The sequence below is a fragment of the Yeosuana marina genome (assembly GCF_011762485.1).
Taxonomy (GTDB): domain Bacteria; phylum Bacteroidota; class Bacteroidia; order Flavobacteriales; family Flavobacteriaceae; genus Yeosuana; species Yeosuana marina.
Genome location: NZ_JAAKGI010000015.1, coordinates 1 through 47431 on the forward strand (window position 1 = coordinate 1; position 47431 = coordinate 47431).

Consider the following 47431-nt stretch of genomic DNA (forward strand, 5'->3'; position numbering starts at 1 on the left):
TCCGTCATCGCTTGGCTCTGAAGCGGACGCATCTGTGGCTGTAATACTTACTTCTGAGGCGTCGTCATCGGTGATGGTGACTGTGGCTTCGTCGTTGTTTGTGTCGATTGTAATATCGGCATCCCCGGAAGTAATCGCATTTAATGTAAGTATAACGGTTTCTGAATCTTCAAGAATATTATCGTTAACGACTAATACATTTATGGTGGCCGATAAACTTCCCGCAGGAATGGTTACAGTGCCTGTTAGTGGCGTATAATCGCTCGTAGCTGTTGCTGTTCCTGAAATAACATAACTTACTTCGGTATCGGTTGAAGAAACTAGGCCTAAACTTACAGTAAACTGACCGTTGTTATCTGGCTCGGCTGCGGCATCATCGTTAGCGGCAATTGTTAATACTGTTGCATCGTTGTCCGTGATGGTTCCTAGTCCGCTATCATCAGTAATCGTAATATATCTTCCGCCAAAATCGTTTTCAGCTAAATCGACTGTAAACGTTTCTGTTGGCTCTAAAATATCATCACCATTCACAGTAACTGTAATGGTTTGTGTTTCTCCTGCTGCTCCGCTAAAGGTTAATGTTCCCGATTGAGCCACATAATCTAATCCAGCTTCTGCTTCGGCGTTTGTAGTTGTGAAGTTTACGGTAAATGGTCCATCGGTGGTTTGACCATTATGTGTTACTGTAAATGTATAATCTACGGTTGAACCGCCATCAACTTCAACTTGAGAAATATTATTAATTGCTAAGGTTGCAGCATCGTTATCTGTTATGGTTCCTATGGCCGATGTTATGGCACCATCACTTAAAGTAACTAACTGACCATTATTCACTAAGGCGCTTAAAACCCCTGTAAATAACTCAGTAGGTTCGGCAATAACATCATCTGTTATAGATACTGAAACTGTTTGAGTATTAGAATTTGAACCTCCAAACGTTAAAGTTGTAGATGCGATTGCGGTATAATCTGAACCTGAAACAGCTGAGCCATTTGACGTTGAAAATATAACGGTCACTTCATTTTGAATAACAGCGCTCGAGGTAATCGTATATTCAGCAGTTCCTACGCCTTCATCTTCTGTAAATCCTGCGATTGAAATCACTGCAACATCATCGTCGTTTATTACGCCAATAGCTGTCGCCGTTCCTATTGTAACTTGTTGATCGTTATCTTCAACCAATGCAATAGTTCCTGTAAATGATTCTTGTGGTTCTAAAACTAAATCACCTAAAACCTCAATTGGAATATTTACAAATAAGGTGTTTGAAGGAATGGTATATTCAACGGTTGTTTGTGCTGTAAAGTCTGTTGCAACAGCAGTTCCGTTGGTTGTTGTAAATGAAATTATAATTGGTTCTTGAGCAATATAATCTAAGGTGGCTACAAAATTATGCAGCACATTACCATTGGTTTCGGTAACGTTAAATCCGGTTAAGGTAATCGCATTTAAAGGATCGTCGTCTACAATAGTTCCAAGACCTTGAGCATCATCTATGGTTGCGGTTCCTGTTGAAATGATATTGCTTAAATCGACGGTATAAAATTCATTTAAAGGTTCGGTAATTAAATTATCAATTATCGGAACCGTTATAGTTTGTGTATTGGTTGTACTTGTATTCGAATTTGAACCTGCTGGGAACGTTATGATTCCGGTAGTTAAGGTATAATCCGAAGGCTGAACTGCTGGATTAGTCGCTGCGCCGTCGTTGGTTGTAAAGTCTACGGTTAACGCATCTTGGATATGACCAGTTAGGGTTACGGTAAATACGGCTGTTCCGATTGCTACATCTTCGGCTACAGTAATATCATCAATAACAACGCTGGCGGCATCGTTATCATTTATAGTCGCGGTTGCCGTTGGCGTAGGTATGGTTACTGCCTGATTATTAGCTACTAAATTACTAAGTGTTCCAATAAAATTTTCGGTAGGCTCTACTAAATCATCATCATTAATGGAGATTGTTATGGTTTGAACCAACGGATTAGCAGCGCCAAAGTTTAAGGTCGTTGTTGGAATAGCCGTATAATCTGAACCTGCAAATGCATTCCCGATTGCTGTTCCAATATCCGACGTTGCAAAATCGACTGTAAAGGCATTTTGAACAGTTCTACTTAGCGTAATCGTGAAATCGGCTGTTCCTGCATCTTCATTTACAGTAAATGCTGAAACCGCTAAGGTTGCCGGATCGTTATCGTTTATAGTTGCTGTTGCAGATGAAGTTCCTATAGAAACTTGTTGTGCATTGGCATTTGTTAACGTAATATCTGAAGTGAACGCTTCTTGAGGTTCGGTAATTAAATCGCCAAGAATATCAACTGGAATGTTTACGCTTGTGCTTCCTGCCAAAATAGTAACGACTGTTGCGGTTTGTGCGGTGTAATCATTTCCGTCAAGCGCAGTACCATCCGATGTTGTGAAACTTAATACAATGTCGTATTGTGCTGAAATGTTTGTACTTGCAACAAAATTCTGACTTTGAGTACCATCGGTTTCGGTTACGGTAAAGCCAGCCAAATTAATTTCTAAGGCATCATTATCTAAAATGGTTGATGTTGCCGTTGCTGTTGTAATGGTAACTTGCTGTCCGTTTATATTACTTAAAGCAATCGTTCCGGTAAATGTTTCGGTTGGTTCTGCAACTAGGTCTCCTAAAATGCTCACAGGAATATTCCAAGACGTTGCACCTGCCGTTAATGTGTATGATTGTGTTGTTTGTGAGGTTAAATCACTTCCCGATGTTGTGGAAACATTTGATGTTGTAAACGTTACGATAATATCTTCTTGAGCTTCAATATCGCTAGTCACCACAAAATTAGCTGTTTGAGTGGCCTCGGTTTCTGTTATGGTAAATCCTGCTATTTCTAAGGTTAACGGATCGTTATCGGTAATGGTTCCTAATCCTTGGTTATCTGAAATAGAAGCAATTCCTGTGCTCACCAAATTACTTAAATTAACGTTGTAAGTTTCCGTAGGTTCGGCAATAGCATCGTTTAAAATAGGAACTGTAATTGTTAATGTCGAGCCACTTAAAGAACCGCCAACAAAAGTTAGTGTTCCCGATGTTACAGTATAATCGCTTCCTGCCAGTGCATCGACATTTGCAGTGGTATAATCGACCGTTAAATCATCTTGAATATCGCCGGTTAATGTTACTGTGAATGTGGCATTTCCATCAGCTTCATTAACGCTTACATCATTAATAGCGATACTTGCTGAATCATTATCGGTAATGGTTCCAGTAGCTTGAGTTGAAGCACCGCCTCCAAAGAATGTGATACTTTGATTGGCTGCATCAACGATATTGCTTAGGGTTCCTATTAAATCTTCTGAAGGTTCAACAAACGTATCATTTGTAATAGGAATGGAAACCGTTTGTATTAAAGCATTTGCGCCACCAAAGTTTAGGGTTGAAGTAATGCCTGTGTAATCTGAACCTGAAAGCGCGGAATCATCAAACGTTGCGAAATCTATGGTAAATGCCGATTGGACGGATTTATCCATTGTAATTGTGAAATTGGCTGTTGCTGTTGCTTCATTAACTGTAAATCCAGCGATTGAAATGACTGCAGAATCATCATTTGTTATCGTTCCTACGGCAGAATCATCTGCAAAAGAAATGGCTACTCCCGGAGCACTTACGGGCACAATATTACTTAGGTTTACTAAGAAGGTTTCGTCTAATTCTACAATCTCGTCGCCATTAATTGTGACTGCAATAGTTTTGGTTTCATCTTCAGTTCCTATAAAGACTAATGTTCCCGAAGTGGCTACATAATCTGAATTTGCTGTGGTTGCTGTAGCATCTGCAGTTGTGTAGTCGATAGATAAACCGTCTTCAACCTCTCTATCTAAAGTTACCGTAAAAGTAAGTGTTTTTGTACCACTATCGCCTTCAACAATCGATTCGTCGGCTATTGATAATGTGGCATTATCATCGTTTGTAATGGTACCTATTCCTGTTTTTCCGCCAGGAATTATTGTAATATTTTTTCCTGGAGCAATAACCGTATTTAAGACAACGCTAAAAGTTTCGTTTCGCTCTACCGCTGTGTCTCCGTTTACGGCAATTGTAATAGTTTGTGTTTCACCAATGGTGCCGGTTGTGAAATTTCTGGTTCCACCACTACCAGTAAAATCTGTTGGTGCTTTTGCAGTGCCATTTGAGGTATAGAATGAAACGCCATAACCACCTGCAACCTCATCTCCCGAATGTGTAATTGTAAATACAAAATTAGTTGTTCCAGTATTTGTTTCAACTTGAGTGACACTGTCTATTGAGACAAAAGCCGCATCATTATCTGTATTATTTACAGCAACATCTGCTGGGTTTAATGGGTCGTAATTAGGGTCGGTTGTTGATGCTGCGTTTACCGTATTCTCTATAGTATAAGCTATTGTTCCGTCTACAATACTTTCGTCTACACCTGTTACGGTAATAGTTTGAGGAGTATCCCAATTTGCAGAAGTAAACGTTAATTGTGATAAATCTACCGTTCCTTCGTTGGTGTTGCTACTCGCCACATCTACAACGACTTCCTGTGTTAGGTCTAAATCTGTACCTGGTTTGCTGGTAAGCATAATGGTGAAGGTGGCACTAGTTCCGGCTTCACTGGTGGTTAAGGTTGTTGGCGTTACAATAAATCCTGCGGCATCGTTATCATTATTTACGATACTTACATCGTCAACCACTAAACCGTCATATTTAGGATCGGTTGAAGAGGCGTTACTTGTTACAATATTGTAGGTTACATTTCCGTCAACAATATCATCGTCCTTACCTGTTACGGTAACGGTTTGCGGTGTATTCCAGTTTGCCGCCGTAAAGGTTAATGTTGTTGGGCCGAATGTATCACTTTCGGTTGTATCGTCGCTTGAAAGTGTTATGGTTACATCTTCAGTTGGTTCGGTATCTAATACAACTGTAAAGGTGGCTGTTCCGCCGGCTTCAGTTGTTGGACTGCTTATTGAAGATACTGTAACTCCTGCTGTATCATTATCTTGGTTTATGGCGTTAACATCGGCTGGATCTACATTTTCGTAACCCGATAAATCATCTGTAAGTCCTTGATTTGTAGTTAATTCAACAATGTAACTAATATCGTCATCATCAACATCGTCATTTACACCTGTAACGGTTACCACTTGCGGTGTATCCCAGTTGCTTGCATTAAATGTTAATTGAGATTTATCAACAGTTCCTTCGGTAGTATCGCTACTTACAACATCAAATACCACGGTTCCTGTTGGTGCAAAAGGAAGTACTACGGTAAATGTATCGCTAGTTAAGTCTTCAGAGGTTGTAATATCTGTTTTAGAAACAATAATCGTATTATTTGCCAGAGCATTAACGGTAATGGTAAAATTACAAGTCTCGGTATTTCCGGCTTCATCGTAAGCAATATAAGTTACAGTTGTAGTTCCTAAGTTGAATGTGTCACTACTTAATTCGTTAATTCCTGAAGCTTGAGCTGCCGCAGTTGTAGCGCCAGAAAGCTCGTAAGTTACTTGGGTAACGGCACAATTATCTGCATATGTTGGCGCTGTAATTCCTGAAACCACGACAGAAAGATCTCCAGCAGAAGCAACATCTTGAACAATGTTAGCAGGACAAGAAATTGTTGGGTTTTGCGTATCTGTAACGATGACATTAAAAGTTACTGTACCCGAATTTACTGGTGATGAATGATCTGCTACCGTCCATGTAACGGTAGTTGTTCCTTTTTCAAATACTTGTCTGTTTAAGGTTGTATTTGGCGCAGTTACAACCGTAGTAGCTCCACTTAATGTATAGGTAATGGTTGGTGCAGTATCGCAATTATCTGTTGGATCCCAAGACGCATCAGCATGCGTGTAAGTACAAACGTCTGCATCAACTATTTCATTTCTATCTGATAAATCGTCTAATGTTGGTGCCTGAGTATCATCTACTGTAACTGCGGTTGATACAACATTTGTATTACCAGCTTCATCGGTGACTCTTAAATAAACGGTATTACTTCCAATATCGTCACAAGTAAAAAGAGCTGTAGGACCAAAATTAATATTGTCTCTAGAAATTTCATAAGTAACAATACCACAATTATCTGTAGAAGCATTGTTAATTTCTGATGGTAGTACGATGACTGTACCATCTCTCAGTAATTCAGCATTTACAGTTTGAGCAATTGCAACTGGTGGCTCGATATCGGTTACTGTTATGGTATATTCTGGGGTTGTTAAAGAATTACCTGAAGCATCTGTCGCGGTCCAAGTAAGCGTTGTAACACCTTTATTAAAAGCTACACCATCTAGACTACTTCCCGTACCTGTAGTCGCACCAGTTAAGGTATATTGAACTAATGGGATATCACAATTATCGGTCGCCGCTTGATCCCAATTGGTATCTGTTTTTGTATAGGTACAAACTCCTGTATTTGTATTTTGAGTTTGATTGGCTGAAACTAGTGTAAATGAAGGCGGAATAAGATCAACAATCGTTACATTGGCATTACAAGTTGATACGTTACCATTCACATCGGTAATTGTTAAATTAACAATATTTAAACCTAAATCGACACAAGTAAATGCAGTTTTACTTGCTACTCTGGTTGCGATTGCGCAGTTATCTGTAGAATTATTGTCAATATCATTTGCGGTAATCGTAGCATTACCTAATGCGTTTAATGGCACTACAATATCTTTACAAATTGCTGTTGGAAGGATATTATCTTCAACGGTAACTGTAGTTGTACAAATATCTGTATTTCCGGCAATATCTGTAACTGTTAAAGTAACATCTACAGGCGTTGCCGTATTTGCGCAGGTGAAGGTATTAGGAAATACTTCGCTTGTTACTATAGAACAATTATCTGAAGAACCTGCTGAAATGGCATCGATATCTGAAGCCACTAAACTATAATTTCCTGAAGCATTTAGCTGAACAGTAATTGGAGTACATGCAGCAACGGGATCTATATTGTCTTCAACAGTGACAATGGCATCGCATGTTGACACATTATTACTTGTATCTGTTACTGTTAAAGTTACTGTATTTGCACCAAAATCGGCACAAGTGAAATCGGTTTTACTTGCGACAATACTTTGAATACCGCAATTATCGTTAGAACCATTATCAATATCTCCAGCAACTATTGATGCATTTCCTGAAGCATCTAGTTGAATGGTGATATTTTGGCAAATAGCATTAGGTAATTGATTATCATTTACCGTAACGGTGTAACTACATTGCGAAGTATTACTATCGGCATCAATAGCTGTCCAAGTTACGGTTGTAATTCCTGGGTTAAATTCCTGATTATTTAAACTCATATTTCCTGGCGCATCGGCTAAAACCGTATCACCCGATAAAGCATATGTTAAACTTGTAACAGCGCCACATGCGTCGTTTGCAGTTGCATCCCAAGTTGTGTTACTATGTGTATAAGAACATATGTTATTATCTGTTGAAACTACTTGATCTGTAGTACATGTAATTGTTGGAGCTACATTATCTTCAACAGTTACTAAAGCGCTACATGATGCCGAGTTTCCATATAAATCAATTCCTGTTAAGGTTACTGTATTAGTGACAGGATTAGAACCAATATTCGAACAATCAAAATTTGTTTTATTAATTGTAAGACTTAATAGTCCGCAAGCATCAAAAGATCCGTTATCGATATCATTTTCTGAAATAATTGCATCTCCGTTTTCATCTAGTTGTACCGTAATATTTTGACAAACAACGGTGGGCGCAACTGTATCAACGACTGTAACAATGGCTGTACACGTATCTTCATTTCCGGCAGGGTCTGCAACAGTTAAGGTGACTTCATTTTCGCCAATGTCTAAACAATTAAAGGTACTTGGTGTTGCTGTTCTTATAAGCTCGTTACTTATACAATTATCGTATGAACCATTATCGACATCTAAGCCTGAAATGGTTGCAATACCATTAGCATCTAAACTAACTGTAATATTTTTACAAACGGCAACAGGTTGTACATCGTCTAAAATTGTTACTGTAGTATCACAGGTTGAACTATTTCCATTAACATCGGTTACTGTTAACGTCACGGTATTATCACCAAAATCATTACAATTAAAAACCGTTTTACTAGCCGAAATACTGGCAATACCACAAATATCGCTTGAACCATTATTTATACTGGCTGCTGTAATAGTCGCTGTACCAGACTCATCGATATACAAGGTTACTGGTTTACATAAGGCTGTTGGAGGTATATTATCTTCTACAGTTACAGTGGCTTCACAACTTGAGATATTACCATAATTATCTGTTAATGTAACAGTCACAGCATTCGCACCAACATCAATACAATCAAAAGAGCTTGGTGATACTTCGGTTGTTGCAATTCCACTAGGGTCTGAAGACCCTAAAGCTATATTATCAATATCGGTTGATAACAAAGAATAACTACCCGTATTATCTAATTGAACGGTTATGTTATTACAAACTGCTGTTGGAGGTTCATTATCGACAATAATGACTTGATAAGAACCTGAATTTGCATTACCATAAATATCGGTTGCTTGCCATATAACAGTGTGTGTTCCTGCGGTAAAAGTTTCTCCTATAATACTTGTATTGGTATCGGTTCCTACTACGTCTCCGCCATCAATCTGATAGGTAATGGTCTCTAAAGTACAGTTATCTGAAATCGTTAAATCCCATGAAGCATCAGTTGATATATTTGCGGTATACGTAGCTAATCCGGTATTTAAGTTTCGTGTTTGTGTAGCAATGGTTTGAACTTGCGGCACCTCAACATCGGTTATTGTAAATACAGTTTCACAGGTTGCGCTAACATTATTACTAGAATCGTACAATCTCCAAAGTACCGTTGTGGTTGGATTTGCAAGGGTTCCCACGGGAATTTGAGCACCTACTAAGGTCGCGTTTATATCGGTACCTACTTCGGCAGCACCATTAATAGAATAGGTTAATTTAGAAACTCCAGCGTTATCGTTAAAATCATAGGGGTCGAATTCTGAGCTTGTCACAGTAAAAAAGCAAGAGCCCACATCGGCATCACGACTTACAGTAGCATCAGCACAACTATTTATAATGGGGTCTTCAATATCTGTTACTATTACTTGAATGGTACATGAGGTTGAATTTCCGCTATCGTCTGTTACTGTCCATACCACGTCCGTGGTTCCTACTGGGAATGTTTCTCCTAAAAGCGTATCAGAATTATTATAATTGTTTTCTAGGGTTGCTAAACAATTATCTGAAAAACTTGTTGGATCAAATTCGGTTCCTGAAGTCGTATAATATGCTTCTCCTATGTCTGTATTTCTATTGAATTGATTTCCGGAGTCACCTGCTGGACAAGCTATAGTTGGATCAATATTATCGGTAACTGTAACATCAAAACTGTAATTAAAAACATTACCATATTCATCCGAAACAATATATGTAACTGGAGTAATACCTACTGGGAAATCATAACCAGAAACGGCATAAGCAGGTGATACTGTAATTGATAAATTTGCTTGAGAGGTTGCATTATCAATAAATGTAGGAGCTGTATAATTTACAACGGCCGAACATCCTGTAGCATCAGCAGAAATACCTGTTGGGGCATTTTCTAGCCTCGGAAGTTCAGTGTCTTCAATATAGGCGTAAAACGTTGCTGAACCAAGGTTTCCGCTGTCATCGGTAGCTTTCCAAACAATGGTATTTTCTCCTATTTGCAATTGTAAGCCGTCTAAAGAAGGAATGTCAAATTCATTCACAATTTTAGTTACAATTCCGCAGTTATCGGTAGCTGTTACATCATCAAACTCACCACCACTTACCGTATAGTAATTTTGATTTAAGTCTGTGCTTCGCGTTTGATTTCCTGGAACTACAAGTATTGGAGGCTCATTGTCTGTAATTGTTAACACAAACGTACAGCTTGCTGTTTGTGAATTTGAATCTGTTGCCGTCCATGTAATTGCTATTTGACCAGTTGTTGGGCCATTATCACTTCCTCTAGGAATACTAACTCCCGAAAGTGTGTTATTACCTGTTACTAATTCTAAGGTCTCAGGATGTGTAAAACTCCAACTAATAGTTGGTGCTTCACAATTGTCGTCGTAAGTAATTGGGTCGAATTCGTTACCTAAAACTTTATAGGAACACGTTCCGGCATCTGCACTACGTGTTTGATCTGCTACACAGGCGATTGTTGGTACGGCATCTGTTACAACAACATCAAAAGAACATGTTGATTCGTTATCATTATTGTCGATTGCTGTATATGTTACTGTAGTTGTTCCCACTCCAAAGAGTGTTCCTGGTGAATGGGTAGATGTAAATGACTTTACGCCGCTGCAATCATCGGTTGCATTTAGAGCTGGCCAAGATACAACGACTTGGCATAAACTTCCTGTTGCTTGGGCCGTTAAATCTGTTGCAGGACAATTAGAAATTACAGGTGCTTCATTATCATAAACCGTTACTTGTTGATTATAGACGGTTGTATTTCCTGCTTCATCTGTAAGTTGCCATCTTACATTGGTTGTCCCTAATAAAAATGTGGCTGGAGCATTACTTATAATGGTAATATCTTCTGGTGCCGAACAATTATCCGTTGCCGTTGGAGGGGTTAATGTAAAGGTATTTGTACATGTTCCTGGATCTACATTCACAGTAACATCATCAAATGGCAAATCTAAAACAGGCGTCTCTCTATCTAATACTGTAAACGTAAAACTACAGCTACTAGTATAGGTAGTTCCTCCTATTTCTTGAGTGGCTGTCCATGTAATGGTATTGGTTCCAGCTGGAATAGTAGCTCCCTCTAAAGTCGTGTTAGATGGTGCGCCAGCTAAATCGTGTGTCATGGTTCTATTATCTCCTGAAACGGAAACAAAGGTTGCATCGTAAGTTGTAACACCTTCCGGAACGGTATAACTACAATTACCAGAATCTGAATTTTGAGACACATTGCCCGGACAACTAATAATAGGATCGAAGGAATCTACAATTGTTACATTAACATCGCAGGTTGCTGTATTGGGAGTTCCGGGATTATTATCGGTTGCAGTCCACGTAATGGTATGGTCTCCTAAGGTTAAAAGTCGTCCGTTTATATATCGTGTTCCTGTAATACTATTTACATAAGATGCTAAGGAACAATTATCTGAAACTGTTGGTGTAAACTCATCACCATTTACGTAATAATAATCCACATATGGATTTGAATATTCTCTGTAATAGGTTTCTGTTGGGCAAACAATCACAGGCGCAATATCATCCGTTACTGTAATAACTTGAGTATGATTAACATAATTGCCTCGAGTATCTCTTGCAGTCCAATACACATTGGTTACACCCAAACTAAAAGTTGTAGCGTTTGTTGATTTTGTATAAGTAATATCTACAGAATTATCACAATTATCGGTGGCTGTTGGGGTCCCGACAATAACATTGGTGGCATTACAACTTCCTGCATCTACGCTTACTGTAATATCTGCTGGCCAAGAAACTACAGGGTCTTGATTGTCGTAAACCTGAATGTTGTAGGTACAACACACATTACTGTCGGCTCCATTCGTGGCAGTCCAACTTACGGTTGTTGTTCCTCTATTTAAAACAATACCGTCTAATGTAGTTGAACCAGTGCCAGTTGTTGCTCCAGTAAGTTCATAGGTTAATGTTGTCCCGGGTGTTGTAGATGAAATATCTAGTTCATTTCCAGAAATGGTATAGGTACAAACATCTAGATCTGTTGTACGCGTTTGATATCCTCTACAGGTTACCGATGGCGGATCGTCGTTATTAATAGTAACTGTTGTGGAACACGTAGAAACATTACTATTAGCGTCTGTAAAAGTCCAAGTAACTACTGTTACACCTACAGGAAACTGTTCGCCTGCAAGTGTAGTACCATTATTATAATCGTTAGTTTGTGTTATTGTAGAACAATCATAAACATTATAAGGATTAAATTCATGATCAAAAACGGTATAATAATTTTGCCCCTCATCTACCTCTCTACAAATCGACCCGATACAATTAAATGTTGGTGCATCATCATCTACAACTGTGACTGTTTGTGTAGCGGATGCTATATTTCCGTGCACATCTTCAGCATACCAAGTTACCGTTGTTGTTCCAATGCCAAAAATTAAATCTCCTTGGTTATTCCAAACATCTATTACACCACTACAATTATCGCTTGTAATTGGTGTTCCTAAATTAACTCCAGTTGCATAACATCCTGAATTAGTATTAACTGTAATATCTGCAGGTGCGGTAATTTGAGGGTCTTCGATATCGTTAACAAACACATAGAAGCTGCAATCATTTGTATAAACTGTACCATCAACAGTTTGAGATGCCGTCCAGGTTACTAATGTTGTTCCCTGCGGAAATATGGCGCCTGCTAGCGTTGAAGAATTGTTGAAATTATTGGTAAGCGTTGCGCCTGCTGTGGTTGATGTGGCATTAAATTCGGTCCCTGAAACAGTATAGGTACAAACTCCTAAATCGGTATTTTTTGATTGATCACCCACACAAGTGATTGCTGGATATAAATCTGAAACCACATTGACTGTAATGGAGCACGTTTGTGTATTTGCTGGTGTTGCCGTATCGGTTGCCGTCCATACAATCGTATTAACACCTTCGTTTAACTGAACACCTGTTAAATTTGTGCCAGAACCGGTAGTTGCACCTGAAAGACTATAGGTATAAGTCGAAATTCCGCAATTATCGTAAACAATTGGTTTAAACTCATTATTACCTACGGCATAATAGTTTTGACCTTGACCATACACACGTGTATAGGCGCTTGAAGGACAACTAATTACTGGACTCACATCATCAACAACAGTGATTTCTAATGTTTTAATGGTTTCATTTCCGTAATTATCTTTCACGCTCCAGTTCACGGTGGTTGTACCAACTGGAAACTGTTCAAAAGCTAATGATCTGTAATTGTTATAATCGTTTAAAATGGTATAATTGTTTGCGGTACAATTATCTGTAATCGCTTGCGGATCGAACTCACTTCCTGAAACAGTGTAAAAACAACTTGTTGATGATGTTGACTTAGTTACTGAAACGGTGGAACTAGCATCAGCGATTATTTCATAATCTGGAGCTGTAATATCTAAAACTTCTACTTGATATTGCATGGTTGCTACATTACCTCCTGCATCGGTTACGGTCCAAACTACGATTGTTATTCCCACAGGAAATTCAAAACCTGCTAAAGTAGCTGTTCCACTTTGGTTGTTAACAAGTGTGTATGTAGGACAGTTATCGGTTACCGTTACTGGGTCAAACTCCGTTCCAATAGCAGTATAAGAGCAACTTGTTGAGGGTGCGTTTCGTGTTTGGTCTAATACAGTAGATAAGGTTGGAAGCACAGAATCTTTAACCGAAATATTAAAACTACAGGTTGCGGCATTTCCTTTCGTATCGGTTATTGTCCATACCACAGAATGAACGCCTGCCGATAAAACGACACCCGCTAAAGTTGTAGAAGCACCTCCGGAAACACCATCTAATGTATATGAAACTGTTAAACTGCCTGAATCGTCACAATTATCTGATAATAATTTAGGGTCAAACTCGGTTCCTGAAATCGTATAATTACAAGCAGTACCTGGAATATTTCGTATTTCGTTACCGTAACATTCAAACGTAGGTGCTTGATTATCGGTTACCGTAATTGTAAAGGCATCAGCAACAACAGTATTACCATTTACATCTTGCACAGTCCATACAATAGAATATGGATACACCTCATCTGTTGCTAATTGCACACCAGATAATGAACCTGACCCTGTAAATACGGTACTGCCATTTTTGATAATTACGTAGGTAGGTACTTGTAAATCGCAGTTATCTGAAATATTTCTTAAATCGAAAAATGTATCCGAAATCGTATAAAAACATTGTGCAGGATTTGCATTTCTATCATAATTATAACTTAATGCTGGATTTCCTGTTGGCTGCTCGAAAGTTGGATTTTGGGTATCCAATACTCGAACATAAATAGTACACGAGCTAGTATTATTAAACTCATCAACTGCAGTCCAAGTTATTACATTATTCCCAACAGGTAATTCTTTACCTTCTAAAGTAGTGGTGCCATCAAACGAATTTGTTGCTGCGGTAAAGGCACAACCATCGGTGGTAGTTGCATCAAACTCGGTACTTTGAACAGTATAAAAACAAATTCCTGAATCTGCATTTCTTTCAAAAGGTGCTAATTCTGAACTACCTGAAGGACAGCTTAATACTGGCGGAGTTAAATCGACTACAGAAACATTAAAACTCATTTTAGCAATATTCCCAGAAGAATCCGTTGCAGTGTAAGTTATTTTTGTGATACCCACAGGAAAATTAGAACCACTTGCTAATCCTGCCGTTTGCGTAAAACTTGTTATAGCACAATTATCGCTTGCCGTAGGTTCCGTCCATGTCACCACAGCATCACAGCCTGTTGAAATTTCTTCAGTGATATCTGAAATGGGAGTAATAGTAGGTAATGTAGTATCTGTGACAGTGACCCTAAAACTTGCTGATTTATTATTAGTGCCATCACTAACTGTCCAAACAAGAGTATTAATTCCAGGCGCTATTAAAACACCATCTAATGTTGAAGCGATTACAGGCGTGCCTCCATTAATAGTATATGTTACAGAAGTTATAGAACAGTTATCTGAATAGGTTGCATCAAACTCGGTTCCTGAAACGAGATAACCACACTGCCCAATTGTTGTTCCTTTATTCTGATTTCCAACAGTTGTTAATGCTGGTGCACGATTATCAATAACCGTTTTTGTAAACACTAATGGTATTGATGTGTTGCTGCCATCAGATGCGGTCCAAGTAATCTCATTAACACCTTGTAATAAATTTTGACCTGCCAAAGAGCCTGTACCCGATAAGGTTGTAGCACCAGTAACCGTGTATGACAAGGTAACTCCAGATGTACAATTATCTGAAGCAATTGGATCGAGTTCAGATCCCTTAACTTGATAATAACAAACTCCAATATCTGTATTTAAATCGGAATCTACAGTTCCTGCCGTAGCCGTTAACGTTGGAGCAAAAGGATCGACAACAGTAACCGTTGCTATGCAAGTACTTATGTTTCCGGAAGCATCTTTAACAGACATAGTTACTAAGTTTTCTCCTACATTAGTGCAATTAAAGCTTGTTTTACTTAATGTAATAATTAAACTATTTGATGGTGTACAATTATCTGAGGAACCGTTATTAACATTCGCTACTGCTAATGTAGCAACACCAGAAGCGTTTAAAGATATGGTTGGCGAGGCACAAATAGCTGTTGGAAGTTGCGTATCTGAAACAATAACATCGAAACTACAAGCATTACTAATATTTCCATTTGCATCGGTAGCTGTATAGGTAACTGTTGTAGTACCCACATTAAAAGTATCTCCAGGATTATGAGATTTTGTCCAAACTAAATCACCCTGTGCTGTACAATTATCTGTTGCTATTGGTTCTGTCCAAGTTACCGTAGCGAAGCAAGAGTCTGCATCTGTAGACTGCGTAATGCTAGAAGGACAATTACTAATTACTGATTTTCGATTATCCACGACCGTAACATCGAAAGAACAAGCAAGACTCACATTTCCTGCTTCATCTTGAGCTGTATAGGTAACCGTTGTTGTTCCTGGAGCAAAAACAGAACCTGGTGTGTGCGATTTTACCCAAACTAAATCTCCTGTAGCAGTACAATTATCATTTGCAGATGGTTCTGTCCAAGACACGGTTGCTTCACAAGACCCTAAATCGGTTGATTTTGTAATATTCGCAGGACATGCAACAATTACTGGTAATTGCGTGTCGTTAACGGTTACGTTAAAAGTACAGGTTGCACTCGTATTACCGGAAGCATCAATTGCAACATAGGTTACCTCTGTAGTTCCAACAGGAAAAACAGAACCTGGAGTATGTGATTTTGTCCAGGTAATAACACCTGGTGCGGTACAATTATCTGTTGCCGTTGGTTCTGTCCAACTTACAACTGCACTGCACAAATTCAAATCATTATTTTGAACAATATCCGATGGACAATCTACTATTACCGGTATTTCATTATCAATAATAGTTACTGTAAAGCTGCAACTTGTTGTATTTCCAGAGGCATCTACTACCTGAAAGGCATTAGTAGTTACCCCTAGAGGAAATATGCTTCCGCTAGCCAAACCAGCTATTTGCGTTGTTACAGCGCCTATACAATTGTCGGTTCCAATAGGTACTGTATACGTTACAATGGCACCGCAAGTTCCTGCGGCTACATTTTGAGAAATATTTTCAGGACATGTTATTTCAGGCGCTTGGCTATCGGTTACTTTAACATTAAAACTTCCCGTTGCGGTATTTCCTGTATCGTCTGTAGCCGTGTAGGTAATTATTGTTGTACCAATAGGAAATGCATCGCCCAAATTTAGACCAGAAGTTGGACTCGATTGATATGTTAAACTTTGTAATGTACAATTATCTGTTGCAGTAGGTTCGGTCCAAGTTACAACGGCACCACAAGAATCTATATAGTTATTAACTGAAATATTTGAAGGTAAATTTACAATTACCGGATCTTCATTATCATTAATCGTTACCGTAAAGCTACACGTATCGCTATTCAAAGCAGCATCTGAAGCTGTAACAGTTACGGTAGTTACTCCTTTGTTAAAAACGGCGCCATTTAATGTTGAAGCAATAGTGCCTGAAGTATCGCCTGATAATACGTATGAAATAGATGGCGTACCACAATTGTCGGTGGCCGATGCATCCCAAGAAGTACCTACATGTGTATACGTACAGCCAGAACTCGCATTTCGTGTTTGGTTCGCAGCGCAGCTCACGGTTGGCGCTTCTGAATCTGAAATAGAAACATCGAAGCTACAGATTGTTGTTAATCCGGCAACATCGGTGACTGTCCAAGTTACTGTGGTAATGCCTGCTAAAAATGTAACACCATTTAATGTAGTTCCAGATCCTGATGTAGCGCCACTTAATTCATAACTAACTGTTGTCACCGAACAATTATCTGTAGCAACGGCATTCCAAGCAGCTCCGCTATGAACATATGAACAACCACTATTTGCAGGAACGTCAATTTGATCTCCAACACAGGTAATTTCAGGAGCAATCGTGTCTATTAATGTAACATTAAAATTATAGGTGCTTTGGTTACCTGATTCGTCTGTAGCTATAATTTCAATAGGCTGCACAGTATTATGATCACTAATAGTTGAACCCGCTACAGGGTTTTGCGTTAAAGTTATGTTGCCTACAGACGAACAATTATCTGAAACTATAACAGTACTTGTATAGTCCGGTAATAATACACTACATGTTCCTGCAAGAGGATTTAATATTTTATCGCCTTCTCCAGAAATAGCTGGTGGCGTACTTTCTAAATTTACTGTTAATGACTGTGAAGACGAACAACCAAATTCACTAATAGCCCTTATAGTATAATTAGCAGCAGCAGTTATGGTTGTATTATAAGGTAAATCTGCGAGTTTAGCAGTATTCGCTGCATTCCATAATTCATAGGTATTCCCGTTAGTTGCTGTGGCGCTAATATCAAAAGCTATTCCATAACAAACAGGGGCTCCTCCATTAACAGTAGCAACTATATTAGATGGTAACGGATTTACAGTAATGGTTACCGTAGACGAACTTATTGGAAGTGAGGTATTATACTGGTCTGTAACACTCACTAAAGAATATGTAGTTGTAACACTTGGAGAAACTATAATAGGATCTCCACCGTAGGTCGGACTTTCAGGATCGGCATCACTTGTATAATTATTAACGGTATAATTATTCGAACCATCGCTATATATTATAGTATACGGGCTAATACTTGTTCCTATAATAACTTCAAGTGTTGCACTTTCTCCATCGCATATCGATATCGCTGTATCTCCACCAGCAACTTGTAATACGGAGTCTTGAGCATAAACCTTTTGAAAAGATGCTGATAAAAAAAATAAACTGATGATCAAAAATGTTGACATCAGTTTATTTATAATATTTAATTGGTTTAGTAGTTGTTTTTTCATAGTACAAGTATATTTGGCTGAAAAAAATATTTTATATATACTTATTACTTAAAACCATTACTTGGTTTCAAATAAAAATATTATTGTTTTTAAATTTTTCTTTTATGATACCATGAAGACTGTAAACAAATTTGGTTTTATGCTCAAGGAAACAATTTGGCGCTTTAAAGACATAAATTAAATCATTTAATAATCATCCATATTTTACCATACATCGGATAAATTTACACTTAATCTGTTTTTTAAAATATGATAATTGTTAGCTTTTACAAAAAAGGACAGTAATTATTGACAAATGTCATTTTGTTATTGATTTTTGAAAATTGGCATGTTTAAAAAAGAGTAAGTAAGTAGTAATAAAAAAAGTCCAGTCAAAAAGTTTGACTGGACTTCTATAGCTTATTTGTAATAGTATACTCGCGGTATTTGGTATTACTGCTTAATTAATATTTTCAATTTGTTTTTACTTTTCATTAAGGTTTGCAGCATGACTTAAATATGTTTTCCTTTTAGTAAAATTGTTTTTTTCACCAAAAGGAGGATATCCAATTTTTGAAAGTGTTATTTTAATTACTTCAACATCTTTCGGACTTGTATGTTCAAAAGTTACTGTAGCGTACTTATTTTTAATAAATACATTACTTATGTTTTTTATTTTGGAGAGTACATTTATAATGATAACTTCACAATTGGCGCATTTTAAGTTTTTTACATATAAAGTTGTTTTCATTGTCTATTTTTTTATTTAGATATTTAAAGGTATGTTTTGAAGAATTAATGGAAATGATAACAATCAGTCTCTATTGTTTTTGGTCAAAATGATTATTGATTTTGAGTTCTTTTATAGTTATTTTGTAGCCAAGTTTAAAATCATAATGGCATGGTTTGGATAATAATGAACTATAAATTTGTTTTCTACCTTAGTAACATCTAGCGCTAAAAAGGCATCTTTACTAGCTTTATGTTTTCAACAACAGAGTGCATAGTTCCAGTTAGTTTAACAATATGACCATTTACTTCGCCTTAATTTTTTTAATTAAAATTTAGCTGATTTTTCAAAAGCTTTGCTAATTCTTCTTTGAACCTCATTAGTGTTTAATTTGGTTTTATAATTATATTATTAATAATACCGTTGACACCATTTAATTTTTGTATTGCATTTCTGCGGCTATTTTTTTAGTATCAGAATTAACCGTGGCTTCAAGTGTAACGATACTATCTTTAACAAATACACCTATTTGAGTTTCATCAATATTAGGTTTGTTTTAATAAAATCGGTTTCAAAATAAAACGAATCAATTAACCCAAAATAAATATTGTCTAGTTGCCATAGGAGTCAAGTTCTGACCCTCTGGGGCTTGTAATTTTTAATCGTCTTGCCAAACAATTATCGATGGCATCAGTAAAATAGCTGATTAATAAAAGCCAGTTAAAAATAAATCTGAAATCTAACCAAATAAAGCTTAATTAAAATGGAGCCGCAGCTTATTCTGTAAAATGAAAACCAATCGGCAATGTTAAAGTTTTTAAATGTAAGCATGCCTTTTGCTGATTTGTTTAAAAATACATGTTGATTACAACATTAAAAATGAGGAATATCAGTTCTTTAATGTCGGAATTTTAATAATCTCTAAAGTTGAAGATGCTAAAATGACTTTACCTTTTGTTTCTTCAATTTCTTTAAGAATTTTATTATTTAAAACATGTTTTGTTGAACGCCTCTTTTTATAATCCACTATATATCTTAAATTGAACTGTATCCAATTATCTGTTAATGTTATGGCAAGTGTTGGATCTACAACGGCATCTTCAATATAATATTTGTTCACAATGTCTTTCCATTGTGATTTTGAATTGGCAGTATAGTCAGAGAGCGTTTCAGAAGCAATTTTAATAACAATTGATTTTGCTAATTCAATATCTGATCCATATCTAATAGGTAAATTAAACTCTTCCCAAATAAAAGGGAAATCTTGTGAGTAATTATAAATGGGACCTTTAAATACAAAGGCATTACTTAGTTTTACAATGCGTCCGCTATAATTATCACTATGGATCCATTGTCCAATTTCCATCATGGTGGTGTACATACTGTTTACATCGATTACATCTCCTTTAATTCCGTTAATTTCTATTCTATCACCTGGTTTATAAACTTTAACAATAAATATAAACAAAGAGCCTGCAATACTTAAGATAAGTTCTTGTAATGTAAAAGCAATACCTGCAGTGAATAGTCCAATGGCGAGTGTAAAGTCTTGAATATTACCTGTAAAATAAAAAAAAGATAAAATAATGATGACAACATATCCGATAATTTCTATACTCTTTTGAGATTTGTATCGTGCAGAAGTATCACTAACATGTTTTCTTAAAAAGCGTCTAAAGAGCTGGATTAGAACAAAAACAACAGAAACTAGTAGTATGTATTTAAAAATACTTATAAGCATAGGGTTCTCTGTAATCCATTGTTTTATGTCTTCCATGGTAATAATTTCTAAATCTTCATAACTGCTTAATTATAAAACTTTTAAGTTATTAATTTAAAAGATATTTTTTGTGGTGTTTACGAAATGATATTCAACATTACAGAATGATTTTATAGATGCTGTTTTATAACATTAATAATATCATTTTTTTGAAGCACTCCAGATTGTCTCCATAATTGTTTGCCATTTTTAAAAAGAATCATGGTAGGCACACCTCTAACTTGGTATTTACTGGCCAAAACTTGATTTTTATCAACATCAATTTTCACAATTTTGAGAGCATCCTTTAGTTCTTCCTTAACCTGCTTTAAAATGGGTGCAAGCATTTTGCAAGGACCACACCAATCGGCATGAAAGTCAACCAAAACAGGTTGATTTGAACTTATAATATCATTGAAACTACTCATCATTTTTTTATTTTTTCAATTCCATATCTAAATTGGCCAGCATTATCAATTCAGATTTGTTTATGCCTGAAAATGCTGCAGCTATAGCTCCAGCGGTTTTTAATATTAATTCTTTCACATTAGAGGTAAATAAATGTTTTTGTTCATTTTTATAATTTACAAAATCATCAAAACAGGCATTAGCGTCTGTTTTCTTTTCGCTATTTAACCAATCAAAAACAATTTCTATTTGGTATGCTGCATCTGTAGTGTAAATGTCTTCTATAGAATCTAACTCTAACCAATGTTGTTTTACTAACTCTTTAAGTTTATCAAATTCAGAGTTTTTTACATTATTATCGGCTACAGCAATGGCATAAAAAAGTTTACCTAGATTCTGATAAAATTTAAGGGTCATTTTTTTTCTCTTTTTCATAACCTTTATGATTGTCTTATAAATTTAATTCATTGTTTATTAACGCGTTATGATAAATATCATTATGAGTAAATAAATATGATTTACGCGAAATTTTTCGTAAATTTAGTGTGTTAGCCAAACCAAGAATAACAGTAATACTTTTTCAAAAACAAAGTATGTATGTTAAGGCAAGAAGACAAAATATCTAATATTCTTTTAGAAACTATTTCAGAGGCTGTTATTATCGTGGATAATCATCAAAAAATAGTTGAAGTAAATGCTTCTGCCGAAAGAATCTTTGCTTATAAGAAAGATGAGCTAATTTCTAAAGACTTAAATATCCTTCTTCCATTTAATTATCACGAAAGTCTTTCCATCCATTTTGAAGAGTTTTTAAAAACTGGCAATAGAATAAAAATCAATGATTCAAAAGATGTTTTTGGTATAAAAAAAGATGGAGATATTGTTGAATTAGATATTGAATTGATTCCGTTTACTATCTATAACAAGACTTTTGCAATGGCATTAATAAGCGATATTTCTGAAAAGAAACGAAAAGAGGAAGAACGCCATCATCTATCAATAATTTTTGATGAATCGTTAAACGAAATTCATGTTTTTGATGCTAAAACATTGAGGTTTATTAATGTAAACTATGGCGCCCAAAAAAGTCTTGGTTATTCTATGGAAGAATTAATTGATATGACTCCAATAGATATAACACCATGCAAAGATGAAGGTGAGTTTAGAACTGCCATTGATATTTTGCTTAAAAAGAACGTAGAAAAATTAGTTATTGAAACGGTTCAAAGAAGAAAGGATGGTACAGAGTATCCTGTTGAAACCCATTTACAGCTATCGAAATTAGGAGATAGGGAGGTTTTTGTTGCTATTATTTTAGATATAACAGAACGAAAAAATTACACTAAAAAACTTGAAAAAATAGTAGAGGAGCGCACTCAACAACTTAAGTATGCTTTAGATAAAGAAGTTGAAATAAATCAATTAAAAAGCAAGTTTTTATCATCATTATCACACGAATTTAAAACACCTTTAAGTGCTATTTTAACATCTGCCTTATTATTAAGTAAATACCAATTAACAGAGCAGCAAGAAAGGCGTAATAAGCATATAAAAACCATAACAGATAAAGCGCAGATATTAAACAATATTCTGAATGGGTTTTTATCTATTGAGAAATTTGATACCGGAAACCTAAGCTATCAATTTACCAATTTTAAAATTAGTGAAATTGTCGATGAGGTGATTTATAATGCAAGAATGCTTATTAAGGAAGGTCAGCAAATAAAGTATACAGAAAATGAAGATTTATCATTATATCAAGATGAAAAAATTATTGAATTAATATTATCTAATTTAATTCAAAATGCCATCAAATATTCGCCGGAGGATACAACCATATACTTAGACATAGATCAGGACGAAGAGATTACAACCTTTAAAATTAGAGATGCTGGAGTAGGTATTCCTGAAAATGCACAAAAAAATATTTTTGATCGTTATTTCAGAGCTGAAAATGTTATAAATATAGAGGGTACAGGAATCGGTTTGAACATTGTAAAAAATCATCTCGAAAAATTAAACGGGAAAATATATTTTGAGAGCAAACAAGATGTAGGTACAACATTTACGGTATCAATACCAAACATAGCAAAACAATGAAAACAGTTTTACTAATAGAGGATGATCTCGCTTTAAGAGAGAATACTTCAGAAATTCTGGAGCTATCCAACTATGAGGTTATAACTGCTTCAAATGGTTTGATAGGGGTATCTCAGGCTGAAAAATTTTTGCCAGACATAATTTTATGTGATATTATGATGCCTAAACTTGATGGTTATAAAGTGCTTGAAAAACTGTCCAATAACAAAAACACTAAGTACATACCGTTTGTTTTTTTATCAGTAAAAGGGCAGGTTCAAGATATAAGAAAGGGCATGAATTTAGGAGCAGACGATTATATTACTAAACCATTTACAGAAGAGGATCTTTTGAGTGTTATAGAAAAACGATTGGCGAAAGCATCCGTTTTGCATGAATCTGTAACCGATGGCAATACTATTACTGCCGAGCCCTATGACGAGGAGATAAAGACTCTTAATGATTTAAAAAACTATTTTGATGATTACGGAATTCTATTTGAATTCAACAAAAACGATATTATTTACAGACAAGGAGATCACTCAAACTTTATTTATCTTATTAACGAAGGTGCTGTAAAATGCTATCAAATAGATGAACAAGGAAAAGAATTAATAACAGCTTTATATAAGGAAGATGATTTGTTTGGATTTACATCATTTATCCACAATGTGCCTTATAAGGAAACCGCAACAGCTATTGAAGATATTAAGTTGTTTGCAATTTCAATAATTGAATTTAAAAACATTCTTAACAATAATCATAAAGTTGTTTTAGAAATTATAGAACTATTAGCTGATAATTTATCAACTTTAAAAGAGCAACTTTTGCAAATGGCTTATAGCTCTGTTAATAAAAAAACAGCCGCTACTATTGTTCGATTTGCCGAAAAGTTAAATCATAAGCCTGGAGAAACCATAAAAATTTCCCGAAGTGATTTGGCAAGTGTAGCGGGTATAGCTCCAGAAACATTTATTAGGGCACTCACAATTTTTAAAAATTCTGGCATAATTAAAACAGACGGAAAAAATTTTAAAGTTGTTGATTTGGAGAAACTTAAAAAAATAAAATAGATATGGATAATTCACTTTTTTTAGCAAAGTTTTGGGGATGGTATTTAATTATTTTCTTTTTGATATTAAGTTTTAACCCCAAACGAATAAAACAGATTTTTACAGATTTGAAAGATGAAAAATTTCTAATTATTACAGCGTTTATTGCGATACTAGTAGGATTGATTAATATACTATTTCATAATATTTGGGAACTAAACTTTAAAATTATTATTACTCTAATTGGTTGGATGTCGCTTTTTATTGGGTTGGCATTATTTATTTTTCCAAAACGTACTGTACCAAAATTAGAACTTATTAACATAAAATTTGTTCAAATAATTTATATGCTTCTATTTTTCGTAGGATTATTTTTGTTAAATATTGTTTATAATATAGTTCCTTTTTAAATTTTTGTATACAGACTGATATCCATCAGTTCAAAACTAAAATGGTTGATGTAAATTAGTGCTATAAATTAAATGTTATTTATTGAATTGCAAGATTAAAACAAAGTGTTTAAGGCTATTGTTTAGCAAGAAAGTTCAGACGCATTTTTAGTGATATTGATTGTATTGCAGAAAAGCAGAAAATAGAAATTTAAAGCCAGATAATAACATTAAATACTTTTAGGATACAGGAAGTTTAGGCTTCCTGTTTCTATTAAAGTTATATCATTAATGAGTACAATTAATGTCTTACTAAAATAATAAGACACTATGAGGTGAAAAAACGAGAAAGTATTTACTTTCTCGTTTTTTTGTTTAAGTCTAAAGTGTCAAAGACAAAGTACAATGATTGTTATAGACTGAATGTAATTCTTCAAGAGTATATTTCAAAAAAAACTGAGATTACACATAGACTTCAGTCTGATAAATATCATTGCGATGCTGTAGTTTAGTCTTTAACTTTAGTTATAACCATTAACAGCCATGAGAAAGATTTTGATTCCCACTGATTTTTCCGAGAACGCAATGAATGCCATGCGTTATGGCATTGATTTGTTTAAGTATGAGATAAGCGAGTTTTACTTTATGCACGCTTATCAAGATGAGATTTATGCCGATGAAGCATCATTGACAAGAGAGACTTTAGAGAAGGTTAAGGATGAGGTTGCTAAAAGGTCTAAAAAGCAACTTCAAATAACACTTAAAAACATTAACGAATATTCACCAAACCCTCGACATACTTATAATGTAGTGTCATCAAATAGTCTTCTTATGGATGAAGCTGATAGGATTGTGGATGAGCAAAATATCGATATTATTGTTATGGGGACTCGTGGAATAACAAATGATAGAAACCTAACGTTTGGGAGCAACACCCTTCAGATTATAAAATATGTGCAATGCCCTGTTTTAGCAATACCTGAAAACTACGAATACACACAACCAAAGCATATACTATTTCCAACGGATTATATGATTCCATTTAAACGAAGAGAGTTAAAATTACTTTGTGAAATAGCAGCTCCTTTTAGAGCAATTATAGACATGCTTTACATATCTAGAAGCAAAAATCTTTCAATGAGGCAAGAAGATAATAGGGCATTTCTTAAAGAAACCTTATGCAAAAATACTGTCAATTTTAAAGTTGCTAATGGTCGAAATATTGTAGATACTGTTTATAAATATATTAAAGAAAGTAGTATTGATATGTTAGCCATGGTAAATTCAAGACATTCTTTTTTAGAAAATATATTGTTTCAATCTACAATAGACGAATTTACACTGCATCTAGATATTCCATTTTTGGCATTACAAAATATGAGACGGGACTAATTATAAATCGAAAAAATCATGAAAAAAATACTCTTGCCTACCGATTTTTCTAAGAACTCTTGGAATGCTATAAAATATGCTTTACAGTTGTTCAAAAATGAAACTTGTAAAATGTATTTGTTAAACACGTGGACACCTACAATCTATCAAGTAGAGTATTTGTTGGGTAACCCTGCAGAATTTAATATCCCTGATCCTGTTATGGAGTCCTCGCTAAAACAATTAAAAACTATGGAGAATAGGTTAAAAAAAGACTATCCTAACCCAAAACATACTATTGAGACTATGTCTGTTTTTAATAACCTTATTCCAGAAATAAAAGAGGTTGTTGAAGCAAAAAATATCGATTATGTAGTTATGGGCACTAAAGGTGCTACAGGAGCAAAAGAGGTGTTATTTGGTTCTCATACCGTGCATGTTTTTAAAAGCATAAAATGCCCAGTGCTTGCAATCCCTGAAGATTTTAAATTTGAAACACCTCACGAAATATTATTTCCAACAGATTTTGAAGTAGATTATAATACTGAATTTTTAAGGCCTTTATTAGAAATCACATCTATGTACATTTCTAGAATAAATGTTTTAAATGTTTCTTTTGGTTATGATTTAACTGAAGAACAATTAACAAACAAACAAAAATTAGAAAAGTTCTTTAAAAACACAACCTATCTATTTCATAGGGTTTCGAATGAATCAATTCAAGAAGCTATTACTGAATTTCAAAGGAAATCACGCATTAATTTGTTAGTTATGATTAATAATAAACATTCATTTTTTGAAAACCTGTTTTTTAAATCAACTATAAATCAAATAGGCTTCCATTTGAATATTCCATTTTTACTCATTCCTTCAAAAGGCCATAACATTTAAATTATGAAAAATAGAATTTTATTACCAACAGATTTTTCAGATAATTCATGGAGCGCAATCGTTTATGCTTTAAAACTTTACAAGGATGAAGCTTGTGTATTTTATTTTTTAAACTCAACGACCATGGAAGTGTCAACTATGACAAACTTTTCAAATAAGTTGCTTAAAACCATGCGCGACAATGCTATGAGAGAATTATTAAAATTAAAAGAGATGGCAGAAAGTTCTGATGCAAACCCAAATCATGAATTTGATATTATTTTAAGCATTAAAGATTTAAATGCAGCCATAGTAGATGCTGTAAGTAAGCATACAATAAATCTTATAATCATGGGGACAAAAGGGGCAACTGGCACTAAAGAATTTTTATTTGGAACGAATACTGTCCACCTTATTAACAATATGAGCATGTGTCCTGTATTAGTGGTTCCTGAGGAGTTTGATTTTGTTAGTCTAAAGCAAATAGCTTTTTCTACAGATTTTAATCGTTTTTATAGTGATAATGAATTAGAGCCTTTTTTGCGATTGGCAGATTTATACAATGCCAAGATTAGAATTGTTCATATTAATATTGAAGAAGAGCTTGACGATATTCAAAAGTATAATTTAATATCCCTAAAAAGTTTTTTGAAAGACTATGATCATAGTTTTCATTGGATGCCTCATTATGCTTCGAAATGTGTTGAAATTAAAGATTTTGTTTCAGAGTTAAGTATTAATTTGTTAGCTATGGTTAATTATAAACATAGTTTTATCGAAAAATTAATAAAAGAACCAGTAATAAAAAAAATTGGATGTAAACCTACAGTGCCATTTTTAGTTATTCCAGAATGAACTAACAGTCTTTATAATTCAAGTTTCTAATTTAAACAGGATTACTTTTTTGATAATTTAATTTTATATTAAATGAAACGAGTGGGGATATGGTTAGATAAAATAAAAGCACATATTGTAACTTTTCATGATAGCAAAGAAAGTTTTATCACCATTCTTTCAAATGTTGAGAATGTTCATGTGCATGGTGGTTTTGGTAGACGATTAATAGGCGGTCCACAATATGGCGTTCAAGACCGTAAATATTTAGAACGCGAAAAACATCAATTAAAAAAATACTTTAAAACTATTATTTCAGAAATTAAAGATGTGGATGAGATTGTAATTTTTGGACCAGCAGAAACTGGCGAAAAATTTTATAAGGAATTAACAGAAAAGCATAAAGATTTAGCAACGAAAATTATAGATGTTGTCAAAACTGATAGCATGACTAAAAGGCAAGCAAAAGCTTGGGTTAAAGTCTTTTTTAAAACAAAAGGTTGTAGGTTTCTTTAGTATTAGTTGTCGTTTTATATAATTTTAATCATGAATACAAACACTATAGATATCATTAAATCATCAGGTGAAAAAGCTAAATTTTCTTTAGACAAATTAAGAGGGTCTTTAAAACGCACCGGGGCAGATAACCAAACAGTTAATCAAATTGTTGATACAGTTAGAGATGAGTTATATCAAGGTATTTCAACAAAGGAAATTTATAATAGAGCATTTGCAATGCTTAAAAAAAAGAAAAGTTATTTGGCTTCCAAATACAAACTTAAAAAAGCAATTTATGAACTGGGGCCTACTGGTTTTCCTTTTGAACGTTTTGTAAGTGCGATATTGAAATTTTCTGGTTACGAAACCGAAGTTGGTAAGATTTTACAAGGGCAATGTGTTACGCATGAAATAGATGTGATTGCACATAAAAACAATGAAACCACTATTATTGAATGCAAATTTCATAATGATCAAGGACTTAATTGTAATGTAAAAATTCCACTTTATATAAATTCAAGATATAACGATGTAAAGTCTCATTGGAATTCTAATCCTAAAAATGGCACTAAACTCACAAATGGTTGGGTAGTAACAAATACACGCTTTACAGAAGATGCCCTGCAATATGGTAACTGTGTTAATCTTTATTTATTAAGTTGGAATTATCCAAAGGACAATGGGCTAAAAGATAGAATAGACCGCTTAGGCTTATATCCAATAACCGTTTCTACATTATTAACCAACAGAGAAAAACAGTTTTTATTAAGCAGAGATATTGTGTTATGCAGAGAGTTAGTCGGTGATGCTTTTTATCTAGATCATTTAGGTGTTTCAGAAACAAGAAAAGAAAGAATTATGAAAGAAATAAAAATGCTTTGTCAGAATTAAAATCATACCAATGGAAAATGTTGTTAACATAAATTTTTTAGGAGGAGCAGGGGTAGTTACAGGCTCTAAATTTCTTCTTGAAACTTCAGAAAAAAACATATTGATAGACTGCGGTATGTTTCAGGGTCTAAAAGAATTAAGAGAACTTAATTGGATAGACCTTCCAATTGATGTTAAAAATATAGATGTTGTATTATTAACCCATGGCCATTTAGATCATGTTGGCTATTTACCAAGATTATTAAAACAAGGTTTTAATGGTAAAATTATAGGTACAGCACCTACATTGGCAATTGCAGAAATTATTTTAAAGGATAGTGCTAAAATTCAAGAAGAGGATGCCCAAAGAGCAAACAAGGAAAACTATACAAAGCACAGACCTGCATTACCGTTCTATACTATGCTTGAAGCAGAAAAAACCATTGGACTATTTCAAGTAGAAATGATTGATACATGGTTTACACTTTCTAAAAATATATCTTATCGCTTTCAATATAACGGGCATATTATTGGGGCTACATATATTGAACTTGATATCAATGGAAAACGGTTTGTTTTTTCAGGAGATATTGGCAGACAGAATGATTATTTATTAGATGACCCTAAAAAACCAGAATGGGCAGATTTTTTATTTATTGAAAGTACCTATGGCAATAAATTGCATAAAGAAGAGGATATTGAAGAAATCTTATCACAATTAATAAAAGAAACCATTTTAAAAAGAGGAAATTTAATTATCCCAAGTTTTGCGGTAGAACGATTACAAACACTTATTTATATTTTATGGAAACTTTATAAAAGCAATAAAATACCAAACATTCCTATATTTATTGATAGCCCTATGGGAAATAAAGTTTTAGAGGTTTTTCAACGTTTCCCAAAGTGGCATAAATTATCTGTTTCAGACTATAAAGCAATGTGCAATCATGTAACTATTTTAGAATCATACAAAGAAACATGGGAAACCATTGATAATAAAAAATCTAAAATTATTATAGCTGGTAGCGGCATGGTAACTGGTGGACGCGTGCTAACGTATTTGCAACAATTAATAGATGAAGCTTCTTCCACTGTTTTATTGGTTGGTTATCAAGCAGAAGGAACTCGTGGAAGACAATTGCAAGATGGCGCTCATGAAATTAAATTTTTTGGAAAATATTATCCTGTTAAAGCTACCATTAAAAGTATAGAAAGTCTGTCTGCTCATGCAGATCAAATGGATTTATTAAACTGGATGAGTAATATTAAGAATATTCCTAAAAATGTATTCTTAATTCATGGTGAGCCACCTGCCTTAGATGCATTTCGCATCAAAATTAAAGATACTTATCAATGGAATGTTACAATACCCAAACTATCAGATATTCAAAAATTAATGGTTTAGTATTATAAAATTATATGGTAATTAATAACTAACAAGGGTTAACAAAAGTACATTAAAGTATCTGTGCCTCACTGATATAAATCAGTGCAAATTATCTGCTTAGAGAGTACATTAGTGTTGCAAAATAAGTTTAATTTAAAATAATAATATTATGACAACGCTAAAAAAACACAGAAAACAAAGCGAATTAACACCTTTTGAAAATGGGTTGTTAACCCCTTGGAGTAATAGTTTTTTAAGACCTTGGAAAAACAGATTATTTCGCACTGATATTGAGGATTTGAGTAATCTTTTACGATTTGATGACGTTTTTAAAGATGATTTTTTTGAAGACGATAGTCTGATGCCAGCAATGAACATTAAAGAACATAAAGAAGATTTTGAAATTGAATTAGCAATTCCTGGATTTAACAAAAAAGATTTTAATGTTGATATAGAAGAAGACGTTCTTCACGTTTCTGGAGAAAAAGAAATCGAAAAAGATGAAAAAGAAGGTAAATACTCTCGAAAAGAGTTTAGTTACAAATCCTTTAAAAGATCCATGATGCTTCCAACATCTGTAGATTTAGAACAAGATGTCAAAGCCACTTATAAAAATGGGGTTTTAAAAATTAAACTTTTAAAAAAAGAAGAGGTTATTAAAAATGAACATCCAAAAAAAATTATTGAAGTTATTTAGTTTTTCCAAAAGCAGAAAGTAAATATTTGTTTTCTGCTTTTTTTAATTTAAAAAAGATAAAAAGATGGAAACAAATCAATCTACATCGAAATACCAAGAATGGCTTAGTCCAGAAATTATTCACAAAGCTACTCTTAACTGGTTGTCCGAAATAGAATTTATTAGAGACGAGCAATTATTCTTTGATGATTTAATTAAATCTTATACGATTCAACTTGTAGATTCAAAACACTTTAAAAAAAGTAAGGTGATTGTTGATGAATTAAAAGCATTTGATAAAGAAACTAATAACATACTTAAAGAAGTGAAAGGGCATGAGAGGGCATTGGATATATTAGTAGACGGTATCGACCAAATAAAAGAGGAGGAAGCTTATAGAAAGGAACATTTAAGACTCATTATTGATGTTAGTAATTTTCAAAATAACTATAGAGCTATTAAAAAACAAGTTTTTAAACTAATAAAAGGTATTATTAAAGAAGGAAAGCAAAAACGCTTATTAGTATAGTATAAAAATATAATCAATAAACTTAAAACTATATATGTTTTCTATATGATTTTATAATTTGAAGGGCTTTTGAATCCGTAAAATACACTTTAAATTTGACAACCACGGAATTTATAGAGAACCTTTGCCTTTTTTGGTGAAGGTTTTTTATTTGATATTATATTTAAGTTACAAGATTTGATTTTTATGTGAGGATGTATATTTTAATTTTTTAGTATTAGTTGTAATTAATATTTATTGCATTAATTATAATAGTTGTTGTTTTAAACATTCTTTTAATTTTTTGACTCATTTTTTTGTGCAGTAACAATTTCATAAATGCAATGTTTTGAACAACTTAAATATACTTTGTAGTATTAATCTTTCTTAAAAAATAAAATATTTTACTTTTTATTGTAAAAATTCGACAAAATGCTTGTTTTTTACGATTAATTACATAAATTTGTTTTTTCAACCTTAAGTCTTAGATATGAAATTAAAGATTTTTTTATTCAGTATTAGCATGTTTTTAGTAGCAAATATTGGTTTTGCTCAGAAAAAGAATGCCGCTAAAAATATTATTAGAGATAATGTTTCAATTAGCAAATATCATGATATAGAGGAACTACAAAATATGCAAAAAGGAGAATTATTAGATCTTTATATTGAGCGTATTGATGTTCTTGTAAAAATATTACCGTATATAGCATTTACGACGAAACCAGGTGTTACTATGGAGGATTTGGGTATTCCAAATAATAGTGATAATAGAAAGGCTTTAGATTCAGAATTTGAGTCTACTGACGATTATCTAAAAAATAGTACTGAATTTCAAAAGAAAATGCTGCCATATTCAGATACTACAAATTTAATTTCTGGAATTTTATTTTTTGAGGAAACTTTAAAATCCTTGCATGAGTATGGTCAATACCACTAATTTATTAATTTAAGTTATGGTATTTTTATATAGTATAATAAGAGAACATTTTGTATTGCAGAATGTTCTCTTTTTTATTTAAATCTTTAACATTTAATAACTCATCTTAGTCTGGTTTTATGGGATCTACTTTCATAATTTCCTTCTGAGAATTTGAATAGGGGTCTATTACATTACTGACTTAATTTTAATAATGCGAAACTATCCTTAGAATCTACTTCTTATTCTTTTTGAGAAGAGTGTTTTATTTAATTTGGAAATAGTTTCAGTGCTTATGGCACCAAAATTGCTTAAACCTAAATAGTTTTAACGCTTAAGGCGTCAAAACCGCATAAAATTTATTAATAATTTAAATTTAAAAGTGCATTTTATCGATAAAATTTGCATTTTATAGGATTTTTTTATACTATTGTATCGTTGTTGACATAAGTAAATTAATCAAATAATGCATTTTATCGATAAAAATTGCATTTTATAGGATTTTTTTATTATAATTGCATATTAATTGACAGAATATTAATAATTAATTTTTTGAGATGAAAAAATTTGCTCATATTATAGGGATTATTCTTTTAGTAATTGGGAACACCTACGCCCAACAAGAGAAGGGGATAGTAGGTGCTAATAATTGGCTAAATAACTGGACAGAGTTTAACCCTAATCAAGTTGATTATGGTGAAGCTACTCAAATCTTAGCGGGTAAGATTAGTCAAGATACTAAATTGTATAAAAAGCATGTGTACCTTTTAATGGGAAGTGTTTTTGTTACAGATAATGCTACTCTCACTATAGAGCCAGGAACAGTAATAATTGGTGATTATGCATCTAAAGCATCTCTCACAATTACCAAAGGAGCTAAAATTATCGCTGACGGTTTAGAAACAGATCCAATTGTATTCACATCAAACCGTGGTGTTAAAAGATCTGGTGACTGGGGAGGTTTAATTATTCTCGGTGATGCTCCTTCTAATAAATTCGGAAACGGCTCTGTAGCTTCTTATCATTCAGAACTGAATGCAGCTGATTATGTGTATACAAATTTTGGAGGTACTGATTTAAAAAGTAACTCTGGTATTTTGCGATATGTTAGAATAGAATATGCAGGTAAAAGAATTAGAGGAGTTGGCAATTTTAATGGACTATTATTGGCAGGTGTTGGTAATAAAACCACATTCGAAAACGTCATGGTAAGTTTTTCTGCTGGTGATTCATTTGAAGTATGGGGAGGCGATGTTAACCTAACTAATATGGTTTCTTATAATTCAAACAATAATGATTATGGTTTTAATTTTGGAACGCAAAGTCAGTTAGTAAACTCTTTAGCTATCAGATCGCCTTACATTTCAAGTAGTAGTGGCTCCAGATGTTTACAAATTCGTTCTTATGATAAAAAGGAAGAAGTTGATTTTTCTAAAAAAGGAACCTCTGTGATTGCCAAAAACTTAACATTTATTAATACGAGTGAAAATTTAGAGAACGATATAAAAATGGGTTTAGTTAAAGAAGCTGTCTATATTGGAGCAAACACGTCTTTAGATATGGACAGGAGTGTGATTTCAGGATTTAATCCGGCAGTTATATTAGAGGATGACATTAATATCAATATTGATAACTTAGAAAAAATCAAGTTTAGTGATATGTATTTCAATAATTGTAATGGAAACATTTTTGTTGAAAACAATTCTAATAATGAAGATTTAGAAAATTGGTATGGGAACCGTGCATTTTTTAATGTATACTCTAAAGGGCGTAATTCAGAAACATTTATTGATATAAAAAACTCAAAACGACCTGACTTTAGATTAAGAATTAATAAAATAGCAGCAACAAACGTAGACTCAGATTAGATTTAATGAATTAAGGGCAAAGAAGTTTAAGTAATTATTTAATCAAGCCTTAAAGAGTTTCTATTACACCATAACTCTTAAATTATTAACTAAATATGTGTATACAAATTCTAACAAGATGTTAGAATTTAAAGTGTATTAAGAAGTATAGCCTTTAAAAAAAACAGCATGAGAAGTTTTACCATTAATGTCTTTTTTTTGTTAGCTCTATCATTTACTAAAAATGTTTGCGCTCAAGTTGTTCTTGGAACACCAAATTTAGGTTTTACTCAAGCATGTGCAAGTCCATCATTTAATAGTTATAATGCTACATTTACATTTTCACCTGAGTCATCAGTAAATGCTTCAAATCAATTTATTATAGAGCTTTCAGATGCATCAGGAAGTTTTATAGATGCTACAGTAATATTTACTTCAACAGCAGGTAGTGTAGTAACATCTCCTGCAACTTTAAATTTTTCATTTCCAGAAACCGTAGCAGGAGAAGGTTATAAGATTAGAATAAAAAGTACATCACCAGCTTCAACGAGTTCAAGTTCAGTTGCGTTTCCTGCGTATTTTAAAGTTCAAGACAGTCCCTTTTCTATTAATAATTTAGTGGCAACAGCCGTATATTGTACTGGAGGAAATTATTTATTAACCATAGATAATCCCGGAACAGGTACTAACGATTCACCATTAAACTATCCGTCGCTAACCTATAATTGGTATAAGGAATTAACATCAACTACATCAGTTTTTGTTGATTCAGGATCTACTTTATCTGTAAGCGAACCTGGAACTTATTTTGTTGAAACCAATTACGGATCCTGTACATCTAACTCGTATTCAAATCGTGTTACTGTAAGTGAAGCTTCTGGTGGTACCGCAGCTACAGTAGATTCTAGCTTAGGCAATCCATTTTGTCCAAGTGGCGGTGCAACTACATTAAGCAGTAGTGTTACTGGTAATAGTTACCAATGGTATAAAGATGGACAAGCTATTACAGGAGAAACAAATCAAACCTATGATGCTAGTGAGGCAGGGACATACGCTGTAGATATTAACTTTGGAAGTTGTACAGAAAATGCTTCTATAGATCTTCAAGTAGAACAATTCACAAGTAGCTTAGATGTATTAGATGTTAATGTTATTGAATCAGATGAAACTTTGGTTGCAACGGTAACAACAGACGCTGATACTCCACAATATGATTGGTATTTTAATGATACTCTTATCTCGGGAGCTATTACGAGTAGTTATGAAGTTACTCAAGGAGGAATTTATAAGGTCGTTATAACACAAACGGTTGGTTGCAACATCTCTAGTGAGCTTGTATTTGAAGTGCAAGAATCTAATCAATTTCCAGATGTAGCAGATATACCTAATGTAATTAGCCCCAATGGAGATGGTATTAATGATACCTGGGTGATTCCTACTGAGTATGTTAGCGGCACAAATTCGGAGGTCTTAATAATAAGCTCTCAAGGAAAAATAGTCCTTAAAACAAATGACTATAAAAACGATTGGCCTCAGGATGGATTAAATTTTAAATCAGTAAACCCAGTTTACTATTATATTATCACAACACAAGATAATAAAACAAGAAAAGGATCAATAACAGTAATTAAATAAGATGAAGAAATATCTATTATACATCGTTTTATTTTTTTGTGCTACACAACAGTTCTATTCTCAATCTCAAGAGGATGGAGTTGTTTCGTTTGCATTACCTGTTAGAAATTCTTTAAAGTTTAATAGATATATAATGAATCCTACATTTAGTTTTGTTAGAGAACAAAATAAGTATGTAAGTATTTATAATAAAAGACAATGGGTTCAATTTGATAATGCTCCACAAACTTATTTGTTGAGTTACGGCGGTAGGTTTAGTGAAAACTCTGGTATTGGTGTTGGCTTGTTTCAACAGGATTATGGAGTACTTACAACCTTTGGAGGTGTGTTAAATTACGCTTATAATGTTGCTATTAACAGAGAAAGCAATTTAACATTTGGTATGAATCTTGGGTTTTATAAAAGTGGTATCAATAATGGAAAGGTTGTAACAAACTTTCCAGATCCGTCATTAGATAATATTCCTTCAAATTCATTGTTAACCATAAATCCTGGAATAAACTATGGAACAGCTTTTCTCGATTTTGGTTTGTCAATAAACAATTTAGCATTATATAACTTAAAAACCTCAAAAATGGTTGAAGATGATCCTGAACGAAGTATTCAGGCGCATCTTATGTATACAGGTTATTTATTGGCTAGAGGTGGTTTCTTTGAAGAAGCTAAATTTTCTGGTTTAGTGAGGTCTGAGTTTAAAAAGGATCAAACAGTTGTTTCAGGAATAGCGATGCTTAGTATTCCAAAAGGACTTTGGGCTCAGGCAGGTTATAATAGTCTTTACGGGCTTTCAGGAGGAATAGGTTTTAATCTTACCTCCCAAATTGCTATGGAGTATAATTATGAAAAGGCCATGGGTGATTTGACAACTTTCGGAAGTTCTCATGAAATTACGTTGGCATATAGGTTTAAAAACAATGAACGATATATATATGGTGATGATGATGAGCAAGGTGCACTTATTACACCTATTAAAAAGTCTAGACCAGTTAAAACAAAACCAAAAACGGTTACTAAACCTAAAATTGATAAAAAAGCTAAGTTAGCAGCGGAAGAGAAAGCTAAAGCAGAGGCCGCAGCTAAAGCTAAGTTAGCAGCGGAAGAGAAAGCTAAAGCAGATGACGCAGCTAAAGCTAAGTTAGCAGCGGAAGAGAAAGCTAAAGCAGATGCCGCAGCTAAAGCTAAGTTGGCAGCCGAAGAAAAAGCAAAAGCAGATGCCGCAGCCAAAGCTAAGTTAGCAGCCGAAGAGAAAGCAAAAGCAGATGCCGCAGCCAAAGCTAAGTTAGCAGCCGAAGAGAAAGCAAAAGCAGACGCGGCAGCTAAAGCTAAGTTGGCCGCAGCCAAAGCTAAGTTAGCAGCTGAAGCGAAAGATAAAGCAGATGCAGAAGCCAAAGCAAAAGCAGCAGCAGAAGCCAAAGCTAAAGCAGAGGCACAGGCTAAAACAAATGTTAATGAATTAGCAGAACTAGCTAAAGCCAAAGCAGCAGCAGAAGCCAAAGCTAAGTTAGAGGCTCAAGCCAAAGCTAAATTAGCATTAGAAGCAGCCAAAGCAAAAGCAAACGCCGAAGCCAAAGCTAAAGCAGAGGCCACAGCCAAAGCAAAAGCAGCAGAAGAGAGAGCTAAATTAGCAGCAGAGGCTAAAGCTAAAGCTAAAGCAGATGCCGCAGCAAAAGCTAAATTAGCAGAGGCAAAAGCTAAAGCAGAAGCAGATGCTAAAGCCAAAGAAAAAGTAGTAACTCAACCAGCTAACGATAGTAATAAACCTGTAGACGAATTGGCTAGATTTACTAATGAAACCAAGAAAGCTCAGGAAGATTTATTAACAAAATTAAGTGAGAAGATAGCAAGTAAAGAGCAAGATCTTAAAGATTTAAAAGAAGAAAATGATTTAGGTGATAAAGGTATTTTCAAACAACCTAAACCTTTTAAAAGTGTAACAGCAGAGAATAAAGCTTTAGAATCTTTGAAGTCAGAAATTGACAATGTTATTAAGAAGCAAGATGATAAAATAAATGAGTTAAACAGATTGTATAAAGAATCTAACAAAAAAGATTCTACAAGTATGTATTATCAAAAAACAATTAATGAATTAAAATCTCTTCAAACACAAACTATAAAAACCAAAGAAAATTTGGTGTCGAAATTAGAGGAAATTAAAATAGCTACAGAAATAGAGAGAAAACGTAGAATTAAACGAGCAACCTATGATAATGAAGAGGACAGGTATGAAAAAGATAGAGCAAGGTTAAATCAAATAAAAGCAAATACCTCAGTAAGCTCGGTACCATTAAAGACAGAAGATTTTGATTTTGGTGAAGAGCAAAGTAACATACAAATTATTAAAGATGTTAAAAATGTTGAGAGTGGTTATTATTTAGTGATTGCCGTTCATAGCAGCGTAGCTAAAAGAGATGACTTCTTAACAAAAGCAGTTGAAGCTGGGCAATCTAATATTAACTTCTTCTATGATGTTAATTCAAGTAAATACTTTATTTACTATGAAAAGTTTAATGATTTAGCAGCAGCAAACAATGCTTTAAAAGAAAAAGGAAGTAAACCATACAATAGCAAAATGTCTATTGTGAAAATTGAAAATTAAGAACTCATTAAAGCTTATTTTGTAATATAATTCTTCTAAACAAAATAAGCTTTTACCGTTTAAATGCATAAAAATTGGATTAAGTGCATATTTTTTTGATTTTTGTTCTTTTTATTAGAAAAATTTTACGATATTTATCTCGTTAAAATACATTTTAATTCAGATTAAAAATTTTAGTAGTAGTATAAAGCCTACATTAGCTGATTTTAGATGTATAGTAACAACAAGTAATGTTTCTTTTTGATTTGCTTAAAAGGAGATAAAGAAATACTAAAATTAGCTATAATGGAAAAAATTACTTTTTTGGATTTACTACTTTCTGGACTCTTTTTTTTAGAAAATTTTGCTAAAAAAATAATATCCGTTTTCACTACGATTACAAAAAAAGCAGGTGGTTTAGTAGTTTCAGATACTTTTGGTTGGAGTAATTTATTACGACTAAAAAAAGGAACTTACCAATTGGTGTTTTGTTTAGCTTTATTGAGCAGTGCAACAGCTTTTTCTCAACTTGCTGTACCATTTACTCCAAGATTACCAGGTGGTAGTGTTAAAGTAAAAGGGGATATTGTTTTAATAGGTAATAGTATAATTACTGGTAAAAGTGTTTCGTTACCATATAATGGAACAACCAATAATAATAATCTTGAAGGCGAATATATAAATGTTGCCAGTGGAGGTGATCCGTCAATTTTTAGTTCAAGTACAGCAGATTTAAATATCAATAATTCCTGTAAAAGTATTTTATATGCCGGGTTATATTGGGCGTCTATTTATCCTTTAGAAGTCGCTACCAATAAAAATCAACAATTTGTAGGGACGCCTAGATTAAATGACTGGAATCAAGTAAAATTTAAACTACCTACAGGGGGTTTTATTGATTTGGTAGCAGATAATAACCCAGATCCGGTTGGAGAAGAAGATGATATTATTTTTGATGGTTATGACCCTGTAAATATTAATAACTCTTTTAAAGATTCACCCATCATTTGTTATAAAAATGTAACTAGTTTATTACAAGGGTTAGCAGATGCCGATGGAACTTATACGCTTGCCAATTTAAGAGCTACTAGAGGTTGGAGAACTGGTGGATGTGCTGCGGGTTGGACACTTGTTGTTATCTATGAAAGTCCTACAATGCCAAGTAAATTTATATCAACTTTTGATGGATATGCAGGTGTTCAAGGAAGTACTTCTCTGGAAATTCCAGTTGCTGGTTTTCAAACTTTACCAGCGCCTTCTCCTGTTATTGCCAAAATCGGGGTGTCTGCTTTAGAAGGAGATTGGGGAATTAAAGGAGATTCATATAGTTTTAAAGCAAGTACATCTGGATCATATACATTTATAAGTGATGGACTAAATCCTTGGAATAATTTTTTTAATTCCAGATTAACTAATGAAGGTGCTTGGTTAAACAATAGGAATCCAAATGGTACTAATGCTCTTGGTTTTGATATTAAGAGTGTAAGAATACCAAATGGAGGTAATAGTGTTCTGCCTAATGGATCTACTGCGGGAGATTTAAAATTAACGACTAGTGGAGATGGTTATGGAGCTTTTGTAACGTCTTTTGCTGTAGATATTATTGAACCAAAAATTTTATTAACTAAAATTGTTGAAGATAAGTTTGGAAATGAGATTGGAGGCGCCAATGTTACACTTGGTGATGAATTAAATTATGTAATTGGTTTTCAAAATATAGGGAATGACGATGCCACTAAGCTCACCATTAGAGATGTTCTTCCTATAAACGTTCTTTTTAATTACCCTTCAGATTTGGACATATTACCACCGGGTGTATCTGTTAAAAGTTACGATCCGATAACGAGAGAAATTGTTTTCGAAGTTGAGGATTGGGTTGTGACAGAAGGCGATCCTTCACCAGAAGAAATTCGTTTTAAAGTACAAGTAGTGCCTTCTTGTAATATGTTGAGCGATGCCTGTTCTAATAGTATAGATAACCAGGCTTATGCAACCTATGAAGGTGTTTTTAATCCTAATTTTACTATTTCTGACGATCCAAGTATTAATAGTAATGCAGGCTGTATACTAACACCAAAAGCCACTAATTTTTTAGTTGGGGTAGATGATTGTTTATTTACACAAACAGAAACGCTTTGTGGAGACAGTGTAGTATTAACAGCGGCTAACGGATATAGCTCATATTCATGGTCTACAGATCCATCAGGATCTCCAGTTATTGGAACAACTCAATCAATAACGGTAAATAACACAGGAACGTATTATGTTCATAATACAGCAGTTGCACCATGTTTGTCTATTAATCAAGAGATTACTGTAATACCTTTCGGAAATACAATCACGAACCCTGTAGCACCATTTGCTGATGAGGTTGTTACGTGTCCAAATGATGGGAAATTATTACCCAATATATTTTTATGTGGTGCTAATGCCGAAAGAGTTATTCAAACGGGTATTTCTGATACCTCATCTATAATTTGGGAAAAGCTAGATGAAGGTAGTTGTACTGCAGTTGTAAATACTGATTGTGCTAATGAAAGTTCAACTTGTACATGGACACAAGTAGGCACTGGACCTGACTTTACAGCTAATACTTCTGGACAATATCGTATTACGTTAAATTATACAGGAGGCTGTTTTAATAGATATTACTTTAACGTCTATCAGAACTTATTAAATCCAACAGTTACCACCAAAGATATTATATGTACTACGCCTGGAGAGATAACTGTAGGAGGTGTTCCAGGTGGTTATGAATACAGTCTTGATAATATAACATACCAAGCGAGCAATGTTTTTCCAATTACATCTCAAAACAGTTATACGGTATATATTAAACAAGTAGGAGTAACTTCTAACCCTTGTATTTTTACTGTACCCGATATTCAAATCCGTGAAAGAAATTTTACAGTGTCAACTGTTATAACACAACCTTATTGTAACGGAGATTTAGGTTCTGTAAAAATAGCCGCTAATGATGTTAGACCACAATATTCTTATGCTATTTATAGTGGGGGAACCTTGGTGAATAGTGCTGGTCCAATAGTTGAAAAGGATTATGAGTTTAAAAACTTAAATCCTGGAATATATACAATAGAAGTAACTACCGAAGATGGATGTTTTTATAGCGGAGATATAGAAATCATTAATCCACCCTTATTAACAGCAACAGCTTCTATTACTAAACCTTTAACCTGTACGGATGGTGAGATTACAATAAACCCAGTAGGAGGTACACCACCATATAATTATATTATAAATGGAGGCTCTATTGAAACAGACCCAGTAATTGTTGTTACGACACCTGGAGTTTATAATATTATTGTATATGATGCCAATAATTGTCTTGCAACGACATCCATAACGATAGATGATAATCCGGCACCAGTTTATACTATCAGTACAACAGATATTTTATGTTATAATGATAACTCTGGAGATATTCAGTTTAATGTTACCAATGCTAACGGATATACTTTAGAATACAGTATTGATAATGGGATTACTTACGTTTCTAATCCTGTTTTTTCAAATCTTTCTCCAGGGAATTATCAGGCAATAATAAAATATACTCTTGGAGCATCAGAATGTTTTACAATTCCAGAAAACATTACCATAAACCAACCAGATGAGGCACTAACAGCTTCGGCAGGTGTATCAGAATTAGCAGGATGCGGCCCTTCAGGTGAAGGAAAAGTACGTATTACTAACCCTCAAGGTGGTACACCACCGTATGAATATAGTTTTGATAACCAAGCTACTTGGGTAACCACAAATGAATCGTATGTGTTACCAGGAACTTATACGTTGTATATACGAGATGCTAATGGTTGTATTTATGCTATGCCATCTATTACTTTAGACCCAGAACCAGTAGCACCAACTATCAATGTTTCAGATCCTGATTTTAATTGTGATGGAACAGCCGGTGCCACAGTAACAGTAACCAACCCTGGAAGTAGCTCTTTTAATTATAATTATTTATTAGATGGTGTGCCAAATCCCAATACCGCTGATCCTAAAACATTTTTAGATGTTTCAGATGGTTCTCATTTAATAACCGTTGAGTATATATTGCAAAGTGTAACAACCTATAGTAATTTATTGAAGGAAGACTTTGGAAGTGGATCACCAACTACAAGTTCTGGTATTGCAAGTGCCTATTGTTTTAATGACCAGCGTGTAAATCCGCCATATAACTGCGGTACGCGTTCAGTGGAAGATAATCAATATTCTGTTGCTAGTTTCTTTTGGAGGTCAGACGATCCTTCTGCTAACAATACAGGAGCTTGGTATCATTTTAAGGACCATACGACCAATGGAGTTGACCCTAATGGCAGATATTTGTTAGTGAATATTGGATCGGCAGCTGGACCATACGGTATTTTATATAGTAAGCCTATCTCTGATGTTATTCCTAATCAAGATATAAAAGTTGAATTATACTTAGGTAATTTAATACGAGCTGCACGAAGTGGGGCAAAACCAGATTTTATTATACAATTAGTAGATAACACAGGCGCAGTAATCGCTGAGCAAAATACTGGACAAATTCAAAATAACGAGATTTGGAATTTAAAATCCTTATCTCTAAACCCAGGTAATAATACTGATTTAACATTTGTTATTCGCTCAGGAAGTATTCTTTATAATGGTAACGACGCTGTTATTGATGATATTAGTGTATATCAACTGCCAAAAAGTTGTGTCACACAGGTGGACTTCCCATTTATTGTTGATTCTGGAAAAGCCTTTGCTTCTAGTACAACAGGATCTACAAATGTTACTTGTAACGGAAGTGCAGATGGAACTATTACAATAGCAGCACAAAATTTTGATCCCGCTAGTGGATTTGAATATTCAATTGATAATGGTATCACTTGGACTACACAAATGACCTCGCCATATACTATTACAGGATTGGCTGCAGGTAATTATGATCTTATGGTGCGCTATGAGACCTGTAGTTTTACGTTTTCTCAAACTATTACGGCACCAGCACCTTTAGGAGTTAGTGTTTCTGGAACACCAGTAACATGTCTTGGAGGTTCTACGGTAACGGCGATAGCAACTGGAGGAACAACTGCTTATTCATACCAATTATTAGATACAGCAACATCAGCATTAGTATCTAATTTTCCTAGCAATGGTATTTTAACAAATGTGCCAGCAGGAGATTACACGGTAAGAGTCACTGATGCCAACGGATGTACTGCAACAGATACAATTAATCTTGTAGATTCAGCACCTCCAACAGCTTCAATAGCCATGACATCAGACTATTGTTACGATCCTGTAAATGGAGCAACTCTTGAAGTAATAGCTTCAGGAGGGGTTACACCTTATGAATATAGTATTAATGGAGGTTCTTTTGGGTCTAGCAATATTTTTAGTAGCCTAACACCAGGAAGTTATGATATTATTGTAAGAGATGCTTATGGTTGTACCGTTGCATTGCCAACAGAAACAATAGCACCACAAGTAACTGTAAATACAACGCTAACAAAAGAATTAGATTGTTCAGCAACACCAGATGCAACAATCACAGGAACTATCACAGGCGGATATGCACCGTTTTCATACGCGGTATCAACAGATGGAGGAGTCACTTACGGTTCTTTAGTGTCAACAGGTTCACCATTTGTTTATACAGCAGCATCAAGTGGAAATTATCAATTCCAAATAACAGATGCAAGAGGATGTCAATCTGTATCAAATGTAATTACAATATCCCCCATAACCAATCCAGTAGTAACAGGAATAGCAACGAACGTTAGTTGTAATGGGGCATCAGATGGAAGCGTACAATTAGTAGGATCAGGTGGATCAGGTGGTTATACATATAGCGATGATGGAATAACTTTTACAGGAACCTCATTATTTACAGGATTATCAGCTTCAGGATCACCGTATACATTTTATGTACAAGATAGTAAAAACTGTACATCAAGTGTATCAGTAACCATAACCGAACCAACAGCATTGGTAGCTTCAGCAACTGCAACAGATTTGAGTTGTAGTGCTACTAATACTAATCAATCAGCAGAAATAACTATAGCAGTTCCAACTACAGGAACAGCACCTTATCAATATAGTTTTGATGGAGGCGCAAACTTTAGTTCAGCGAATACCTTAACAGTAAATGATACTGGAATTGATCAGACATTTTCTTATGTAGTAAGAGATGCTAATGGCTGTACAACAGCCCCTCAAAATATAACGATAGTAGCTTTAGACCCACCAACAGATTTAACATTTTCATCAGCAGCTGTAACTTGTATAGCAACAACAACAGATGTTACTCTAACAGCTACAGATGGCGTTGGACCATTGGAATATGAAACTATAGCACCATCACCAACAATTGTTGCAAAACAAGCATCTAATGTATTTACAGGCTTAGCGCCAGGAACCTATGTATTTAGAGTAACCGATGCTAATGGTTGTTATTATACAGAATCTTATACTGTAGCTCCAGTAACACCGATAACAATTACAGGCTTAAAATTAAGTGATGTATTATGTTATGGAGATAATACAGGAGCTATACAATATACAGTTTCCGGATATGCAGGAACTTATACAAGTACATTAACCAGTGGAACTGGAGCATTAAGTCAAACAGGAAGTACTGTAGATTTAACAGGTTTAGTTGCAGGAAGCTATACTCTAGAAGTATCAGATGATATTACAGGATGTACAGCAAATACGACTATTGTAATAACAGAACCAACAAATCCATTAACTTTTACAGCAACTTCAACTAACGTATATTGTACAGAAGATAATTCACAAATTACGGTAACCCCAGCAGGCGGAACAGCTAGTTATATCTATGCAGCCGTAGTGTCAGGAGCATCGGCACCAGTAGTTTATGACAGCAGTAATGTGATAACCGTTGATACCAATTCCGCAACGGATTTAGTTTGGGATGTGTATGTACAGGATGCTAATGGATGTATCACAATAGATACGATCACCATTACAGAAGATCCGTCACCAACAGTAACCACACCAGCGGTAGCATCTAATCAATGTTCGGTAGCTTCAGGATTTACCTTTACAGCTACAGGAGCCTCAGGAGTACCACCATATGAGTATAGTATTAATGGAGGTGGATCGTATCAAGCGAGTCCAACATTTACAGTGAATACACCAGGAAGTTACACGGTAACTATTAGAGACGCCAATGGTTGTACTAACACCAGTCCGACTCCAACGGTCGTCTATGTGCCACTTGATGCAAGTGCACTTTTAACAAAAGATTTAACATGTTCAGCACCAGCTGCAGCATCAATTGATGTAACAACTTCTGGTGGAAACGCGCCTTATAGTTACAGAGTTAAAATAGGAGCAGGGGCTTATGGTGTTCCAACATCAATAGTAGGAGCTTCATTTACATACACAGCTCCTGCAGCAGACACCTATCAGTTCGAAATTACAGATGCTAATGGATGTACAAAGGAAACCAATGTTATAACAACGAATACGATTGTAAATCCAGATATTACTAATGTAATTGAAACTCAAACTATTTCTTGTAATGGTGAAGAAACTGCTGCTATCAATATCACAATTGATAATACAAAAGGATTGGCACCATTTGTAATCAATGTATTTAATAATACAACATCTCAAAATTATGGCACACAAACCTCAGGCTTATCTGCAGGCGATTATATTATAAGGGTTACAGATGCAAAGGGTTGTATTGATACATTCCCGATTACAATTTCGGAACCGCTTGCTATTAATACAACATATCATGCAGTTCCTATTACCTGTGGAGCTTTAGGAGTATCACAAGGATCTGTAATAATTGATGGTGTTACCGGAGGAACAGCTCCTTATGACTATATTGTTACAAGTTCTAATGGCTATTCAGGATCAGAACTCAATAATTTAGGAACAACATCAACTACTTTCGATGTAGTAGATTTTGGACTTTATCAAATTCTCGTGGTAGATGCAAATGGATGTTCTCAATTGATTCAAGATGTATTAGTGGCATCTCCGCCAACGGATTTAGATATAAATGTAAGTTCGCCGCCAGCTGATTGCTCTACTGGAGGTTCAGCTTTAGTTCAAATAGGAACTACATTGGCTAGTTCTGGACCATTCCATTTTGCTATTTATACAGGTCCAGGGATGACGTATACTTCCCCAACTGTAGCTCCATGGCAAGATGAAAGTTCTTTAGGAAGTAAAGAGACTATATTTACTAATTTAATACCTGGAGCTGCTTATACTTTTATCGTTTTTGATGAATCAACAAGTTGTTATTATTATGAAGCTTCAACAATTCCTATTCCAACAAATTCATCATTAGATGCTACAGCAATCACTGCAAATAATGTGACTTGTACAGGAAGTGCGGATGGAAGTGTTAGTTTTGATATAACAAGTGTTTATGGTGTTACAACCGACGTCACCTATGAAATTTTTGATTCACTATCGTTGGTGTCAACGGGTATCACAGGTTCTGGAACCGTACCTGCTAATGGTACATTAAATGTCACTAATTTAGGATCATTACCTCCAGGGAATTATGTTGTGGTAATAACCGAAGATGTTGGAGCTACTAACGCAGGTTGTAGTGTAGTTACCCCAGCTGTTAATATTTCAGAATCTGCAAACTTATTATCAGTTTCAGCATCTGTTTCAAAAAATGAAAATTGTAATGAACTAGGTGTTATTTCAGCTACCGCACAAGATGGTACTGCACCATATACATATCAACTTTTATTAACATCAGATCCTGCTCCAACAGCTGCTAGTGCAGGTTGGGCAGCTACAAATACTTTTAATGCTGTTGCAGCAAATTATACGGTTTATGTAAAAGATGCATATGGATGTATACAATCTGATACTGTAAATCTTACTAAGGACGTAGAACCAACGATTGCACCAATAGCTTCACAATGTTTTGATGGAAGTCCTATCAATATTACCGTAGTGGAAGGAACAGGAACGGCCATAGCACCATTG

Annotated in this window: 22 protein-coding genes; 16 read left to right on the forward strand and 6 right to left on the reverse strand. The window is 34.4% G+C overall.

Annotated features, from left to right (window positions below):
* The 6 genes from G5V56_RS12055 to G5V56_RS12080 form a co-directional block, all read right to left on the reverse strand.
* A partial coding sequence (locus tag G5V56_RS12055) for an HYR domain-containing protein (protein WP_166965334.1) occupies window positions 1-18015 on the reverse strand: 18015 nt, incomplete at its 3' end.
* Window positions 18016-18523: 508 nt separating this feature from the next.
* The gene (locus tag G5V56_RS12060; protein WP_166965336.1) at window positions 18524-18790 is read right to left on the reverse strand and encodes a heavy-metal-associated domain-containing protein; all 267 of its coding nucleotides are present in this window, start codon (window positions 18788-18790) and stop codon (window positions 18524-18526) included.
* Between the two features lie 590 nt (window positions 18791-19380).
* Window positions 19381-19518: a CDP-alcohol phosphatidyltransferase family protein gene (locus tag G5V56_RS19205; protein ID WP_394366207.1), complete on the reverse strand. Its 138-nt coding sequence runs from the start codon at window positions 19516-19518 to the stop codon at window positions 19381-19383.
* A gap of 140 nt (window positions 19519-19658) precedes the next feature.
* Window positions 19659-20546, reverse strand: a complete 888-nt coding sequence (locus G5V56_RS12070; RefSeq protein ID WP_394366206.1) for a mechanosensitive ion channel family protein — start codon at window positions 20544-20546, stop codon at window positions 19659-19661.
* Between the two features lie 113 nt (window positions 20547-20659).
* Window positions 20660-20959 (reverse strand): thioredoxin, encoded by a 300-nt coding sequence (gene trxA / locus G5V56_RS12075; protein WP_166965338.1) that lies wholly within the window; start codon window positions 20957-20959, stop codon window positions 20660-20662.
* Window positions 20960-20963: 4 nt separating this feature from the next.
* Entirely contained in the window at window positions 20964-21371 is a 408-nt protein-coding gene (locus G5V56_RS12080; RefSeq protein WP_166965340.1) for a hypothetical protein, read from the reverse strand.
* Between the two features lie 162 nt (window positions 21372-21533).
* On the opposite strand from G5V56_RS12080, the gene G5V56_RS12085 reads away from it, so the two are divergent.
* The 16 genes from G5V56_RS12085 to G5V56_RS12160 all read left to right on the forward strand — a co-directional run.
* Entirely contained in the window at window positions 21534-23036 is a 1503-nt protein-coding gene (locus G5V56_RS12085; protein WP_166965342.1) for a sensor histidine kinase, read from the forward strand.
* Entirely contained in the window at window positions 23033-24088 is a 1056-nt protein-coding gene (locus G5V56_RS12090; protein WP_166965344.1) for a response regulator, read from the forward strand. The genes G5V56_RS12085 and G5V56_RS12090 overlap by 4 nt, the downstream gene beginning before the upstream one ends.
* Window positions 24089-24090: 2 nt before the next feature.
* Entirely contained in the window at window positions 24091-24477 is a 387-nt protein-coding gene (locus G5V56_RS12095; RefSeq protein ID WP_166965346.1) for a hypothetical protein, read from the forward strand.
* A 522-nt stretch (window positions 24478-24999) separates the two neighbouring features.
* Complete coding sequence (locus tag G5V56_RS12100; protein WP_166965348.1) at window positions 25000-25848, forward strand: universal stress protein; 849 nt, start codon at window positions 25000-25002, stop codon at window positions 25846-25848.
* Between the two features lie 18 nt (window positions 25849-25866).
* Window positions 25867-26718 carry a universal stress protein gene (locus G5V56_RS12105; protein ID WP_166965350.1) on the forward strand — a complete coding sequence of 284 codons (852 nt, stop codon included), beginning with the start codon at window positions 25867-25869 and terminating at the stop codon, window positions 26716-26718.
* 3 nt (window positions 26719-26721) lie between these two features.
* Entirely contained in the window at window positions 26722-27552 is an 831-nt protein-coding gene (locus G5V56_RS12110) for a universal stress protein (protein ID WP_166965352.1), read from the forward strand.
* A 72-nt stretch (window positions 27553-27624) separates the two neighbouring features.
* Window positions 27625-28047: a hypothetical protein gene (locus tag G5V56_RS12115; RefSeq protein WP_166965354.1), complete on the forward strand. Its 423-nt coding sequence runs from the start codon at window positions 27625-27627 to the stop codon at window positions 28045-28047.
* 30 nt (window positions 28048-28077) lie between these two features.
* Entirely contained in the window at window positions 28078-28920 is an 843-nt protein-coding gene (locus G5V56_RS12120; protein ID WP_166965356.1) for an ATP cone domain-containing protein, read from the forward strand.
* A 10-nt stretch (window positions 28921-28930) separates the two neighbouring features.
* Window positions 28931-30304 (forward strand): MBL fold metallo-hydrolase RNA specificity domain-containing protein, encoded by a 1374-nt coding sequence (locus G5V56_RS12125; protein ID WP_166965358.1) that lies wholly within the window; start codon window positions 28931-28933, stop codon window positions 30302-30304.
* A 151-nt stretch (window positions 30305-30455) separates the two neighbouring features.
* Complete coding sequence (locus G5V56_RS12130) at window positions 30456-30983, forward strand: Hsp20/alpha crystallin family protein (RefSeq protein ID WP_166965360.1); 528 nt, start codon at window positions 30456-30458, stop codon at window positions 30981-30983.
* A 64-nt stretch (window positions 30984-31047) separates the two neighbouring features.
* Window positions 31048-31491 carry a hypothetical protein gene (locus G5V56_RS12135; protein WP_166965362.1) on the forward strand — a complete coding sequence of 148 codons (444 nt, stop codon included), beginning with the start codon at window positions 31048-31050 and terminating at the stop codon, window positions 31489-31491.
* 469 nt (window positions 31492-31960) lie between these two features.
* Entirely contained in the window at window positions 31961-32407 is a 447-nt protein-coding gene (locus tag G5V56_RS12140; protein WP_166965364.1) for a hypothetical protein, read from the forward strand.
* Window positions 32408-32943: 536 nt separating this feature from the next.
* Window positions 32944-34254 (forward strand): hypothetical protein, encoded by a 1311-nt coding sequence (locus tag G5V56_RS12145; protein ID WP_166965366.1) that lies wholly within the window; start codon window positions 32944-32946, stop codon window positions 34252-34254.
* A 168-nt stretch (window positions 34255-34422) separates the two neighbouring features.
* On the forward strand, window positions 34423-35868 hold the full coding sequence (locus G5V56_RS12150; protein WP_166965368.1) for a T9SS type B sorting domain-containing protein: 1446 nt from the start codon (window positions 34423-34425) through the stop codon (window positions 35866-35868).
* Between the two features lies 1 nt (window position 35869).
* A complete protein-coding gene (locus G5V56_RS12155) occupies window positions 35870-38464 on the forward strand; it encodes a PorP/SprF family type IX secretion system membrane protein (RefSeq protein WP_166965370.1) in 2595 nt (864 codons plus the stop codon).
* Window positions 38465-38749: 285 nt separating this feature from the next.
* Window positions 38750-47431: beta strand repeat-containing protein (locus G5V56_RS12160; protein ID WP_166965372.1), on the forward strand; the 8682-nt coding region annotated here is incomplete at its 3' end.

What these genes read in the sequence shown, in the direction of transcription:
- G5V56_RS12060 (WP_166965336.1), bottom strand. Translation starts at nt 18,790, where the DNA reads ATGAAAACAACTTTATATGTAAAAAACTTAAAATGCGCCAATTGTGAA.
- G5V56_RS12070 (WP_394366206.1), bottom strand. Translation starts at nt 20,546, where the DNA reads ATGGAAGACATAAAACAATGGATTACAGAGAACCCTATGCTTATAAGT.
- trxA (WP_166965338.1), bottom strand. Translation starts at nt 20,959, where the DNA reads ATGATGAGTAGTTTCAATGATATTATAAGTTCAAATCAACCTGTTTTG.
- G5V56_RS12080 (WP_166965340.1), bottom strand. Translation starts at nt 21,371, where the DNA reads ATGAAAAAGAGAAAAAAAATGACCCTTAAATTTTATCAGAATCTAGGT.
- G5V56_RS12085 (WP_166965342.1), top strand. Translation starts at nt 21,534, where the DNA reads ATGTTAAGGCAAGAAGACAAAATATCTAATATTCTTTTAGAAACTATT.
- G5V56_RS12090 (WP_166965344.1), top strand. Translation starts at nt 23,033, where the DNA reads ATGAAAACAGTTTTACTAATAGAGGATGATCTCGCTTTAAGAGAGAAT.
- G5V56_RS12095 (WP_166965346.1), top strand. Translation starts at nt 24,091, where the DNA reads ATGGATAATTCACTTTTTTTAGCAAAGTTTTGGGGATGGTATTTAATT.
- G5V56_RS12100 (WP_166965348.1), top strand. Translation starts at nt 25,000, where the DNA reads ATGAGAAAGATTTTGATTCCCACTGATTTTTCCGAGAACGCAATGAAT.
- G5V56_RS12105 (WP_166965350.1), top strand. Translation starts at nt 25,867, where the DNA reads ATGAAAAAAATACTCTTGCCTACCGATTTTTCTAAGAACTCTTGGAAT.
- G5V56_RS12110 (WP_166965352.1), top strand. Translation starts at nt 26,722, where the DNA reads ATGAAAAATAGAATTTTATTACCAACAGATTTTTCAGATAATTCATGG.
- G5V56_RS12115 (WP_166965354.1), top strand. Translation starts at nt 27,625, where the DNA reads ATGAAACGAGTGGGGATATGGTTAGATAAAATAAAAGCACATATTGTA.
- G5V56_RS12120 (WP_166965356.1), top strand. Translation starts at nt 28,078, where the DNA reads ATGAATACAAACACTATAGATATCATTAAATCATCAGGTGAAAAAGCT.
- G5V56_RS12125 (WP_166965358.1), top strand. Translation starts at nt 28,931, where the DNA reads ATGGAAAATGTTGTTAACATAAATTTTTTAGGAGGAGCAGGGGTAGTT.
- G5V56_RS12130 (WP_166965360.1), top strand. Translation starts at nt 30,456, where the DNA reads ATGACAACGCTAAAAAAACACAGAAAACAAAGCGAATTAACACCTTTT.
- G5V56_RS12135 (WP_166965362.1), top strand. Translation starts at nt 31,048, where the DNA reads ATGGAAACAAATCAATCTACATCGAAATACCAAGAATGGCTTAGTCCA.
- G5V56_RS12140 (WP_166965364.1), top strand. Translation starts at nt 31,961, where the DNA reads ATGAAATTAAAGATTTTTTTATTCAGTATTAGCATGTTTTTAGTAGCA.
- G5V56_RS12145 (WP_166965366.1), top strand. Translation starts at nt 32,944, where the DNA reads ATGAAAAAATTTGCTCATATTATAGGGATTATTCTTTTAGTAATTGGG.
- G5V56_RS12150 (WP_166965368.1), top strand. Translation starts at nt 34,423, where the DNA reads ATGAGAAGTTTTACCATTAATGTCTTTTTTTTGTTAGCTCTATCATTT.
- G5V56_RS12155 (WP_166965370.1), top strand. Translation starts at nt 35,870, where the DNA reads ATGAAGAAATATCTATTATACATCGTTTTATTTTTTTGTGCTACACAA.